The 56,016-nt window shown below is 72.1% G+C and carries 51 protein-coding genes, 3 tRNA genes and 1 pseudogene (1 of these 55 only partly in view); 39 read left to right on the top strand and 16 right to left on the bottom strand.

Annotated elements, in window-relative coordinates:
• From L3K22_RS05180 to L3K22_RS05135, 10 genes and pseudogenes are all read left to right on the top strand, one after another.
• Positions 1–604 carry the 3' portion of a branched-chain amino acid aminotransferase gene (locus L3K22_RS05180; RefSeq protein ID WP_263310462.1) on the top strand. The gene continues 488 nt to the left of window position 1, outside the view, so 604 of the gene's 1,092 nt are visible here — the last part of the coding sequence; the start codon falls outside the window, past its left edge; the stop codon is at positions 602–604.
• Between the two features lie 7 nt (positions 605–611).
• A complete protein-coding gene (gene cimA / locus L3K22_RS05175; protein ID WP_263310461.1) occupies positions 612–2,252 on the top strand; it encodes a citramalate synthase in 1,641 nt (546 codons plus the stop codon).
• Between the two features lie 10 nt (positions 2,253–2,262).
• Entirely contained in the window at positions 2,263–2,787 is a 525-nt protein-coding gene (locus tag L3K22_RS05170; RefSeq protein ID WP_263310460.1) for a glycine cleavage system transcriptional repressor, read from the top strand.
• 226 nt (positions 2,788–3,013) lie between these two features.
• Complete coding sequence (locus tag L3K22_RS05165) at positions 3,014–4,243, top strand: nitrate/nitrite transporter (RefSeq protein ID WP_263310459.1); 1,230 nt, start codon at positions 3,014–3,016, stop codon at positions 4,241–4,243.
• A gap of 45 nt (positions 4,244–4,288) precedes the next feature.
• Positions 4,289–8,028: pseudogene (locus tag L3K22_RS05160) on the top strand (nitrate reductase subunit alpha).
• A gap of 26 nt (positions 8,029–8,054) precedes the next feature.
• Positions 8,055–9,689: a nitrate reductase subunit beta gene (gene narH, locus L3K22_RS05155; RefSeq protein ID WP_259883194.1), complete on the top strand. Its 1,635-nt coding sequence runs from the start codon at positions 8,055–8,057 to the stop codon at positions 9,687–9,689.
• Positions 9,689–10,534 carry a nitrate reductase molybdenum cofactor assembly chaperone gene (gene narJ / locus L3K22_RS05150; RefSeq protein ID WP_263310458.1) on the top strand — a complete coding sequence of 282 codons (846 nt, stop codon included), beginning with the start codon at positions 9,689–9,691 and terminating at the stop codon, positions 10,532–10,534. The genes narH and narJ overlap by 1 nt, the downstream gene beginning before the upstream one ends.
• Positions 10,531–11,262 (top strand): respiratory nitrate reductase subunit gamma, encoded by a 732-nt coding sequence (narI, locus tag L3K22_RS05145; RefSeq protein WP_263310457.1) that lies wholly within the window; start codon positions 10,531–10,533, stop codon positions 11,260–11,262. The genes narJ and narI overlap by 4 nt, the downstream gene beginning before the upstream one ends.
• On the top strand, positions 11,262–11,546 hold the full coding sequence (locus L3K22_RS05140; RefSeq protein ID WP_010552269.1) for a DUF6457 domain-containing protein: 285 nt from the start codon (positions 11,262–11,264) through the stop codon (positions 11,544–11,546). The genes narI and L3K22_RS05140 overlap by 1 nt, the downstream gene beginning before the upstream one ends.
• A gap of 157 nt (positions 11,547–11,703) precedes the next feature.
• Positions 11,704–12,033, top strand: a complete 330-nt coding sequence (locus L3K22_RS05135) for a hypothetical protein (RefSeq protein ID WP_263310456.1) — start codon at positions 11,704–11,706, stop codon at positions 12,031–12,033.
• Positions 12,034–12,144: 111 nt separating this feature from the next.
• On the opposite strand, the gene L3K22_RS05130 is transcribed toward L3K22_RS05135, so the two are convergent.
• Positions 12,145–14,700, bottom strand: a complete 2,556-nt coding sequence (locus tag L3K22_RS05130) for a DEAD/DEAH box helicase (protein ID WP_263310455.1) — start codon at positions 14,698–14,700, stop codon at positions 12,145–12,147.
• Positions 14,701–15,182: 482 nt separating this feature from the next.
• On the opposite strand from L3K22_RS05130, the gene L3K22_RS05125 reads away from it, so the two are divergent.
• The gene (locus L3K22_RS05125; protein WP_263310454.1) at positions 15,183–16,124 is read left to right on the top strand and encodes a trypsin-like serine peptidase; all 942 of its coding nucleotides are present in this window, start codon (positions 15,183–15,185) and stop codon (positions 16,122–16,124) included.
• Between the two features lie 61 nt (positions 16,125–16,185).
• On the opposite strand, the gene L3K22_RS05120 is transcribed toward L3K22_RS05125, so the two are convergent.
• From L3K22_RS05120 to L3K22_RS05110, 3 genes are all read right to left on the bottom strand, one after another.
• The gene (locus tag L3K22_RS05120; RefSeq protein ID WP_263310453.1) at positions 16,186–17,127 is read right to left on the bottom strand and encodes a 3-methyladenine DNA glycosylase; all 942 of its coding nucleotides are present in this window, start codon (positions 17,125–17,127) and stop codon (positions 16,186–16,188) included.
• A complete protein-coding gene (locus tag L3K22_RS05115; RefSeq protein WP_263310452.1) occupies positions 17,124–17,651 on the bottom strand; it encodes a PH domain-containing protein in 528 nt (175 codons plus the stop codon). The genes L3K22_RS05120 and L3K22_RS05115 overlap by 4 nt, the downstream gene beginning before the upstream one ends.
• A gap of 77 nt (positions 17,652–17,728) precedes the next feature.
• Positions 17,729–18,112, bottom strand: a complete 384-nt coding sequence (locus L3K22_RS05110; RefSeq protein ID WP_263310451.1) for a PH domain-containing protein — start codon at positions 18,110–18,112, stop codon at positions 17,729–17,731.
• A gap of 440 nt (positions 18,113–18,552) precedes the next feature.
• Here L3K22_RS05110 and L3K22_RS05105 point away from each other — a divergent pair, with 440 nt between their 5' ends.
• A complete protein-coding gene (locus L3K22_RS05105; protein WP_263310450.1) occupies positions 18,553–19,083 on the top strand; it encodes a DUF2199 domain-containing protein in 531 nt (176 codons plus the stop codon).
• A 23-nt stretch (positions 19,084–19,106) separates the two neighbouring features.
• On the opposite strand, the gene L3K22_RS05100 is transcribed toward L3K22_RS05105, so the two are convergent.
• The 3 genes from L3K22_RS05100 to L3K22_RS05090 form a co-directional block, all read right to left on the bottom strand.
• The gene (locus tag L3K22_RS05100; RefSeq protein WP_263310449.1) at positions 19,107–20,183 is read right to left on the bottom strand and encodes an Atu2307/SP_0267 family LLM class monooxygenase; all 1,077 of its coding nucleotides are present in this window, start codon (positions 20,181–20,183) and stop codon (positions 19,107–19,109) included.
• A 98-nt stretch (positions 20,184–20,281) separates the two neighbouring features.
• Positions 20,282–21,049: an enoyl-CoA hydratase-related protein gene (locus L3K22_RS05095; RefSeq protein ID WP_263310448.1), complete on the bottom strand. Its 768-nt coding sequence runs from the start codon at positions 21,047–21,049 to the stop codon at positions 20,282–20,284.
• A gap of 12 nt (positions 21,050–21,061) precedes the next feature.
• On the bottom strand, positions 21,062–21,823 hold the full coding sequence (locus L3K22_RS05090; protein ID WP_263310447.1) for an SDR family NAD(P)-dependent oxidoreductase: 762 nt from the start codon (positions 21,821–21,823) through the stop codon (positions 21,062–21,064).
• A gap of 110 nt (positions 21,824–21,933) precedes the next feature.
• Here L3K22_RS05090 and L3K22_RS05085 point away from each other — a divergent pair, with 110 nt between their 5' ends.
• The 6 genes from L3K22_RS05085 to L3K22_RS05060 all read left to right on the top strand — a co-directional run bounded on the left by L3K22_RS05085 (position 21,934) and on the right by L3K22_RS05060 (position 25,649).
• Positions 21,934–22,713 (top strand): fumarylacetoacetate hydrolase family protein, encoded by a 780-nt coding sequence (locus L3K22_RS05085; RefSeq protein WP_263310446.1) that lies wholly within the window; start codon positions 21,934–21,936, stop codon positions 22,711–22,713.
• Between the two features lie 32 nt (positions 22,714–22,745).
• The gene (gltX, locus tag L3K22_RS05080; protein WP_263310445.1) at positions 22,746–24,263 is read left to right on the top strand and encodes a glutamate--tRNA ligase; all 1,518 of its coding nucleotides are present in this window, start codon (positions 22,746–22,748) and stop codon (positions 24,261–24,263) included.
• A gap of 188 nt (positions 24,264–24,451) precedes the next feature.
• Positions 24,452–24,523: transfer RNA gene (locus tag L3K22_RS05075), tRNA-Gln, on the top strand.
• A 33-nt stretch (positions 24,524–24,556) separates the two neighbouring features.
• Positions 24,557–24,629: transfer RNA gene (locus L3K22_RS05070), tRNA-Glu, on the top strand.
• A 29-nt stretch (positions 24,630–24,658) separates the two neighbouring features.
• Positions 24,659–24,731, top strand: a tRNA-Glu gene (locus L3K22_RS05065).
• A 99-nt stretch (positions 24,732–24,830) separates the two neighbouring features.
• Positions 24,831–25,649, top strand: a complete 819-nt coding sequence (locus L3K22_RS05060) for a universal stress protein (protein WP_263310444.1) — start codon at positions 24,831–24,833, stop codon at positions 25,647–25,649.
• A gap of 11 nt (positions 25,650–25,660) precedes the next feature.
• Here the strand turns inward: L3K22_RS05060 and L3K22_RS05055 are convergent, their stop codons facing one another.
• Entirely contained in the window at positions 25,661–26,395 is a 735-nt protein-coding gene (locus L3K22_RS05055) for an IclR family transcriptional regulator (RefSeq protein ID WP_010552253.1), read from the bottom strand.
• Positions 26,396–26,533: 138 nt separating this feature from the next.
• Here L3K22_RS05055 and leuC point away from each other — a divergent pair, with 138 nt between their 5' ends.
• The 7 genes from leuC (at position 26,534) to L3K22_RS05020 (ending at position 33,516) form a co-directional block, all read left to right on the top strand.
• Entirely contained in the window at positions 26,534–27,946 is a 1,413-nt protein-coding gene (gene leuC / locus L3K22_RS05050; RefSeq protein ID WP_263310443.1) for a 3-isopropylmalate dehydratase large subunit, read from the top strand.
• 11 nt (positions 27,947–27,957) lie between these two features.
• Positions 27,958–28,572 (top strand): 3-isopropylmalate dehydratase small subunit, encoded by a 615-nt coding sequence (gene leuD / locus L3K22_RS05045; protein WP_263310442.1) that lies wholly within the window; start codon positions 27,958–27,960, stop codon positions 28,570–28,572.
• Positions 28,573–28,690: 118 nt separating this feature from the next.
• Positions 28,691–30,013, top strand: a complete 1,323-nt coding sequence (murA, locus tag L3K22_RS05040) for a UDP-N-acetylglucosamine 1-carboxyvinyltransferase (RefSeq protein WP_263310441.1) — start codon at positions 28,691–28,693, stop codon at positions 30,011–30,013.
• A complete protein-coding gene (locus L3K22_RS05035; RefSeq protein ID WP_263310440.1) occupies positions 30,010–30,591 on the top strand; it encodes a DUF2867 domain-containing protein in 582 nt (193 codons plus the stop codon). The genes murA and L3K22_RS05035 overlap by 4 nt, the downstream gene beginning before the upstream one ends.
• Positions 30,591–31,394: a lysophospholipid acyltransferase family protein gene (locus L3K22_RS05030; protein WP_263310439.1), complete on the top strand. Its 804-nt coding sequence runs from the start codon at positions 30,591–30,593 to the stop codon at positions 31,392–31,394. Before L3K22_RS05035 ends, L3K22_RS05030 begins: the two co-directional genes overlap by 1 nt.
• Positions 31,391–32,386, top strand: coding sequence for an NAD(P)H-dependent glycerol-3-phosphate dehydrogenase (locus tag L3K22_RS05025; RefSeq protein WP_263310438.1), 996 nt, complete (start codon positions 31,391–31,393; stop codon positions 32,384–32,386). The genes L3K22_RS05030 and L3K22_RS05025 overlap by 4 nt, the downstream gene beginning before the upstream one ends.
• A gap of 14 nt (positions 32,387–32,400) precedes the next feature.
• Positions 32,401–33,516, top strand: coding sequence for a D-alanine--D-alanine ligase family protein (locus tag L3K22_RS05020; RefSeq protein ID WP_263310437.1), 1,116 nt, complete (start codon positions 32,401–32,403; stop codon positions 33,514–33,516).
• Positions 33,517–33,539: 23 nt separating this feature from the next.
• On the opposite strand, the gene L3K22_RS05015 is transcribed toward L3K22_RS05020, so the two are convergent.
• Entirely contained in the window at positions 33,540–34,040 is a 501-nt protein-coding gene (locus L3K22_RS05015; RefSeq protein WP_010552245.1) for a DUF3515 family protein, read from the bottom strand.
• A 52-nt stretch (positions 34,041–34,092) separates the two neighbouring features.
• Here L3K22_RS05015 and thiL point away from each other — a divergent pair, with 52 nt between their 5' ends.
• From thiL to L3K22_RS05000, 3 genes are all read left to right on the top strand, one after another.
• On the top strand, positions 34,093–35,097 hold the full coding sequence (gene thiL / locus L3K22_RS05010; RefSeq protein ID WP_263310436.1) for a thiamine-phosphate kinase: 1,005 nt from the start codon (positions 34,093–34,095) through the stop codon (positions 35,095–35,097).
• 81 nt (positions 35,098–35,178) lie between these two features.
• Positions 35,179–36,255, top strand: coding sequence for an NAD(P)-dependent alcohol dehydrogenase (locus L3K22_RS05005; RefSeq protein ID WP_263310435.1), 1,077 nt, complete (start codon positions 35,179–35,181; stop codon positions 36,253–36,255).
• Positions 36,256–36,404: 149 nt separating this feature from the next.
• A complete protein-coding gene (locus L3K22_RS05000) occupies positions 36,405–37,349 on the top strand; it encodes an aminoglycoside phosphotransferase family protein (RefSeq protein WP_263310434.1) in 945 nt (314 codons plus the stop codon).
• 87 nt (positions 37,350–37,436) lie between these two features.
• Here L3K22_RS05000 and rpmB read toward each other — a convergent pair whose 3' ends face one another.
• Positions 37,437–37,634 carry a 50S ribosomal protein L28 gene (rpmB, locus tag L3K22_RS04995; protein WP_082358657.1) on the bottom strand — a complete coding sequence of 66 codons (198 nt, stop codon included), beginning with the start codon at positions 37,632–37,634 and terminating at the stop codon, positions 37,437–37,439.
• A 260-nt stretch (positions 37,635–37,894) separates the two neighbouring features.
• Here rpmB and L3K22_RS04990 point away from each other — a divergent pair, with 260 nt between their 5' ends.
• The 4 genes from L3K22_RS04990 (at position 37,895) to L3K22_RS04975 (ending at position 43,483) form a co-directional block, all read left to right on the top strand.
• Positions 37,895–40,111 carry an ATP-dependent DNA helicase RecG gene (locus tag L3K22_RS04990; protein ID WP_263310433.1) on the top strand — a complete coding sequence of 739 codons (2,217 nt, stop codon included), beginning with the start codon at positions 37,895–37,897 and terminating at the stop codon, positions 40,109–40,111.
• A 1-nt stretch (position 40,112) separates the two neighbouring features.
• Positions 40,113–40,709 carry a 16S rRNA (guanine(966)-N(2))-methyltransferase RsmD gene (rsmD, locus tag L3K22_RS04985; protein ID WP_263310432.1) on the top strand — a complete coding sequence of 199 codons (597 nt, stop codon included), beginning with the start codon at positions 40,113–40,115 and terminating at the stop codon, positions 40,707–40,709.
• A 499-nt stretch (positions 40,710–41,208) separates the two neighbouring features.
• Positions 41,209–42,903, top strand: coding sequence for an HNH endonuclease signature motif containing protein (locus tag L3K22_RS04980; RefSeq protein WP_263310431.1), 1,695 nt, complete (start codon positions 41,209–41,211; stop codon positions 42,901–42,903).
• Positions 42,904–42,922: 19 nt separating this feature from the next.
• A complete protein-coding gene (locus tag L3K22_RS04975; RefSeq protein ID WP_263310430.1) occupies positions 42,923–43,483 on the top strand; it encodes a GNAT family N-acetyltransferase in 561 nt (186 codons plus the stop codon).
• Here the strand turns inward: L3K22_RS04975 and L3K22_RS04970 are convergent.
• Entirely contained in the window at positions 43,453–43,653 is a 201-nt protein-coding gene (locus L3K22_RS04970) for a hypothetical protein (protein ID WP_263310429.1), read from the bottom strand. The two genes, L3K22_RS04975 and L3K22_RS04970, sit on opposite strands and share 31 nt — an antisense overlap.
• A gap of 96 nt (positions 43,654–43,749) precedes the next feature.
• On the opposite strand from L3K22_RS04970, the gene L3K22_RS04965 reads away from it, so the two are divergent.
• The 7 genes from L3K22_RS04965 to L3K22_RS04935 all read left to right on the top strand — a co-directional run bounded on the left by L3K22_RS04965 (position 43,750) and on the right by L3K22_RS04935 (position 48,457).
• Positions 43,750–44,577, top strand: a complete 828-nt coding sequence (locus L3K22_RS04965) for an AraC family transcriptional regulator (protein WP_263310428.1) — start codon at positions 43,750–43,752, stop codon at positions 44,575–44,577.
• The gene (locus tag L3K22_RS04960; RefSeq protein WP_263310427.1) at positions 44,574–44,954 is read left to right on the top strand and encodes a DUF3224 domain-containing protein; all 381 of its coding nucleotides are present in this window, start codon (positions 44,574–44,576) and stop codon (positions 44,952–44,954) included. The genes L3K22_RS04965 and L3K22_RS04960 overlap by 4 nt, the downstream gene beginning before the upstream one ends.
• A gap of 31 nt (positions 44,955–44,985) precedes the next feature.
• Complete coding sequence (gene coaD / locus L3K22_RS04955; RefSeq protein WP_263310426.1) at positions 44,986–45,477, top strand: pantetheine-phosphate adenylyltransferase; 492 nt, start codon at positions 44,986–44,988, stop codon at positions 45,475–45,477.
• 4 nt (positions 45,478–45,481) lie between these two features.
• The gene (locus tag L3K22_RS04950) at positions 45,482–46,069 is read left to right on the top strand and encodes a YceD family protein (protein ID WP_263310425.1); all 588 of its coding nucleotides are present in this window, start codon (positions 45,482–45,484) and stop codon (positions 46,067–46,069) included.
• Entirely contained in the window at positions 46,069–46,821 is a 753-nt protein-coding gene (gene rnc, locus L3K22_RS04945; protein ID WP_263310424.1) for a ribonuclease III, read from the top strand. Before L3K22_RS04950 ends, rnc begins: the two co-directional genes overlap by 1 nt.
• A 4-nt stretch (positions 46,822–46,825) precedes the next feature.
• Complete coding sequence (gene mutM, locus L3K22_RS04940) at positions 46,826–47,764, top strand: bifunctional DNA-formamidopyrimidine glycosylase/DNA-(apurinic or apyrimidinic site) lyase (protein WP_263310423.1); 939 nt, start codon at positions 46,826–46,828, stop codon at positions 47,762–47,764.
• Between the two features lie 63 nt (positions 47,765–47,827).
• Complete coding sequence (locus L3K22_RS04935) at positions 47,828–48,457, top strand: response regulator transcription factor (RefSeq protein WP_263310422.1); 630 nt, start codon at positions 47,828–47,830, stop codon at positions 48,455–48,457.
• Between the two features lie 3 nt (positions 48,458–48,460).
• Here the strand turns inward: L3K22_RS04935 and L3K22_RS04930 are convergent, their stop codons facing one another.
• From L3K22_RS04930 to L3K22_RS04910, 5 genes are read right to left on the bottom strand one after another with little or no spacing between them, the layout of a single operon-like run.
• Positions 48,461–49,570, bottom strand: a complete 1,110-nt coding sequence (locus tag L3K22_RS04930) for a sensor histidine kinase (protein WP_263310421.1) — start codon at positions 49,568–49,570, stop codon at positions 48,461–48,463.
• Positions 49,567–51,216: a thiol reductant ABC exporter subunit CydC gene (cydC, locus tag L3K22_RS04925; RefSeq protein ID WP_263310420.1), complete on the bottom strand. Its 1,650-nt coding sequence runs from the start codon at positions 51,214–51,216 to the stop codon at positions 49,567–49,569. The genes L3K22_RS04930 and cydC overlap by 4 nt, the downstream gene beginning before the upstream one ends.
• Complete coding sequence (cydD, locus tag L3K22_RS04920; RefSeq protein WP_263310419.1) at positions 51,213–52,895, bottom strand: thiol reductant ABC exporter subunit CydD; 1,683 nt, start codon at positions 52,893–52,895, stop codon at positions 51,213–51,215. The genes cydC and cydD overlap by 4 nt, the downstream gene beginning before the upstream one ends.
• Positions 52,892–53,974, bottom strand: coding sequence for a cytochrome d ubiquinol oxidase subunit II (gene cydB, locus L3K22_RS04915; RefSeq protein WP_263310418.1), 1,083 nt, complete (start codon positions 53,972–53,974; stop codon positions 52,892–52,894). Before cydB ends, cydD begins: the two co-directional genes overlap by 4 nt.
• Positions 53,975–53,992: 18 nt before the next feature.
• Positions 53,993–55,549, bottom strand: coding sequence for a cytochrome ubiquinol oxidase subunit I (locus tag L3K22_RS04910; RefSeq protein ID WP_126985200.1), 1,557 nt, complete (start codon positions 55,547–55,549; stop codon positions 53,993–53,995).
• Positions 55,550–56,016: the final 467 nt, after the last annotated feature.

The raw sequence follows: 56,016 nt of genomic DNA, 5'->3' as shown, positions 1-56,016 counted from the left end.
CTACTACGTCATCGCCTCCCCGGCCGGTCCCTACTTCCCCCGCGGCGTCCAGCCGCTGGTCGTGTGGATCACCGACGAGTACGCCCGCGCCGGCGCCGGCGGCACCGGCGCCGCGAAGTGCGGCGGCAACTACGCCTCCTCGCTGCTGGGCAAGCGGGAGGCCGCGGAGAACGGCGCCGACGAGGTGCTCTTCCTCGACTCCGAGACCCACACCTCGATCGACGAGCTCTCCGGCATGAACGTCGTCGCGATCACGAAGGACGGCCGCCTGCTCACCCCGTCGCTGACCGGCTCGATCCTCGAGGGCGTCACCCGGTTGTCGATCCTGCGCCTCGCGGAGGACCGCGGCCTCGAGGTCCACGAGCAGAAGCTCGTGATGAGCGAGGTCGAGCAGCAGCTCGAGTCCGGCGAGATCACCGAGATGTTCGCCTGCGGCACCGCCGCGGTGATCAACCCCATCGGCGAGTTCCGCTCGAGGAAGGGCTCCTGGACCGTCGGCGACGGCGGCTCGGGCGAGGTCACCCTGGCGCTGCGCAAGGAGCTCACCGACATCCAGTACGGCCGGGTCCCGGACCGTCACGGCTGGCTGACCCGGCTGGTGTGAGCAGCCCATGACCACTCCCACGATCGAGGCCTTCCACCTCTACGACACCACCCTGCGCGACGGCTCCCAGCAGGAGGGGCTCACCCTCTCGGTGACCGACAAGCTCGCCGTCGCCCGCCATCTCGACGACCTCGGCGTGACCTACATCGAGGGCGGCTGGCCGGGCGCCGTCCCGCGGGACACGGAGTTCTTCGCCCGCGCGGCGACCGAGCTCGAGCTGTCCACGGCGCGTCTGGCCGCCTTCGGCGCGACCCGCAAGGCGGGCGTCGACGTCACCGAGGACCCGCAGGTGCGCGCGCTCGTCGATTCCGGTGCGCCGACGATCACGCTGGTCGCGAAGTCCGATCTCCGCCACGTCACCGGTGCGCTGCGCACCACCGCCGAGGAGAACCTCGCGATGGTCCGCGACACGGTCGCGCATCTCGTCGGCCTCGGCCGCGAGGTGTTCGTCGACGCGGAGCACTTCTTCGACGGCTTCCTCCAGGACCCCGACTACACGACCTCCGTGCTGGTGGCCGCGCACGAGGCCGGCGCCGCGGTGCTGGTGCTGTGCGACACCAACGGCGGCATGCTGCCGCACCAGGTCACCGAGATCATCGAGGACCTGCGCTCCCGTCTCGAGACGGCGGGTGCGGGCGGGGCCCGGCTCGGCGCCCACACCCACAACGACACCGGCTGCGCGGTCGCGAACGCGATCAGCGCCGTCCGTGCGGGGATCACCCACGTGCAGGGCTGCGTGAACGGCTACGGGGAGCGCACCGGCAACGCCGACCTGATCACGCTCCTGGCCGATCTCCAGCTGAAGATGGGCATGGACCTGGTGCCCGAGGAGACCTTCGCCGAGTCCACCCGGATCTCCCATGCGATCGGCGAGATCGTGAACATGCCCGTCAGCCCCCGCGCCCCCTACGTCGGGGCGAGCGCCTTCGCGCACAAGGCCGGGCTGCACGCGAGCGCGATCCGGGTGGACCCGGACCTGTACCAGCACACCGATCCCCGGGCGGTCGGCAATGACATGCGCATGATCATCTCCGACATGGCCGGCCGCGCCTCGATCGAGCTCAAGGGCCGCGAGCTCGGCTTCGAGCTCGCCGACGAGCCGGAGCTCCTCTCGCGACTCGCCCGGACCGTGAAGCAGCGTGAGGCGGAGGGCTACTCCTACGAGGCGGCCGACGCCTCCTTCGAGCTGCTCCTGCTGGACGAGCTCGGCCGCGTGCCGAGCTACTCCTCGGTCGAGTCCTGGCGGGCTACCTCCCAGCTGGGCCGCGACGGGACCCTCGAGACCGAGGCGACCGTGAAGCTGCGGGCCGACGGCGGGGGAGAGCGCGAGCGGAAGGTCGCGATCGCCGAGGGCAACGGCCCGGTCAACGCCCTGGACCTCGCCCTGCGCGAGGCGCTGCGGGAGCGCCACCCGGAGGTCGACGAGTTCGAGCTGCGGGACTTCAAAGTGCGGATCCTCGACTCCCAGCACGGCACCGACGCGACCACGCGGGTGCTCGTGCGCACCTCGGGCCGGGGCCTGGAGTTCCAGACCGTGGGCGTGGGACCCAACGTCATCGAGGCCTCCTGGGAGGCGGTCTTCGACGCGTACACCTACGGGCTCTACAAGTCCGGTGTTCCGGGGGTCTCCCACGCCGGGGAGCGCTAGTGTGACTCCCATGACGACCTACGTGCTCACCGCCATCGGGGACGACCGACCGGGCCTCGTCGCCGCCCTCGCCGCAGCCGTCGACGAGCACGGCGGCAGCTGGGTGGACAGCCAGCTCGCGCTGCTGGCCGGGAAGTTCGCCGGCATCGTGCAGGTGGACCTCCCCGACGAGTCGGTCCAGGGCTTCCTCTCCGCGCTCGAGGGCCTCGAGGCCGAGATCGGGCTCGCGGTGGAGGCCGCCGTCGCCGAGCAGACCGCTCCGCCCGGTCCCGCCCGCGCCCTCCGCCTGCACCTGCTGGGCCAGGACCGCACCGGCATGGTCCGCGAGGTCACCACGGCACTGCGCTCTCAGGGCGCGACCATCGACGGACTGCGCTCCTGGACCCGTGAGGCGCCCGAGGGCGGCGGCATGCTCTTCGAGGCCGAGGCCGAGCTCCGCCTCCCGACCGAGTCCGACGAGGCGGACGTGCGCGAGGCGCTCGAGACGATCGCTGCGGAGCTGATGGTGGACCTGGAGCTCGACGCCCCGGGATGAGTCCGTGAGGGCCCGATGCTGACGAATTCCGTGACCCTTGGGTCGCGGAATTCGTTGCATTCCGGTGGAAACTTGCGGGTTTCTCCGGGAACAGTCATTTCCGGGACTGAAGTCCTCTAGGGTGGCCGCACGGGCCGAGAATGCTTACGACGTACAGTTCCCCTCTGCGGTGCGTCGTCGAGCAGTGCTCGACCTTCGTTTCCGCACACGTCCGAGGAGCCACTCGATGACCGGGTCCCCGTCCTCCGCCGCCACGACGACCACCGCCCAGGACACCGTCCCGCCCGGAGCCTGGAGAGCGCTCCTGCTGGTCACCCTCGGTTTCGGGGTGAACTTCTGGGCTTGGGCGCTGCTCAGCCCGCTGGGCCCGGTCTATGTCGAGCAGGGTCTGGCGCAGGATGCCTCGCTGATCGTGGCGCTGCCGGTCCTGGTCGGCTCCCTGGGCCGGATCCTGATGGGCGGCCTCTCCGACCGGTTCGGCGGGCACCTCATGTTCCCGCTGGTGTCCCTGCTGACCGTGATCCCGGTGCTGTTCCTCGGTCTCGCCGGCCAGTACTCCTATTCCACGTTGCTGCTCGGCGGATTCTTCCTCGGCATCGCCGGCACCACCTTCGCGATCGGCGTCCCCTTCGTGAACTCGTGGTTCCCGCCCGCCAAGCGCGGCATGGCCACGGGCCTGTACGGGGTGGGCATGGGCGGCACCGCCATCAGCGCCTTCACCACGGTGCCGCTCGTGGACGCGGCCGGCAGCGCCGCCCCCTTCATCGTCACCGCGGTCGCGCTGGTCCTCTACGCCGTTCTCGCCTGGCTGTTCATGCACGACGCCCCCACCTGGAAGCCCTCGGGCAAGAGCATGCTCTCCCAGACCCTGCTCGCCATGCGGCAGAAGGTCACCTGGCAGGCCTGCTACCTCTACGCCCTCTCCTTCGGCGGCTACGTCGCCTTCTCCGTCTTCCTGCCCACGATGCTGAAGAACTGGTACGGCCTCACCACGGCCGACGCCTCCTTCCGCATGGCCGGCTTCGTCATCGTCGCGGTGATCATGCGCCCGCTCGGCGGAACCCTCTCGGACCGGATCGGCGCCGTGCGCACGCTGCTGATCTCCTACGTGGCCGTGGCCCTCGCCGCGCTCATGCTCGCCTTCCAGCCCGCGCTGATGCCGCTGGGCACGATCGACTTCATCGTCATGGCCGCCGGCCTCGGCCTCGGCTCCGGCGCGGTCTTCGCCCTGGTCGCCCAGGCCGCCGACCCGTCCGTCGTCGGCTCCGTCACAGGCTTCGTCGGCGCCGCCGGCGGCCTCGGCGGCTTCGTCCCGCCGCTGGTGATGGCCGCGATCCACGCCGGCAGCGGCAGCTACTCCCTCGGGATCGTCCTGCTGCTGATCGCCACCCTCGGCGCCGTCGTCGTCACCCTCTTCGTCGGCCGCGGCGCCCGCCGGGCCGCCGCCACCGTCTGATCCGTCACCGCTGACCCGTCGTCCCCGACCAGGAGGAGCCTTCCCATGACCATCCAGGACCGCCAGGACCCCGCCGAGCCGGGCATGGACTCACCGGTGTTCGACGCGCTGATCGGGGCGCGGAAGATGTTCAGCCGCTCCGAGCGGATCAGCGAGGACAACCGCGAGACCCATCGCGTCGGCGGCCGCGGCGGCGACTCGTTCTACCGCGAGCGCTGGAGCCACGACAAGGTGGTCCGCTCCACCCACGGCGTGAACTGCACCGGCTCCTGCTCCTGGAAGGTGTACGTCAAGGACGGCGTGATCACCTGGGAGTCGCAGGAGACCGACTATCCCTCCGCCGGCCCCGACAAGCCCGAGTACGAGCCGCGCGGCTGCCCCCGCGGCGCCTCCTTCTCCTGGTACACCTACTCGCCCACCCGGGTGCGCTACCCCTACGTCCGCTCCGAGCTGCTGCGCCTGTTCCGCGAGGAGAAGGCCAAGGCTCCGGGCCACGACCCGGTCGAGGCGTGGAAGGCGATCGTCTCCGACCCGGAGAAGGCCATGCGCTACAAGCGTGCCCGCGGCAAGGGCGGGCTGGTGCGCGCGAGCTGGGAGGAGGCGGAGGAGCTCGTCGCCGCCGCCTACGTCCACACCGTGAAGGAGTTCGGCCCCGACCGCGCCACCGGCTTCTCGCCGATCCCCGCGATGAGCCAGGTCTCCTTCTCCTCCGGCGCCCGCTTCCACCAGCTCATCGGCGGCTCGATGCTGTCCTTCTACGACTGGTACGCGGACCTCCCGCCCGCCTCCCCGCAGGTCTTCGGCGACCAGACCGACGTGCCCGAGTCCGGGGACTGGTGGGACGCGGCCTACCTGATCATGTGGGGCTCGAACGTGCCCCTGACCCGCACCCCCGACGCGCACTGGATGGCCGAGGCGCGCTACCGCGGCCAGAAGGTCATCTCCGTCGCCCCCGACTACGCCGAGAGCGTCAAGTTCGCCGACGAGTGGCTCGCCCCGCACCCCGGCACCGACGCCGCGCTCGCCATGGCGATGGGCCACACGATCCTGCGCGAGTTCTACGTCGAGAAGCAGGTGCCCTACTTCCAGGAGTACTCCCGCCAGTACACCGACCTGCCCTTCCTGGTGCAGCTCGAGCGGCGCGAGGACGGGAATCTCGTGCCCGGCAAGTTCCTCGTCGCGAGCGAGGCGGGAGAGCACCGCACCGCCGAGGCCGCGACCGAGCACGCCGACTTCAAGCCCATGATGTTCGACCGCGCGAGCGCAGGAACGTCGTCCCGAACGGCACCCTCGGCCACCGCTACAGCGCTGACGGGGAGGGCCGCTGGAACCTCGAGCTCGGCGACCTCGACCCGGCCCTGTCGCTGCTGGGCCACCACGAAAACGTCGCCGAGGTGCTGCTGCCCCGCTTCGACACGGCCGGCCAGGGAGGCCGCGGCGACGTCGCGCGCGGCGTGCCCGTGCGCCAGATCGACGGCCGGATCGTCACCACCGTCTTCGACCTGCTGCTGGCGGAGTACGGGGTGGGCCGCGAGGGCCTGCCGGGGCAGTGGGCGCGCGGCCTCGACGACACCGAGGCGCTCTACACCCCCGCCTGGCAGGAGACCATCACCGGCGTGCCGGGCGTGGCCGCGGCGCGCATCGCCCGCGAGTTCGCGCAGAACGCGATCGACTCCGGCGGCCGCTCGATGATCATCATGGGCGCCGGCACGAACCACTGGTTCCACTCCGACACCATCTACCGCTCCTTCCTCACCCTGACCAACCTCTGCGGCACCCAGGGCGTCAACGGCGGCGGCTGGGCCCACTACGTCGGCCAGGAGAAGGTCCGCCCGATCACCGGCTGGCTCCACCTCGCCAACGCCCTGGACTGGACGCGGCCCCCGCGCCAGATGACCCAGACCACCTACTGGTATATGCACACCGACCAGTGGCGCTACGACCGCTTCGGCGCCGACACCCTCGCCGCCACCACCGGCGCGGGCCGCTTCGCGGGCACCACCACGGCCGACGCCGTCGCCCTCTCGCAGCGCCTGGGCTGGCAGCCCTTCTACCCCCAGTTCGACATCTCTTCCCTCGACGTCGCCGACCGCGCCGCCGCCGCGGGCGAGGAGACGATCCCGTATCTCGTCGACCAGCTGAAGCAGGGCGGGATCAACTTCGCCGCGGAGGATCCGGACGCCCCGCAGAACCACCCGAAGATCTGGTCGATCTGGCGGGCGAACACCCTGGGCTCCTCCGCCAAGGGCGACCAGTACTTCTTCCGCCACCTGCTCGGCGTCGACTCCGCCGCCACGGAGGAGGAGACCCCGGAGCACCTGCGCCCCCGGGACGTGCGCTGGCGGGAGGAGGCGCCGATCGGGAAGGTCGACCTGATGCTCACCCTCGACTTCCGCATGACCAGCCACACCCTCCACTCCGACGTGGTGCTGCCGGCGGCGACCTGGTACGAGAAGCACGACCTGTCCACCACGGACATGCACCCCTTCGTCCACTCCTTCAATCCCGCCATCTCGAACCCGTGGGAGTCCCGCACCGACTGGGAGACCTGGGCCGGGATCGCGCGACGCTTCAGCGAGCTGGCCCAGACGCACCTGGGCACCCGCAAGGACGTCGTCGCCTTCCCCCTCCAGCACGACACCCCCGGCGAGCTCGCCACCCCACACGGCCGGGTCCGCGACTGGAAGAAGGGGGAGTGCGAGCCGGTCCCGGGCCTGACGATGCCCACCCTCGTGGAGGTCGAGCGGGACTACACGCAGATCCACGCGAAGTTCACCTCCATCGGCCCGCTGCTCGAGAAGCTCGGGATGACCACCAAGGGCATCACCTACGACGTCAAGGAGTACGTCGCCGAGCTCGGCCGCCTGAACGGCGTCCACCGCACCGGTCCTGCCGCGGGCCGGCCGAAGCTCGAGACGGACCTGCAGGCCTGCGAGTTCATCCTGGGCCTGTCCGGCACCACCAACGGGCACATGGCCACCGAGGGGTTCAAGACCCTCGAGAAGCGCACCGGCACGCACCTGCACGACCTCGCCGCCGAGCACGAGGGCAAGCGCATCCACTTCGCCGACACGAAGGCCGCGCCGGTCCCCGTGATCACGAGCCCGGAGTGGTCCGGCTCCGAGTCCGGCGGACGCCGCTACAGCCCCTTCACCATCAACGTCGAGCGCAAGAAGCCCTGGCACACCCTCACCGGGCGCCAGCACTACTACCTCGACCACGACTGGATGCTCGAGATGGGGGAGGCGCTGCCCGTGTTCCGGCCCCCGCTGGACATGACCGCCCTGTTCGGGGAGCGGGCGCTCGGGGAGAAGGACGAGGCGGGCACGTCGATCTCGGTGCGCTACCTGACCCCGCACAACAAGTGGGCGATCCACTCGATGTACATGGAGAACTTCTTCATGATGAACCTCTCCCGTGGCGGCCAGACCATCTGGATGAGCGTCGAGGACGCGGAGGCCGTCGGCATCACCGACAACGACTGGATCGAGGCCACCAACCGCAACGGCGTCGTCGCCGCGCGGGCCGTGGTCTCCCACCGCATGCCGAAGGGCACCGCCTTCATGCACCACGCCCAGGACCGCACCGTGAACGTGCCGCTGACCGAGCGGGACGGCATGCGCGGCGGCATCCACAACTCGCTGACCCGCATCATGCTCAAGCCCTCCCACCTCATCGGGGGCTACGGCCAGCTGTCCTACGCCTTCAACTACTACGGCCCGACGGGCAACCAGCGCGACGAGGTCACGATGATCCGCAAGCGCACCGCCCCCGTCGAGTACTGAGCACCGAGAGAACGAGGAGAGACGACATGCGCGTCATGGCCCAGATGTCGATGGTGATGAACCTCGACAAGTGCATCGGCTGCCACACCTGCTCGGTGACCTGCAAGCAGGCGTGGACGAACCGCTCCGGCACGGAGTACATCTGGTTCAACAACGTCGAGACCCGGCCCGGGCAGGGCTACCCCCGCGGCTACGAGGACCAGGAGAAGTGGAAGGGCGGCTGGGAGCTGACCTCCTCCGGGCGCCTCACCCCGAAGGCGGGGGGCCGGCTGAAGAAGCTCCTGCAGCTCTTCTCCAACCCGCGCCTGCCCGGCATCGAGGACTACTACGAGCCCTGGACGTACGAGTACGACAACCTGCTCAACGCCCCCGCGCAGCAGGAGAACATCCCCACCGCGCCCCCGAAGTCGCTGATCACGGGGGAGCGCACCCAGATCCAGTGGTCGGGCAACTGGGACGACGACCTCGGAGGCACCTACCTCCACAAGGACAAGGACCCGATGCTCAAGGGCATCGAGGACAAGGTGCAGTTCGAGTTCGACCAGACCTTCATGTTCTACCTGCCCCGCATCTGCGAGCACTGCCTGAACCCCACCTGCGTGGCCTCCTGCCCCTCCGGCGCGATCTACAAGCGCGAGGAGGACGGGATCGTGCTGGTGGACCAGGACGGCTGCCGCGGCTGGCGGATGTGCATCACCGGCTGCCCGTACAAGAAGATCTACTTCAACCACCGCACCGGCAAGGCCGAGAAGTGCACCTTCTGCTACCCCCGCATCGAGCAGGGGGAGCCGACGGTGTGCGCGGAGACCTGCGTCGGCCGTCTGCGCTACATCGGCCTGGTCCTCTACGACGCCGACCGCGTCACCGAGGCCGCCTCGACCCGGGACGAGAAGGAGCTCTACCGCGCCCAGCGCGACATCATCCTCGACCCCCACGACCCCGAGGTGATCGCCGGCGCGAAGGCCGCGGGGATCCCGCACGATTGGCTGCTGGCCGCGCAGAGGTCCCCGACCTACAAGCTCATCAAGGACTACGAGGTCGCGCTGCCGCTGCATCCCGAGTACCGCACGATGCCGATGGTCTGGTACATCCCGCCGCTCTCGCCCGTGGTCGACGTCGTCCGCGACACCGGCTACGACGCGGAGGACGCCGAGAACCTCTTCGCCGCGATCGACGCGCTGCGCATCCCGGTGGAGTACCTCGCGAACCTCTTCACCGCCGGAGACGTCCCCACCGTGGAGCGGGTGCTGTACCGGATGGCGGCGATGCGCTCCTACATGCGCGACATCAACCTCGGACGCGAGCCCCGGGAGGGGATCGCGAACGCCGTCGGGATGGACGGCGAGACGATGCAGGAGATGTACCGCCTGCTCGCGATCGCGAAGTACGAGGACCGCTACGTCATCCCCGTCGGGCACCACGAGTCCGCGCACGACCTGGAGGGCGTCGGCACCGACTGCCCGCTGAACGCCCCCGGCGGCCCCGGCATGAGCATGTCCCTGCCGGAGGAGTCGCTGGGCATGTCCGGGCCCGGCTACGCCACCAAGCGTCAGCAGAACGGGCCCGAGCGCCCCGAGGGCGTGCGAATCAACCTGCTGAACTGGGACGGCCGCGGCCGCCCCGACGGGCTCTTCCCCGAGCCGGCGACGGGAGGTGCCTGATGGGCGCCCTCGCCCGCCTGCTCGGCAGGCGCTCGGCCGACGGCGCGCCCGCGGCGGACGGCGGGGGAACGGGCGCCGCGACCCTCGCCCCGAAGCGGGTGCGCTCGCCGAAGGACCTCCTGCACGCCTCCGGCCTCACGACCCCGCAGCTGCGCGCCACCTGGCTCGCGGTCTCCTGGCTGCTGACCTACCCCGACGAGGCGACCCTCTCGCGGCTCGGGCAGGTGGCCGAGCTCGTGGAGCACCTGCCCGAACCGGGCCGCACCCAGCTGCGCAGCACCCTCCACGCCCTGCAGGAGGCGGATCCCGTCCTCGTCCAGGAGCAGTACGTCGACACCTTCGACACCCGCCGCCGGGGATGCCTGCACCTGACCTACTTCAGCCACGGCGACACCCGCCGCCGCGGGATGGCGCTGCTGCGCATCAAGCAGGACTTCCGCGCCGCAGGGGTCGAGGTCGGCGAGCAGGAGCTGCCCGACCATCTGCCGCTCGTGCTCGAGTACGCCGCGGGCCACGACCCGGAGCGCGGCGCGAAGATCCTGCGCGGCAACCGCCCGGGCGTGGAGCTGCTGCGCCTCCACCTGGAGGAGATCTCCTCGCCCTGGCACGGTGCGCTGCTCGCCCTGTGCGGGACGCTGCCGCCGCTGGACGCCGACGACCGCGCCGCCGTGCTCCGCCTGGCCGAGGAGGGCCCCGACGAGGAGACCGTGGGCCTGGACGGCTACGGCCTCGACGCCGACGCCGGGGCGCTGGCCGGTCAGACCTTCGCCGCGAACGGCTGCGACTCCCGGGCCACCGCCCCCGGACCCGTCCCGCTGGACCTGCTGAGAGGACGCCCCTCATGAACGACACCTCGACCCTCGACCTGCTGCTGTGGGTGGTGCTGCCCTACATGGTGCTGGCGGTCTTCGTGCTGGGACACGTGTGGCGCTTCCGCGCCGACCGCTTCGGCTGGACCACCCGCTCCAGCCAGATCTACGAGTCGAAGCTGCTCTCGATCGGCTCGCCGATGTTCCACCTCGGGATCATCGGGATCTTCGTCGGCCACGTGGTGGGCCTCGGGATCCCGAAGTCCTGGACCCGCTTCGTCGGCATCTCCGATCACGTCTACCACCTCATGGCGGTCACGATCGGCCTCGCCGCGGCGGTCGCCTGCGTCGGCGGGCTGCTGATCCTGATCTACCGGCGGCGCACGAACACGCGCGTCTTCGGCGCGACCACCGTCGGCGACAAGATCATGTACCTGCTGCTCTCCCTCGTGATCGCCTTCGGCGTGCTCGCTACCCTCGTGCACACCACCTTCGGCGACTACGACTACCGCGAGGGCGTCTCGATCTGGTTCCGGCAGTTCTGGACCCTGCAGCCCTCGACGGAGCTGATGGGCCAGGCGCCGATCTTCTTCCAGCTCCACGTGCTCAGCGCCCTGCTCCTGTTCGCGGTCTGGCCGTTCACGCGCCTCGTGCACGTCTTCGCGGCACCGGTCGGCTACCTGACCCGTCCCTACATCGTCTACCGGAGCAAGGACCCGCGCCGCGAGTCCGAGCGCCGCGGCTGGGAGAAGGTGGACTTCTGATGGCGGCGAGAGAACCGGTGACGCTGCAGAGCGACTGGGAGACGACGCTGCTGCCGTGGATGCGGGACATCGCCGCGCACCTCGAGGTGGGCGGCGTGGACCTCGACGTGGACCGGGTCCACATGATGACGGGAGTGGTCGCCGACGGGGTGCAGCGCTCGATGGCGCCGATCTCCGCGTTCCTCGTCGGCGCCGCGGTCGCGCGCGGCGCCGGGCTCGAGGAGGCCTGCGCGGCGGTCGAGTCGCTCACCCGGGAGAGGGCGGGGCGGCACCGGCCCGGATGACCCGCTTCCCTCCGGAGGACAGGAAAGTCCCCGGAGGACGCGGAAGTACCCGGATGACACGCATGTCACCTCTTGTGATTGCGTTCACAGACGGTAGTCTGGCACCTGCGGGCTCCCCCATCCAGCCGCCCCCGTCACCACCGAGAGGACCTGTCCGGTGATCAGCTTCCGTCCTTCGCAGTCCAAGAACACCCTTCACGCCGGCCGTGCGGCGAGGTTCGCCGCCGGCCTCATGCTCGCCGGCGCGCTCGGCGTCGCCGGTGCCGGCGCCGCCGGCGCCATCGAGGCCAATCCGCAGAAGATCGAGGCCAACCCCCAGGCCGCGGTCTCCGTGCAGAAGATCGAGACCAACCCGCTGAAGCGGATCGAGACCAATCCGCTGAAGATCGAGACGAACCCTCTGATCGAGACGAACCCTCTGATCGAGACGAACCCTCTGATCGAGACCAACCCGCAGAAGCGGATCGAGGCGAACCCGCAGTACTGATCGACCCCGCTGCAGGTCGCTGCTGACGACGACGGCCGATGCCCCGCACGGGGCATCGGCCCTCGTCGTCCCTGGTCGTCGTCCTCGGACGGCGGGCCCGGGCGGGGGCCCTCAGCGGTCCGCGATGTCGCCGACGTGGGTGATCGTGAGCACCGGCTCGCCGGCCTCGTCCGTCGCCTCCAGGTCGAGCTCCGCCTCGATCGCCCAGTCGTGGTTCCGGTCCGGGTCGTCGAGCACCTGCCGGATCCGCCACAGCCGGGACTCCTCGGTGATCTGCAGCAGCTGCGGGGAGCGGGCGGGGCCGTCGATGCCGACCTCGTCATAGGTGTCGTAGTAGGCGTCCATCGCCTCCGCCCAGCGCTTCCGGTCCCAGCCGGAGGCGCCGTCGAGCTCGGCGAGCCGCTCCTCGCGCTCGAAGGCGAAGTGCTCCACGCGCTGCCACATGGCGGCCCGCACCATCGTGCGCAGCACCTTCGTCTGGGCGGAGAGGCCGCGGGGGCTCGTCGGCCGGATCTCCGAGGCCCCGTCCTCGAGATCCTCCGGATGGGTCAGCGCCTCCCACTCGTCCAGCAGCGAGGAGTCGATCCCGCGCACCAGCACCCCGAGCCACTCGATCATGTCCTCGAGCTCCTCGGTGCGCAGGTCCTGCGGGACCGTGCGCCGCATCGCCTGGTAGGCGTCGGAGAGATAGCGCAGCACGATCCCCTCGGAGCGCTGCAGGCCGTAGCGCTGGACGAACTCGCTGAAGGTCTGCCCGGTCTCGTGGATCTCGCGCACCACGGACTTGGGGGAGAGGTCCTCGGCCCGCACCCAGGGCCGGCTGCGGGCGTAGATCTCGAGCGCGGCCTCGAGGTCCTCCTCGAGCGGCTTCGGCCAGGTCACCTCGTCCAGGCGGGCCATCCGCTCGGTGTACTCGACCCCGTCGGCCTTGAGCTCGGCGAGCAGCTCGCCCCGGGCGGCGTTCTGCTGGGCGAGCAGGATCTGGCGTGGGTCCTCGAGGATCGCCTCGAGGATCGAGACGGTGTCCAGGGTGAGCGTCTCGGACTCCTCGTCCAGCGAGTCGATCATCGCGATCGCGAAGGGGGCCAGCGGCTGGTTCATCGTGAAGTCGAGCTGGAGGTCCTCGACCAGGGAGAAGCGACGCCCCAGATGGTCCACCTCCTCGAGCACCTCGATGATCTCCGCGTCCCGCAGGCCGCGGAAGATCTCCACCGCCTCGCGCACCAGCTTCAGCTTCTGGGCACGGGTCTGATGGCTGGTCATGATCAGGTGGCGCCCGGCGGCGACCGCATCGCCCGGCCGCGCGATCAGCGCGAGCACCATCGAGGCGGTGATCCGCAGGTGCGGGCGCAGCGCCTCGGGCGGGTTCTCGACGAGCTTGGTGAGGTTCTCCTCGGACCAGCTCACCGCACCCTCGGGGATGCGGGGCTTGGGCTCCTTCTTGCGCTTCTTCGCGCTGTTGGGGGCCTTGCCGGCCTCCTCCCGGGCGCGCTGCTTGGCGCGCTCGCGCTCGAACTCGATGGTCCACGTCGGCGCCTGCACCACGACGTGACCGACGGTGTCGTAGCCGGCGCGTCCCGCCCGCCCGGCGATCTGGTGGAACTCGCGGGCGTTCAGCAGGCGCATCCGCTTGCCGTCGAACTTCGCCAGCCCCGTCAGCAGCACGGTGCGGATCGGCACGTTGATGCCCACGCCGAGGGTGTCGGTGCCGCAGATGATCTTCAGCAGACCGGACTGGGCGAGCTTCTCCACCAGGCGCCGGTACTTCGGGAGCATGCCGGCGTGGTGCACGCCGATGCCCTCGCGCACCAGGCGGGAGAGGATCTGCCCGAAGCCCTTGGAGAAGCGGAAGTCGCCGATCAGCTCGCGGATCCGCTCCTTCTCCTCGGTGCTGAGGATCTTCCCGCCCTGCAGCGCCTGCGCCTGCTCGAGGGCCTCCTTCTGGGTGAAGTGGACGATGTACACCGGGGCGTCGCGGTCCTCGAGGATCGTCGTGATCGTGTCCGGCAGCGGTGTGAGCGACCAGCGGAAGTCCAGCGGCACGGGCCGCGGCGCATCGGCCACCACCGTCACGGCGCGCTCGGTGCGCTCCTCGAGGTCCTCCACGAAGAAGGAGACGTCCCCGAGGGTCGCGCTCATCAGCACGAACTGGCAGCGAGGCAGCTCCACGAGCGGCACCTGCCAGGCCCAGCCGCGCTGCGAGTCGCCGTAGAAGTGGAACTCGTCCATCACCGCGAGCCCCACCTCTGAGCCGGGACCGTCGCGCAGCGCGTGGTTGGCGAAGATCTCGGCGGTGCACACGATGATCGGCGCATCGTGGTTCACCGCGGAGTCGCCGGTCATCATGCCCACGTTCTCGGCGCCGAACTGCGCGACGAGGTCGAAGAACTTCTCGCTCACCAGCGCCTTGATGGGGGCGGTGTAGTACGAGCGCTCACCGCGGGCCATCGCGGCGAAGATCGCGGCGTAGGCGATCGTGGTCTTGCCCGAGCCGGTGGGTGTCGCGGCGATCACGTGGTCCCCGGCCGCGATCGCGAGCAGCGCCTCCTCCTGGTGGGGGTAGAGCGTGAGACCGACCGATTCCTGCGCGGAGACGAACCCGTCGACGATGGCGTCCTGAGCGTTCTCGGCGGTGCGCGGGGGGAGGAAGGGCGTCAGGCTCGGCATGGGCCCAGTCTGCCAGGGCGCTCCGCACACGGACGGCGCTACGCTCGACGCGCCCGCTCCGCCGACGGAAGGACGACGATGCCCGCACGACGCTCCGAGGACCCCTCCCTCACCGATGCCGAGAAGCGCGGCGAGGGCGCGCGGGAGCACTGGGACGATGCCGCCCGTGCCGCTGCCCGCCCCGCCCCGCTCCAGCGATCGTTACCGGATCGTGACAATGCGGGGGAGCGTGATCCTGACGCCCCGCCGGCCGGTGCCAGTGGATCGGCCGCGGCCTGCGAGGACGGCGACGAGCCTCGGGGAGCTTCCAGTGGCCAGGAAACTACTGATGAGTAGTAGACGCGCCGGAGATCGAATCGGACAGAAGCGGACGACCGGGAACTCTCGGACGGAGTGACCTCGCTCACGTCACGTAGCGTGCCGTCACGGCCCCGCAGGGCCGTCATCCCACCCCCGTTGTCCCGCTGTCGAAAGGCACTCCCGTGACGCACTCCACCCTCCGTAGCCGCTGCACCAGACGCCTGGGCGGTGCCGCCCTCGTCGCAGGCCTCGCCGTCGGCGGCGCCGGCGCCGCCACCGCGGACGGCTCCGACGTCGAGCGCACCGAGCTCTCCGGCACCGCGCAGACCGAGGCCCACGGCTACTGGACCTCCGAGCGCATGGAAGCCGCGATCCCCGCCGACGACCTCGCCCCCGAGGACGCGCCCTCCCACGACGCCGTGGAGAAGGGCGAGCCCGTCACCGTCCAGGGCCGCAGCGCCGAGGCGCCCGGCATGAGCAAGAAGGCCGCCGCCGGCGAGAAGGACACCGTCGGCAAGGTCTTCTTCACCCAGGGCGGCCAGGACTACGTCTGCTCCGGCAACGCCGTCGCCTCCTCGAACGGCTCGACCGTCTCGACCGCCGGGCACTGCGTCAACGACGCCGGCACCTGGGCCACCAACTGGGTCTTCGTGCCGGGCTACGACCACGGCGACGCCCCCTACGGCACCTGGGCCGCGACCGATCTCGTCTCCACCGACGAATGGGTCTCCGGCGAGGACATCAGCTACGACGTCGCCTTCGCGACCGTCGAGCCCGAGGGCGGCAGCGGCACCCTCGAGGACGCCGTCGGCTCCACCTCGATCGCGTTCAACCGCGAGCGCGGCGCCGACTACGACGCCTACGGCTACCCGGCCGCCGCGCCCTTCGACGGCGAGTCCCTCGAGAGCTGCTCCGGCACCGCGAGCGACGACACCATCGGCGGCACCCTCTCCCAGGGCATCTCCTGCGACATGACCGGCGGCTCCTCCGGCGGTCCCTGGTTCCTCGGCGACGGGGCGCAGAACTCCGTGAACAGCTTCGGCTACAACGGCCAGGCGAACGTGATGTACGGCCCGTACTTCGGCGCCGAGGCGCAGGCCGCCTACGACGAGGCGGCCGCCTGAGCGCAGCCCCCACTCCTGAGAAGGGCCGGCACCCCGCGAGGGTGCCGGCCCTTCCGGCGTCTCAGCGTGCGACGGGCGCGCCCGCCTCGAGCGCCTCGAGCTCGGCGAGGATCCGTTCACGCAGCGCGTCTGCCCCTGCGGCCAGCTCCCGCTGGCGCCGTACGTACTCGGCCTTCCCGCGCGGGGTCTCGATCGGCACCACCCCGTAGCCCAGCGGCCGCACGTCGTACGGGCTCGCCTCCATGTCCAGCACTCGCGTGGCGCGCGCGTGCTCGAAGCAGTCCAGCACCAGGTCCGAGGGCAGCAGCGGCGTGAGCTTCATGGCCCACTTGTACAGGTCCATCCCCACGTGCAGGCAGGCCGGGTTGTCGTTGTCCACCTGCGTCGCACGGGTCGGCTCCATGGAGTTGCGCGGCGCAGCCGACGGGGTGAAGAAGCGGAACGCGTCCAGGTGCGAGCAGATCAGGTTCTCCCGCTCCACGACAGCATCGGTCTCGGCCGGGGTCAGGCGCAGCGGCAGGTCCTCGTGACGCTGTCCGCCCCCGGGGACCCGGTGCACCATCGCCCACTCGTGCAGCCCGAAGCAGCCGAACTCCGGCCGGCGCCGCGTGAGGGTCGAGGCCCGCAGCAGCCGCGTCATGAACGAGAAGGCAGAGGCCCGCTCGTCCAGATAGCGCTCGACATCCGCCCGCCGCACCGCGGGGGTTCCCTCCGGTCCCGCCTCGTCGACGTACCAGGACCGTCGCCCCGCCTCGTCCACATCGGCGATGACCGGACGCCCCTCCGCATCCAGATCGGCCGACGCCTCGTATCCCACCCGCCATCCGGGATGCCAGCGCCGCAGCCGGGCGGGGGAGAAGGGGTAGTAGGTGAACAGGAAGTCCTCGACCGCATGCTTCTCGCCCCGCTGCTTCCGCTCCCGATGCGCGGCGGTCAGCGCATCGGCCCGCTCCTCGTGCGCCGCGCGCGCAGCAGCGGCCACCGCGGCCGTCAGCACCGTCACCGCCCGAACTCCCCGGCCAGATAGCGCCGATGCGCGTCGATCGCCGCGAGGGTGCAGCGGGTCGGCGACGTCCCGCCGGCGCCGTGGGCCGTCGGCATCTCTCCCCGCCACAGGGCGAAGTTCATCGAGGTGGCGGGCGCCCTGACGGTGGACCCGTCCGCGAGGACGATCTCGGTGGCGCGCGGAGCGAGAAAGGTCGCGGGGCCCACACGGACCAGCCGGATCTGCGACCACGGCAGACGGCGCGTGCCGAGGTACGAGGCGACCTCGATCCCCGCCGTGGTCACGGTGAAGCGCTGCCTCATGGCGATCACGAACATGCAGCTGACCAGCAGGATGAAGAGTCCGGCGACGAGGCTGAGCACGATCCCTGCGGTGGAGCCCGAGGTCGCTCCGAGCACAGCGACCAGGATCGCCAGGGGCAGCAGGACCAGCACGGCGAGTGCGATCGCGACGATCAGGGACCAGGGGCGCTCCGGCGCGCGGAAGAGAACGACCGGGGTGCTGGGGCGGGACGACGACACGTTTCCATGATGCCGCACCGCCGGGGGAGCAGCCCTGTCGGCCTGCGGCACCGACTCAGCTGCGACGCAGTGTCCTGTCAGAATTCCCCTCGCAGATGCTGCTTGTGGAATTCGATCGCCACGCGAGTGGGCAGGGGGATCGTCCGGTGGTCGCCCATGACGGCGAAGATCTCGCTGAGAGGCTCGTTCCGGAAAGCGGTGTATCGGCTGGCGGTGAATCGTAGGGTGATCCGCTCGCCCTCCGTCGTCACGACGCAGGTGGCACCTCGGAGGTACCAGTCCTCGCTCGGCTGGATCCATGAGATCGACGGCCATGCGTTCTGTCGAGATCCGAAGGGTCTGCGCAGTTCTATTCCGGCGGTGGAGATGGTCATCGCGGTCCTGCTGTTCAGCCAGAGAACAAGGATCAGCACCAGACCCAGGGGCGACGACAGGAGAAGTCCCAGCGCGAGGTCGAACACCCATGAAGCGTCGGAAGCAGGGCCCTCGTCGCTGCTTCGACTGCCGAAGGGGCTCAGGATCAGGAGAAGGGAAAGAGGGGGCAGAGGGAACAGTGCCCAGCAGTTCTGCATGGGCGTCGACCAACGAGCTCGGTACAGGAGGGTTCCCCGTGACGCCATCGGAATCTGCTCCTCGTTCGACGTCGTCCGACGTAGCTCGAATGAGAGTACCGGTGCAGTGATCACGCCCTGTCGGAGGTCGAGCGCTCGGGGCCCGAGCCTCCGCGAGCACCTCCGCACCTGGGGGATCACGTCGGTGTCGTGGGGCCGGGCCGACTCCATCGGCCGGTCCTCCCCAATGCCCCGTGGTCCACATCCGGGGCAGTGCCGTCGAAGGGTGAGCGAGAGGACCCCTAGCGTGCCGGGCATCCCCTCGACCGACCCCACCCAAGGAGCCCCCGATGACCGGCATCGACTTCGACTGCCACGCCTGCGCGGCGACCCACCTCGGCACCGACGGCACCAGGGACCGGCCCTGGCCGGTGCTGTCCTTCGCGGTCCCGGACCCCGTGCTCCGGCTCGCCCCGCACGAGCTCCGTGACGCCGAGATCACCGAGGACCTGTGCTGGATCGAGCGCCCCGAGGGGGCCGAGCAGTACGTGCGGGTGTCGATGCACGTGCCGATCCGCGACGACCCCGAGCGCCGCATGGAGTACGCGCCATGGGTGTCCCTGGCCGAGGACGACGTCCTCGACATCCTCGATCACCTCGGGGACGACGGCTATCGCACGGTCTACCCCGGGCGCCTCGCGAGCGCGCTGCCGGGCTACGAGACGGCGGGCCCCGCGCCGGTCCTCGTGCACTCCCGCGGGGACCTCCGCCCGCTGATCGGCCCGGACCCCACGAACGAGAGCCCGCTCGGACGCGACCTCCTAAGCGGCATCACCCGGGAGGAGGCCGAGCTGCGCATCCGTGCCTTCCTGCTCCGGTGAGCCGCGACGAAGGGCAATGGCGCTCAGACCTCGTCGAAGGCCGATCCCTCGGGAGCCTGCGCCTCGGCCAGCAGCTCCCGCACCCGCGGGATCACCTCGATGCCGTAGAGGCGGATCGACTCCATCAGCTGCTCGTGGGGCATCGGACCGTTCGAGTACTTCAGGTCGAAGCGGTCGATGCCGAGCGAGGTGATCGTCCGCGCGATCTTCTGCGCGACGGTCTCCGGGGAACCGACGTACAGTGCGCCGTGGTCCGCCTCCGCCTGGAACTCCCCGATCCCCGACGGGCCCCATCCGCGCTCGCGCCCGATTTCGTTGCGGTTGTGGATCCAGTGCGGGGCGAGCTGCTCGCGCGCGGCGGCGTCGGTCGCGGCGACGTGCCCGGGGGAGTGAACGCCGACGGGGCGGCGCTGCCCGCCGAGCTTCGTCGTCGCCTCGTGGAAGAGGTCGACGTAGGGCGCGAAGCGCTGCGCGGGCCCGCCGATGATCGCGAGCATCAGCGGCAGTCCGTGACGGGCGGTGCGGATCACCGAGTTCGGGCTCCCGCCGACGGCGACCCAGGTGGGCAGCTCCCGCTCGAGCGCGGGGTGCAGCGACTGCTCCTTCAGCGGCGCGCGGGTGGTGCCGGACCAGGTGATCGGCTCGCCGGACAGCGCCGTCACGAGCAGGTCCAGCTTCTCCTCGAAGAGGGTCTCGTAGTCCTGCATCGCGAAGCCGAACAGCGGGAAGGACTCGGTGAAGGAGCCGCGGCCCACGGTGAGCTCGGCCCGACCCTGAGAGAGGGCGTCGAGCGTGGAGAATCGCTCGACCACACGCAGCGGGTCGTCGGAGCTGAGCACGATCACGGCGGTCCCCAGCGTGATCCGTTCGGTGCGCTGCGCGAGCGAGGCGAGCACCATGTCCGGCGCGCTGACCGCGTAGTCGGGCCGGTGGTGCTCGCCGATCGAGAAGTGGTCGATGCCGACCTGGTCGGCGAGCTCGCCCTGGGCGACGATGTCGCGGATCACCTGCGTTGGCGCGACGGGATCTCCCGCGCTGTCCACGGTGACGTCCCCGAAGGTGTCCAGGCCGAAGGTGATGGATCCAGGATCGATGCTCATCTGACTGCGCTCCCCGCTTGAATGCTTGAGGATTCAAGCATAGGGGAGTGCGGCGGCGGGGTCCAGCCCGCGGTGCAGCGCCCTGCCGTGCAGGGGACTCACCGCCCCTCCCATCGCGGCTCCCGCTTCTCGGTGAAGGCCGCCGCGCCCTCGGCAGCGTCCTCGCTCGAGAACACTCGCTGCTGGGCCTCCCGGATCCGCCGCCAGGCCGGCCGCCCCCAGCTGTCCTCGTGCACCGTCGAGTGCACGAGATCCTTCGTGGCCCGCACCGCGAGCGGCGCGTTCGCGGCGATCCGCTCCGCCAGCGCGAGCGCCTCCTCCAGCACCGCACCGGGCGCGCTCACGGAGTTGACCAGCCCCCACTCCAGGGCCTCCTCCGGCGAGATCCGGTCCCCGGTCAGCAGCTTCTCGAGCGCGAGCTTGGGCGGCACCTGCTGCGGGAGGCGCATCGTCCCGCCCGCCACCGCGATCAGCCCGCGACGCACCTCGGGCAGCGCCAGATGCGCCGCCGGGTCGATCAGCGCCAGGTCGCTGGCGAGCACCAGCTCCGCCCCGAGCCCGACGGCCGGACCGTTCACCGCCGCGATCACGGGCACGGCGACCAGATGCCCCACGATCCCCGCGAAGCCCCGCTCGGGTCGGGTGCGGGAGTGGGCGCTCTCGCCGCGGGCGAACGCCTTGAGGTCCATCCCGGCGCAGAACGCCCGGCCCGCCCCGGTCAGCACGATCACCCGCGTCGCCGGATCCGCCTCGGCTTCCGCGACCGCGTCGCCGGGCGCGGTGGCGAGCTCGTCGTCGACTGCGTTCAGCGCCCCCGGGCGGTGCAGCGTCAGCACCCGGACATGCTCGTGCTGTGCGGTCAGCACCAGCTCCCCCGCTCATCGCGGGCCCATCCTGATCGCCCCGTCGAGACGGATCACCTCGCCGTTGAGCATCGGGTTCTCCACGATGTGCCGCACCAGCGTCGCGTACTCCGCGGGGCGGCCCAGCCGGCTCGGATGCGGGACCTGCGCCGCGAGGGAGTCGCGCACCTCCTCGGACAGCCCCGCCATCATCGGCGTCTCGAAGGTGCCCGGCGCGATCGCCATCACCCGGATCCTCGAGGCGGCGAGCTCCCGGGCGGCGGGCAGCGTGAGCGAGGCGACGGCGCCCTTGGACGCCGCATAGGCCGTCTGCCCGATCTGCCCGTCGAAGGCCGCCACCGACGCCGTGTTCACGACGACCCCGCGCTCCGCGCCCAGCTGCGGCACCGACTGCATCGCCTCGGCCGCGACGCCCATCACCGTCACCGTGCCCAGCAGGTTCACGCGCACCACCTGCTCGAAGCCCGCCAACGGCATCAGCCCGTCGCGACCCACCAGGCGCTTCGCCTGCACGATCCCGGCGCAGCTGACCACCACCCGCAGCGGCCCGAGCGACGCGGCGAGCTCCACGGCCTCGCGCACCTGCGACTCGTCGGTGACGTCTGCCGGGGCGAAGCGCGCACCGCCCCCGAGCCCCTCGGCGACGGCCGCGCCGTCCGTGCCCGGCAGATCCACCAGCACGACCTGTGCGCCGGCCGCGGCCAGCGCCTCCCCGGTCGCGCGCCCCAGGCCCGAGGCGCCCCCGGTCACGAGCGCGACATTCCCTGCGACATCCATCGGTCTGCCGCCTTCCCCGCGCTCCGTCGCGCGATCGGTCCGTCTGCGCTCGAGCCTATCCCGCCGCTCCCGCTCCGGGCCGGGCGAGGCGAGCGCCTAGACTGGCGCGCATGCGCATCGCCCGATTCACCACCGGCGAAGACCCCATGTTCGGCATCGTCCAGGAGAAGGACGGCCAGGACATGGTCTACGGCATCACCGGTGATCCCCTGTACACAGAGATCCGCCCCACCGGGAAGATCCTCCCGCTCGAGGACGTGCGGCTGCTCGCCCCCGTCATCCCGCGCTCGAAGGTGGTGTGCGTCGGCCGGAACTACGCCGCCCACGCCGCCGAGCTCGGCAACGAGGTGCCCGACCAGGCCCTGTACTTTCTCAAGCCCAACACCGCCGTCGTCGGCCCCGGCGATCCCGTGGTCGTGCCCTCCTACAGCCAGGAGGTGAGCCTCGAGGCGGAGCTGGCCGTGGTCATCAAGCGGATGGCCAAGGACCTCGCCCCCGAGCAGGTCACCGATCACGTGCTGGGATACACCTGCGCGAACGACTTCACGGCCCGGGACTCCCAGCGCGCCGAGGACCAGTGGTTCCGCGCCAAGGCCTTCGACACCTCCTGCCCGATCGGGCCCTGGATCGAGACCGATCTCGATCCTGCCGCAGGACTGGCGATCTCCTCCCGCGTCGACGACGAGACCGCCCAGTCCGGCTCCACGGCCGACATGGTGCGCGGCGTGCCCGAGCTGATCGCCGAGATCTCCTCCGTCGTGACCCTTCTGCCGGGCGACATCGTGCTCACCGGCACCCCCGCCGGCGTCCGCACCGTCGAGCCCGGCGCCCGGATCGACGTCGAGATCGAGGGGATCGGGACCCTGTCCAACCCCCTCGTGCGCCGCTGAGCCCGCCCCCGAACCTCCAGGGAGAACCCTTCGTGACCACCACCCCCGCAGCTGCCTCGACCCCCGACGAGGTCCGCGTCCGCTTCTGCCCCAGCCCCACCGGCATCCCGCACGTCGGCATGGTGCGCACCGCCCTGTTCAACTGGGCCCACGCCCGCCACCACGGCGGCAAGCTCGTCTTCCGCATCGAGGACACCGACGCCGCCCGCGACAGCGAGGAGTCCTACCACCAGCTGCTCGACGCCATGCGCTGGCTCGGCATCGACTGGGACGAGGGCGTCGAGGTCGGCGGCCCGGACGGCCCCTACCGCCAGTCCCAGCGCGGCGAGATCTACCAGGACGTGATCGCCAGGCTGAAGGAGTCCGGGCACATCTACGAGTCCTTCTCGACCGCGGAGGAGATCGCCGAGCGCCACCGCGCCGCCGGCCGCGACCCGCAGCTCGGCTACGACGGCCACGACCGCGACCTCACCGAGGAGCAGAAGGCCGCCTTCCGCGCCGAGGGCCGCGAGCCCACCTGGCGCCTGCGCATGCCGCAGGAGGACATCACCTTCACCGACATGGTGCGCGGCGAGATCACCTTCAAGGCCGGCTCCACGCCCGACTTCGTCGTCGTGCGCGCGAACGGTCAGCCGCTCTACACCCTGGTCAACCCCGTGGACGACGCACTCATGCGCATCACCCACGTGCTGCGCGGCGAGGACATCCTCTCCTCCACCCCGCGCCAGATCGCGCTCTACCGGGCGCTGATCGAGATCGGCGTCGCCGAGCGCGTGCCCGAGTTCGGCCACCTCCCCTACGTGATGGGGGAGGGGAACAAGAAGCTCTCCAAGCGCGACCCGCAGGCGGACCTCTTCCTCTACCGGGAGCAGGGCTTCATCCCTGAGGGCATGGTCAACTACCTCGCCCTGCTCGGCTGGGGCTTCAGCGCCGACGAGGACATCTTCAGCCGCGAGCAGCTCGTCGAGCGCTTCGACGCCTCCGACGTGAACCCGAACCCGGCGCGCGTGGACCTCAAGAAGGCCACCGCCATCAACGCCGACCACATCCGTCTGCTGCCGGAGGACGTCTTCGTCGAGCGGCTCATCCCGTACCTGCAGTCCGGGGGAGTGCTCGGTGAGACGGTCAGCGAGGAGCAGCGCGCCCTCGTCGTCGCCGCGGCGCCGCTGGTGCAGACCCGCATGAACCTGCTCGGCGAGGCGAGCGACCTGATGGGCTTCCTCTTCGTGGCCGACGAGGACCTCGTGGTCCAGGACGACGCCCTGAAGAAGCTCGGCGACGACCCCGTCGCGGTGCTGGACCGCGCCATCGCCGAGGTCGAGGCCGTCCCGGCGGAGGACTTCACCGCTGCCGCGCTCGAGCCCGCGCTGCGTGCCGCGATCGTGGACGACATGGGCATCAAGCCCCGCCTCGCCTTCGGCCCGCTGCGCTCCGCGATCTCCGGCCGGCGCATCTCCCCGCCCCTGTTCGAGTCCATGGAGCTGCTTGGCCGCTCCTCGAGCCTCGCGCGCCTGCGCTCCTTCCGCGAGCGCCTCGCCGCGGAGGGCTGAGCGCCAGGGCTGTGGGGCCCGGCCGGACAGCGTGCCGAGCCTCACAGCCCGAAAGGCCCCTCTCGCTTTGTGCTCCGCGGGAGAAGCCGGTAGAGTCTTCACTCGGTACGGCACGCAGAACAGCGCGGGAAGTCCACGGGAACCACCGGGAACGGAACGTGAAGGACTGCGGAAAGTGCTTCTCACCATGGGGTATGGTGTAATTGGCAACACAACGGTTTCTGGTACCGTCATTCTAGGTTCGAGTCCTGGTACCCCAGCGCTTCGCAGTGATCATTCGCTGTGCGGTCCGCGCCCCGTTCGTCTAGCGGCCTAGGACGTCGCCCTCTCACGGCGGTAACACCGGTTCAAATCCGGTACGGGGTACGAGGCGAGATCCACTGGATCTCGCACCCGCCCCGTTCGTCTAGCGGCCCAGGACGTCGCCCTCTCACGGCGGTAACACCGGTTCAAATCCGGTACGGGGTACGAGCAGGAGCCGGCACCACTGGTGCCGGCTCCTTCTGCATTCCGAGGGCCTTTCCGAGGTCCTGTCGGCGCGCGGCTCAGACAGAGTATCGTCGTGACATGACGCACACAGCAGCTCCGAGGATCACGGTCGGCGTCTTCGACGCGGACGAGTCCGATCAGGCGGTCCGCTGGGCCGCCAGCCATGCCGCCACCGTCGGCGGCGCGCTCCATCTCGTCCACGCCTTCGTGTGGACCGAGCTCGACGTCAACGTCGACCCGATCTCCGGGATGCCGGGCTCCGGCTTCCGCAGCGCGGCCGACACCCTGCTGCGCGAGGCCGCCGAGCTCGCGCGGGAGCGGGCCCCCGAGGTCGAGATCACCACCGAGGTGATCGACGGCAACTCCGTGCCGGTCCTGGTCCACGCGAGCCAGGGCTCGGACCTGCTGGTCCTCGGCGGGCGGGGGCTGGGCCGGCTGATGACCCTCATCGTCGGCTCCAAGAGTCTCGCCCTCGCCGCCCGCGCCCGCTGCCCTGTCGTGGTGGTGCGGGGGAACATCGACGGCGACGGCCCCGTCGGCCTCGTGCACCACGAGAGCTCGACCGAGGTGGTCTCCCGCGCCGCCGACCTCGCGGAGGCCTACGGACGGGACATCCACCTCGTGGTGCGGCCGGGCACCTCGCCCGATCAGGCCCAGGAGATTCTCGCCGCCACCGCGCAGCGGATCGCGCTCAGCCACCCCTCGGTCTTCGTGAAGGGCGTGGCCGTGGCGACTTCCGACAACGCCAAGCAGCTGGTCGAGGCCAGCGAGAACGCGAGCGTCATGGTCGTGGCGGGGGAGCGGGTCGAGGGCGGCTCCGGGAAGATCGCCGCGCCGCGCCAGCTCGTGAACGTGCTGCGCTACGCCAACACGCCCGTGTGGATCGAGCGGGAGTGAGGCGCGGGTGATCAGGCGCCGGCGCGGCGCAGCAGCTCGGTGAGATGGTTCGCCGAGCTCATCACGGACGGGGCATGGAGCCGGCCCGGCTGACGGGTGATCCGCTCGATCGGCCCGGAGATGCTCAGCGCCGCGACCACGCGCCCGTTCGGCCCGCGCACGGGCGCGGAGACGGAGCCGACGCCCGGCTCGCGCTCACCGATCGACTGCGCCCAGCCGCGACGGCGCACCGCCGAGAGCTGGGTCGCGGTGAAGCGCGCCCCGAGCAGACCCCGGTGGAGCCGGTCCGGCTCCTCCCAGGCCAGTAGGATCTGTGCGGCGGAGCCCGCCCGCATCGTCAGCGCCGCCCCGAGCGGGACCGAGTCGCGCAGACCGATCGGCCGCTCGGCGGCGGCCACGCAGATGCGGTGGTCGCCCTGGCGCCGGTACAGCTGCGCGGATTCCCCGGTGTGGTCCCGCAGGGCCGCGAGCACGGGCCCGGCCGAGGCCAGCAGCCGGTCCTCGCCGGCGGCCGCGGCGAGCTCGCCGAGGCGCGGACCGAGGATGAAGCGGCCCTGCATGTCACGGGCCACCAGATGGTGGTACTCGAGCGCCACCGCGAGGCGGTGCGCGGTGGGGCGGGCCAGTCCCGTCGACTGCACGAGCTGGGCGAGCGTGGCAGGGCCGGCCTCGAGGGCGCCGAGCACGACGGCGGCCTTGTCGAGCACGCCGACGCCGCTTCCGTTCTCCTCCGGGGTGTTGTCCATGCTCCGATATTGCCGTCTTATTGAGTGAGACGCAAGTGCATCGGATCGTGGACCAGCCCACGATGAGTGCAGCGCCCGAGACCGGGTGCGACGGCGCATCAGCACGCATCCCCACGAAGGATGCAGGGAAGGATCGACATGGCGGGGACCCTCGCGGAGAAGGTGTGGGCGGATCATGTGGTCCGCCGCGGTGAGAACGGCGAGCCGGATCTGCTCTACATCGACCTCCAGCTCCTGCACGAGGTCACGAGCCCGCAGGCCTTCGACGGCCTGCGCCAGGAGGGGCGCGAGCCCCGCCGCATCGACCAGACCCTCGCGACCGAGGACCACAACACCCCCACGATCGACATCGACAAGCCGATCGCGGACATCACCTCGCGCACCCAGATCGACACCCTGCGCCGCAACGCCGAGGAGTTCGGCGTGCGCATCCACTCCCTCGGCGACAAGGACCAGGGCATCGTCCACGTCGTGGGACCGCAGCTGGGCCTGACCATGCCCGGCATCACCGTCGTGTGCGGCGACTCTCACACCTCCACCCACGGCGCCTTCGGCGCGCTGGCCTTCGGCATCGGCACCTCCGAGGTGGAGCACGTGCTGGCCACTCAGACCCTGCCGCTGACCCCCTTCAAGACCATGGCCATCAACGTCACCGGCTCCCTGAAGCCCGGCGTCACCGCGAAGGACATCATCCTCGCCGTGATCGCGAAGATCGGCACCGGCGGCGGCGCGGGCTACGTGCTCGAGTACCGCGGCGAGGCGATTCGCGAGCTCTCCATGGAGGGCCGCATGACGATCTGCAACATGTCGATCGAGGCAGGCGCCCGAGCCGGCATGATCGCCCCGGACGAGACCACCTTCGAGTACGTCAAGGGCCGTCCCCACGCCCCGCAGGGGAAGGACTGGGACGAGGCCGTCGCCTACTGGAAGTCACTGCGCAGCGACGACGACGCGACCTTCGACGCCGAGGTGGAGATCGACGCCGACGAGCTCGAGCCCTTCGTCACCTGGGGCACCAACCCCGGCCAGGGCCTGCCGCTGTCCGCCGCGGTCCCCGCCCCCGAGGACTTCGTCGACGAGACCGACCGCTACGCCGCCGAGCGGGCGCTGGAGTACATGGACCTCGTCCCCGGCACGGCGCTGAAGGACATCAAGGTCGACACTGTCTTCATGGGCTCGTGCACCAACGGCCGCATCGAGGACCTGCGCGCCTTCGCCTCCGTGCTCGAGGGCCGCACCAAGCACCCCGACGTGCGCGTCCTGGTCGTCCCGGGCTCCGCCCGCGTGCGCCTGCAGGCCGAGCAGGAGGGCCTGGACAAGGTGTTCGTCGACTTCGGCGCCGAGTGGCGCCAGGCCGGCTGCTCGATGTGCCTGGGCATGAACCCCGACCAGCTCGCCCCGGGCGAGCGGGCCGCCTCCACCTCCAACCGCAACTTCGAGGGCCGGCAGGGCAAGGGCGGGCGCACCCACCTCGTCTCGCCCGTCGTCGCCGCCGCAACCGCCGTACGCGGCACCCTGTCCTCCCCGTCCGACCTGCTGACCCACGCCTGAGGAGCCCCGCCATGGAAGCCTTCACCACGCACACCGGCATCGGCGTCCCGCTGCGTCGCAGCAATGTCGACACCGACCAGATCATCCCCGCCGTCTACCTCAAGCGCGTCACCAAGACCGGCTTCGACGACGGCCTGTTCCACGCCTGGCGCACGAACGATCCCGAGTTCGTGCTGAACAAGCCCGCCTACGCCAAGGGTTCCGTGCTCGTGGCCGGCCCCGACTTCGGCACCGGCTCCTCCCGCGAGCATGCCGTGTGGGCTCTGCGCGACTACGGCTTCAAGGCGGTGCTCTCGACCCGCTTCGCGGAGATCTTCCGCGGCAACTCCGGCAAGCAGGGCCTGGTCGCCGGGATCCTCGCCCAGGACGACATCGAGCAGCTGTGGAAGATCCTCGAGGAGACCCCGGGCACCGAGGTGACCGTGGACCTCGAGAACCGTCAGGTCAGCGCGGGCGACTCGACCTTCCGGTTCGAGATCGACGATTACACCCGCTGGCGTCTGATGGAGGGCCTGGACGACATCGGCCTCACCCTCCGCCACGAGGAGGACATCACCGCCTTCGAGCAGAAGCGCCCCTCCTGGATGCCGAAGACGCTGCCGGCCCGCACCGCCGACACGCACTGAGGTCCCACCTCATCTTCGCGGCCTGCCCGCCCCTGCCACGGGGCGGGCAGGCCGCTCCGGTATGGTGAGCCGGTCAGATATGGGCGTGCTGACGTCCGTCCCTCCAGGCAAGGACACCATGAGCTCCACATTCCACGTGCGCGGCGGGCGCCCGCTCGACGGCGAGATCACCGTCCGCGGCGCCAAGAACCTGGTCTCCAAGGCGATGGTCGCCGCGCTGCTGGGCACCTCGCCGAGCGTGCTCCGCTCCGTTCCCGACATCTCCGACGTCCGGATCGTCTCGAACCTGCTGTCGATCCACGGCGTGAAGATCGAGCACGACGTCGCCGGCGGCGAGCTGCGGCTGGATCCCTCGAACGTCGAGCGGGCCCACGTCGCCGACATCGACGCCCACGCCGGCAGCTCCCGCATCCCGATCCTGTTCTGCGGCCCGCTGCTGCACCGTCTGGGCGAGGCGATCATCCCCGACCTCGGCGGCTGCCGCATCGGCGACCGGCCGATCAACTACCACCTCGACGTGCTGCGCAGCTTCGGCGCGCACGTCGACAAGCGCGAGATGGGCATCCACATCACCGCGCCGAACGGCCTGAAGGGCACGAAGATCCACCTCGAGTACCCGAGCGTCGGCGCGACCGAGCAGGTGCTGCTCACCGCGGTGCGCGCCCAGGGCGTCACCGAGCTGGTCAACGCCGCGGTCGAGCCGGAGATCGAGGACCTCATCGCGGTGCTGCAGAAGATGGGCGCGATCATCTCCCTGCAGACCGACCGCACCATCACCATCGAGGGCGTCGACGAGCTCGGCGGCTACGAGCACGTCGCGATCGCCGACCGCATCGAGGCGGGCTCCTGGGCCTGCGCGGCGCTGGTCACCAAGGGCTCGGTCTTCGTGCGCGGCGCGCAGCAGAAGCCGATGTCGACCTTCCTGAACATCTTCCGCAAGGTCGGCGGCGGGATGGAGATCCGTGAGGACGGCATCCGCTTCTACCATCCCGGCACCCCGCTGAAGGCGATCGCGCTGGAGACCGACGTGCACCCCGGCTTCATGACCGACTGGCAGCAGCCGCTCGTGGTCGCCCTCACCCAGGCCGACGGCATCTCGATCCTCCACGAGACGGTCTATGAGAACCGCCTGGGCTTCACCGGCGCGCTGAACGACATGGGCGCGCGGATCCAGGTCTACCGCGAGTGCCTCGGCGGCTCCTCCTGCCGCTTCGGCCGCTCCAACTACAACCACTCCGCGGTCGTCTCGGGCCCGATGGCCCTGCACGCCGCGGACATCACCGTCCCGGACCTGCGCGGCGGCTTCTCCTACCTCATCGCGGCGCTCGGCGCCGAGGGGGTCTCCACCATCCGCGGCATCGGCCTGATCGACCGCGGCTACGAGTCCTTCCGCGACAAGCTCACCGCCCTCGGGGCCGAGTACTGGGAGGGAGAGGAGTGAGCGAGGAGCACGCGGAGCTCGGGACCGGGAGCACCCCGATCGCGGGAGCGGCCGGCTCCCTCGCCCTGCGGGACATCCCGATCCCGGACTACTGCGATGTCGTGATCGTCCCGACCGGCGGGGTCGAGGAGTCGGACCCGCGGGTGTGGGCCGAGGCGATCTTCGCCCACGAGAACACCCCGCTCGGCTCCCGCGGCCTGCGCGCCCTGCGCGACGAGGCGGTGCGGCTGTTCGACATGGTCCCGCCGCCGCAGAAGCAGTTCGTGGCCGACGAGGTGGTGGGCTCGGAGGCCCTCATCGTCGACGACGACGACAAGCTCGCCGTCCGCATCGGCGTCGCGCTGCTGCCCGGCGGGGAGCTGCTGCAGGTGACCACGGCGGTGAAGTACAAGACCGTGCGGGGGCGGCTCGCCTTCGCGCCGCGCCGTCTGATGCACGCCGCGGCCGTGAACACGCTCGCCCGTCGGGCGCCGACGACGATCCGCCGCCGGGCGCTGTCCGGCGACCGGCGCGCGGCCTCCCTCACCTCCCAGGTCTCCCGCCGCGCCCTGGGTCGCGGTCCGTCATCGACGCGCTGATGCCGCTCCTGCGCAGCTGGGACGTGGGCACCGCCCGCGAGCCCGCCCGTCGTGCCGGGCTCGTGATCGGCCTCGCGCAGCTCCCGCTGCGGCCCCTGGTCGCGCTGCTCTCCCGCCCGCAGTGGCAGGGCACCGAGAACTTCCCGGCCACCGGCGCCGTGATCGCCTGCGGCAACCATCTCAGCGCCTTCGACCCCTTCGGCTACGGGCACCTCCTGCAGGCCTCCGGGATCGCGCCGCGCTTCCTGGCCAAGGAGTCGCTGTTCCGCGTGCCGGTGCTCGGCGCCCTGCTGCGCTCGGCCCGGCAGATCCCGGTGCTGCGCGGCACGAGCCGCTCGGTGGGCGCCCTGGACGCCGCTCGGGAGGCGCTGGGCCGGGGCGAGCTGCTGATGGTCTTCCCCGAGGGCAGCTACACACGCGATCCGGAGCTCTGGCCGATGCAGGCCCGGTTCGGCGCGGCCCGTCTCGCCCTGTCCACGGGTGCGCCGCTGCTGCCGATCGCGTCCTGGGGCGGTCGCGGGCTGTGGCCCGTCGGCTCCCCGGTCCCGCGCCCCGGTCGCGGCCGGCGCGTGCGCATGCGCGTCGGCGAGCCCTTCACCGCCGCCGCCGGCGAGGGCGAGACGGAGCACGAGGCCGCCCTGCGCGTCACCGAGGACCTCATGGCCCGCATCGCGGCCCTCCTCGGCGAGCTGCGGGGCCTCACCCCGCCCGCTCGCCTCCACGACCCGCGCACGGACGCCCACCGCCCCGAGATCGGCCGGACCGATCCCGGCTTCCGCGCCCCGACGGAGCCGCGGCGATGAGCGCGCCGCGGCTGACAGTCCTCGGCGCCGGCAGCTGGGGGACCACCTTCGCGCAGCTCCTCGCCGACGGCGGCGCCGAGGTGACCCTCTGGGCGCGGCGCGAGGAGGTCGCCCGCGAGATCGAGACGCAGCGCCGCAACAGCGCCTATCTCGGCGACCACGAGCTCCCCGCGAGCCTGCGCGCCACCGCCGATGTCGCCGCCGCGCTCGAGGGCGCCGACGGCGTCGTCGTCGCGATCCCCGCCCAGTCGATGCGCGCGACCCTCGCGCCCTGGCCCGACCTGCCCGCCGTTCCGGTGCTCTCCCTCACCAAGGGCATCGAGCGCGGCACCGACGCCCGGATCAGCGAGATCCTCGCCCGGGCCGGAGGAGCGGACCCCTCCCTGGTCGGCGTGCTCTCCGGCCCGAACCTCTCCGGCGAGATCGCCGAGCGCCGCCCCTGCGCGAGCGTCGTCGCGGCTCCGGACGAGGCCCTCGCCGAGACCCTCGCCACCTGGTGCTCGGCACCGTACCTGCGCGCCTACACCTCGACCGACGTGGCCGGGGTCGAGGTCGCCGGGGCCGTGAAGAACGTCATCGCGATCGCCGTCGGCGCCGCGACGGGGCTCGGCCACGGCCACAACACCACCGCCTCCCTGATCACGCGCGGACTGGCGGAGATCACCCGTCTGGGCGTCGCGCTCGGCGGGCGCCGCGAGACCTTCCCGGGCCTCGCCGGCATGGGCGATCTCGTCGCGACGTGCTCCTCGCCGCTCAGCCGAAACCACCGTCTCGGCCTCGCGCTCGGCCGCGGGCTCGACGTCGCCGCGGCCGCGGCGGAGGTGGGCCAGACCGCCGAGGGCGTCGCCACCGCCCGAGCCGTCGCCGACGTCGCCGCACGCCACGGCGTCGACATGCCGATCACCCGCTCGGTGGTCGCGGTCGTGGACCACGGCGCGAGGATCGACGAGGTCACCACGGCCCTGCTGTCACGCTCGGTCCGCCCGGAGTGATTACCCTCGACCCCATGAGCACCACCGTCGCCCTCCTGTTCGGCGGCCGCAGCGGCGAGCACGGCATCTCGTGCATCACCGCCGGCGGCATCCTCGCCGCGATCGACCGCACCCGCTTCGATGTCCTCGCGATCGGCATCACCCCCGAGGGCCGCTGGGTCCACGTCTCCGACGACCCCTCGGACTGGACGATGGTCGACGGCCGCGCCCCCGAGGTCGCCGCCGACGGCGACGAGGTGCTGCTGCCCTCCTCCCGCCACCGCGCGGGGGAGCGGACCGCCCTGCGCGTCGTGCACGAGGGACACGTCGAGCCGCTCGCCGAGGTCGACGTCGTCTGGCCGCTGCTGCACGGTCCCTACGGCGAGGACGGCACTGTCCAGGGCATGCTCGAGATGCTCGACATCCCCTACGTCGGCTCCGGCGTCCTCGCCTCGGCCACCGCGATGGACAAGGCCGCGACGAAGGTCGCGCTGCGTGCGGCCGGCATCGAGTGCGCCCCCGGCATCGTCGTGCACGAGGACCGCTGGGCCGACGGCGCCGGCCGCGTGCTCGCCCACCTCGAGCAGCATCATCCGCGGCCCTGGTTCGTCAAGCCGGCCCGTGCCGGCTCCAGCCTCGGCGTCAGCCGCGTCGAGGAGGTCTCGCAGCTGGAGCATGCGATGAAGGCCGCCTTCCGCGAGGACCCCAAGGTCCTCATCGAGGAGGGGGTCGTCGCCCGCGAGATCGAGTGCGGCGTGCTCGCCGCGCGCGACGGCGGCGAGCCCCGCACCACTCTGCCCGGCGAGGTGAAGGTCGGCGCCGACCTCGACTTCTACGACTACGAGGCGAAGTACTTCGGCAAGGGCACCGTGAGCATCGACGTGCCCGCGGGTCTGCCCGACGGGGTGCTGGAGGAGGCCCGCGAGATCGCCCGGCGCGCCTTCGGGGCGCTCGGCCTCGAGGGCCTCGCCCGGGTCGACATGTTCGTCACCGCCGATCACCGCGTGATCGTCAACGAGGTCAACACCATGCCGGGCTTCACCCCGTACTCGATGTTCCCGGTGCTGTGGGAGTCGATGGGGCTGAGCTACGCCGATCTGATCGGGGATCTCGTGGACCAGGCTGCCTCGCGCCGCCTCGGCCAGCGCTGAGCCTCGGCCGGCGCTGAGCCGTCTCAGCCCTCGTAGCCCTCGTCCCCGGGGCCGATGCAGCGGGCGGTCGCCTCGATGTTCCGGGTGATCACCTGGGTGAGGTCGAGCGCGGCGGCGGAGGGCTGGTCCGGTGCCGCCGAGCGCGGCACGGACACGTCGATCGCGGGCTCGCGGCCGTAGGTCGTGTACAGGAAGGTGTCGCCCTCGATCTCCTTGACGACCCAGTCGACCTCGATCTCGTTCTCGTCGGCGAGGGTGGTGCACTGGTCGGTGGTCGGGCCGGGCGGGGTCACGCCGCAGCGCATCACCACCGTGTCCTCCCCGCTGCCCCAGGCGGCGGTGCCCTGGCTCGAGGTCTCCACCCGGTCCATGCCGAGCACCTGCGGCGGGGCGGCGAGCACGATGTCGGCGCACACCGGGTCCGCGGCGGCCTCCCCGGCGGGCACCTGCACGGTGCCGCAGGCGGCGAGGCCGAGGGCGAGCAGCCCGGTGAGGGAGAGGGCGGCGGCACGTCGGGGAAGCACGTACCGAGGGTACCGGTGGGATCCGGGAAGCGGGATCGGGCAGACTGGTGCGATGACCGCGCAGCCCCGCCCCGGCCTCTCCGAGGCCTCGATCCTCGCCGCCGTGCTCCCGCAGCTCCCCACGGGCGAGCAGGTCGAGGTCGGTCCGGGCGACGACGCCGCGGTGGTGCGGCTTCCCTCGGACCGTCTCGTGGTCACCACCGATGCGCTGGTCGAGGGGCACGACTTCCTGCCGGGCGCGACGCTCCCGCGCTGGATCGGACGGAAGGCCGCGGTGCAGAACCTCGCCGACGTCGCCGCGATGGGCGCCCGTCCGCTCGCCCTCGTCGTCGCGCTCTCGGCTCCGGCCGGGACGGACCCGTCCGTCTTCGAGGAGCTCAGCGCCGGTCTCGCGGAGCGCGCTGCGGCCGACGGCGCGGTGATCGTCGGCGGCGACCTGGGCCGCGCCGACCGCCTCACCCTCGCCGTCACCGCGATGGGCGCGATGGCGCCCGGCGACGCGCCCGTGCTGCGCTCCGGCGCCCGCCCCGGCGACGTGCTCGCGATCGGCACGGAGCGCCTGGGCCGCTCCGCCGCCGGTCTCGCCCTGGTCCTCGGCGGGAAGGTCCACGTCGACCCCGCCGGCTCGATCTCGCTGGAGGACATCTCCAGCCCCGACGCCGCCGATCTCGTCCGCCACCACGACGCCCCCGAGGTCGACCTGTCCCTCGGCTGGGGTGCCGGCCGCACCGCGCACGCCATGATGGATCTCTCCGACGGACTGGTCCGCGACGGCGGCCGCCTCGCCGCCGCCTCGCGGGTGCGGATCGACCTCGACCGCGCCGCCCTCGCCCCCGATGCCGAGGCCCTCGCCGCCCTCGCCGACGATCTCGGCGAGGCCCCCTGGGCCTGGGTCCTCCACGGCGCCGAGGAGCACGCGATGCTCGCCGCCTTCGCCCCGGACGAGGTGCCGACCGGCTTCCGCTCCATCGGCCGGCTCCACGAGGCGGGGGACGGACCGGCCGTGACCCTCGACGGCACCCCGATCCCCGGTGAGGGCTTCGACCACTTCGCCTGAGCACGCCGGTCCCCGCTCGGACTAGGCTGGTCGGCGGCGCGACCGCGTCCGACCCGCACGCCACGGAGGAGCACCACCACCATGCCGATCACCGTCAAGGCCCTGCAGAAGACCGGCCCGGACCAGCCGTTCCGCGTCACCACGATCGAGCGCCGCGACCCCCGTCCGGACGACGTGGTCATCGACATCGAGGCCGCCGGCATCTGCCACAGCGACATCCACACCATCCGCAACGAGTGGGGCGAGGCGCACTTCCCGCTCACCGTCGGCCACGAGATCGCCGGCACCGTCTCCGCCGTCGGCAGCGACGTCACCGACTGGAAGGTCGGCGACCGCGTGGGCGTCGGCTGCCTCGTGAACTCCTGCGGGACGTGCGAGGAGTGCCTCGCCGACCAGGAGCAGAACTGCCTGAACGGCAACGTCGGCACCTACAACGCGGAGGACGTCGACGGCACGATCACCCAGGGCGGCTACGCCGAGAAGGTCGTCGTCAACGAGCGCTTCGTGCTGAGGATCCCGGACGAGATCCCCTTCGACCAGGCGGCCCCGCTGCTGTGCGCCGGCATCACCACCTACTCCCCGCTGCGCCGCTGGGGCGCCGGCGAGCAGGTCTCCGGCCGCGCCAAGCGCGTGGCCGTGCTCGGCCTCGGCGGGCTCGGCCACATGGGCGTGCAGATCGCTGCCGCCATGGGCGCCGAGGTCACCGTCCTCACCCGCACCCTGCGCAAGGAGGAGGACGCCCTCGCCCTCGGCGCGACGCGGGTCCTGGCGACCTCCGACGAGGACTTCTTCCGTGACCACCGCGGCGGGTTCGACCTGATCCTCAACACGATCAGCGCCGACATCCCCGTGGACCGCTACCTGCGCCTGCTCGCCCCGCGCGGCGTCATGGCCGTCGTCGGCCTCCCGCCGGAGAAGCAGGCGCTGAGCTTCGGCTCGCTGATCGGCGGCGGCAAGGTGCTCGCCGGCTCCAACATCGGCGGCATCGCCGAGACCCAGGAGATGCTCGACTTCTGCGCCGAGCACGGCATCGCCGCGAAGATCGAGACGATCTCGGTCGACGAGGCCGACGCGACCTACGAGCGCGTGGTCGCCGGCGACGTCCGCTTCCGCGCCGTCATCGACACCGCCACCTTCGCGGGCGCCGCGGCGGAGTGACGGTCAGGGCGGCGGTCCGTCCCGTCCCCGCGACGGACCGTCGCCCCTCCCGAGGCACAGCACCAATAGCCGGTATCGCTCAATACAGCGATAAACATCTGAGAACGGCGGCGGGTGCGTTCGCGCTCGACGTCTCCGAAGGATCCCCCATGGCCACCTCCGCCGACCCCCTCCGCACCCTCGCCCACGACCACCCCGAATGGTGGGCCGGCGCGTCGGGCGAGATCACCGTCCGGCCCCTCGGCCGCGGCGAGTCCTTCGCCGCCCATCTGCTGCGCCGCGGGGAGCGGGAGCTCGTCCTCCGCATCCCGCACAAGCCCCTCGACGAGCTGCCGCAGTCCCTCGAGGCGGAGCACGAGATCCTCGGCCGGGTTCCCGCCGGGCTCGCGGCCGCACCCGTCGCCGTCCACCAGCCCACGACAGAGGACCTCCGGGCCTGGTCCGTCACCACCCGCGTCCCCGGCCGCGTGCTGCCCGCAGCGGACTGGGCCGACGCGGAGCTCCTGAGCGCCCTCGCGGCGAGCCTCGCCCACCTCCACCACGCCGGCGACCAGGCCGGGCTGCCCGACCCCGGCCGCCCGGACCCCGTCGTCGCCGCGGACCTCGCCCACGACTGGTGGCGCGAGAACGAACAGAGATCGGCACGCGTCCTCGCCGATCTCTGGCCGGCGGTGCGCCGCCATCAGCAGCTCGCCGCAGTGGCCTTCGACGACGTCGCCCCCGTCCTCCTCCACGGCGACCCCGCCGCCGCGAACCTGCTCGTGGACGATGACGGCACGGTGCGCTTCGTCGACTGGGAATGGGCGCAGCGGGGCGATCCCGCCCGGGACCTCGCCTTCATCGGCGGCCCGATCACCGCCGAGCCCTGGTACGCCGCCCTGGACGACGATCTGCTGCGGGATCAGACCGCCCACTACCTCGCCGAGCGCTCACGTCGCTCCGGCGCACCGTCCGAGCCCGTCGGCCCCGTCCTCGAGCGCCGCCGCGCGCACCTCGTCCACGAGGCGTTCTTCACCGCCGCCCACCTCCACCGCACCGGGGAGCAGGAGCGCTCCGCTGCCCTGCTCGCCCAGGTCGCCGACGTCGTGCGCTGACGCGCGACGGTGCACCGGCCCGGACGCACGAGAGCCCCCACCCGATCGGGTGGGGGCTCTCGTGGAATTGAGTCCTTGCGGTCTCGCTCAGGCACCGAGCGTGCTGACCTTGCCTGCCTTGAGGCAGGAGGTGCACACGTTCACGCGCTTGCTGGTGCCGTTGATCACAGTGCGGACCGACTGGATGTTCGGGTTCCAGCGACGCGAGGTGCGGCGGTGCGAGTGGGACACGGCCTTGCCGAAGCGCGGGCTCTTGGCGCAGATGTCACACGTGGAAGCAGCCACTGTCGTCTCCTGGTACGTCGATGTTCTGATCGCGGTGCCCGCTCCAGCCCCCGCGCCGGAACGGCGGGGTCGGTGACCTGGGTGAGCACGGAGGTGCGAGCCCCCGGCGGTCAGGGCAACCACGGAATCATAGCCCAGATGCCCCGGCGCCTGAAGAGGAGGGCCCGTCCACAGTCCTGTGGAGTCCCTCACGATGTCGCAGGGCAATGGCACGATGGGCACCGCACCAGCACTCTACCGGGATGGAAGGGGTCGCCACGATGGCCAGGAGGACCTCCGCCACGCGCGGCTCCATGCCGCTGACGGAGCTGCTGGTCTCCAAGGAGTCCAAGGCGATGGCCTCCTTCGGTGTGCGCGATCTCGACGCCATGCTCCGCTTCGTCCCGCGCCGCTACGTCGAGCCCGCCCCGCTGCGCTCCCTGCGTGAGATCTCCGAGGGGCAGGAGGTCAGCGCCATCGTGCAGGTCGAGTCGTTCCGCTCGCGGCAGATGAGGTCCCGCTACGGCTTCATCGTCGAGGCCACCGTCTCCGACGGCTCCGACGAGCTGCCGCTGACCTTCTTCCTTCCCAAGCAGCACCACGTCGAGTGGTACGCGAAGCGCCTCCCCGTCGGCGCCACCATCGGCGTGCACGGCGCGGTGGGCCGGGACGACTACCGCGGCGGCCTCCAGCTCACCCATCCCGACTTCGAGACCGTCCAGGACACCGAGGAGGGCCGCGCCTGGGCGCAGCGTCCCCGCCCCGTCTACCCCCTGAAGCAGAACATCTCGCTCGCGACGATGCGCTCCGCGATGGAGAAGGGCCTCGAGTTCGCCGGCTCCGCCACCAGCGCCGTCCCTGCGGAGATCCTGCGCCGCCGGAGCCTGCCCGACCTCGCCGAGGCCGTCCGTCTCGTCCACACCCCGCTGACCATGGACGACACCCGCCGTGGCATGGCCCATCTCCGCTTCGAGGAGGCCTTCGTCCTCCAGGCGATCTTCGCCCAGCGCCGCGCCCAGGACGATCGCACCCCCGCACCGCAGCTGCGGGCCGAGGGCCCGCTCCAGCAGCTCTTCGACGAGCGCCTGCCCTTCTCCCTCACCGACGGCCAGCGCGAGATCGGCGACCTGCTCGCCGAGCGCATCGGCAACGGCCACCCCACCAGCGCCCTCCTCCAGGGCGACGTCGGCTCCGGCAAGACTGTCATCGCCCTGCGCGCCATGCTCCGCGCCGTCGACTCCGGCCACCAGGCCGTGATGCTCGCCCCCACCGAGGTGCTCGCCGAGCAGCACCACCGCACCGTGCTCGAGCTCCTCGGCGAGCTCGGCCGCGCCGGCCAGCTCGACGGTGCGCCCGAGGCGACCCGGGTGCGCCTGCTCACCGGCTCCCAGCGCACCTCCGCCCGCCGCGACACCCTGCTCGACGTGACCTCCGGCCAGGCCGGGATCGTGGTCGGCACCCACGCCCTGCTCACCGAGGGCGTCGAGTTCGCCTCCCTCGGCCTCGTCGTCATCGACGAGCAGCACCGCTTCGGCGTCGACCATCGTCGGCGGCTGCGCGCCAAGGGCCCGCAGGGTCAGAGTCCGCACGTCGTGGTCATGACCGCGACCCCGATCCCGCGCACCGCGGCGCTCGCGACCGTCGGCGACCTCGACGTGCTCACCCTCGCCGAGAGTCCCGGCCGCCGCGCCGGCGTCGAGAGCTTCGTGGTCCACGAGAAGCTCCCCGCCTGGGAGCAGCGCATGTGGCAGCGCGCCGGCGAGGAGATCCGCGCGGGCCGACAGGTCTTCGTCGTCTGCGCCCGGATCGACGAGGACGAGGCCGACGACACCCCCGCGCAGCCCGTCCTCGACGAGAACGGCAAGGAGAAGACCCCCGCCCTCGACCCCGCCCGCGGCGTCGCCCAGACCGCCGAGCGCCTCGCCTCCCGCCCCGAGCTCGCGGACGCCCGCATCGGCGTGCTCCACGGCCGGCTCAGCGGCGAGGAGAAGCAGCAGATCATGGAGCAGATGGTGCGCGGCGAGCTCGACCTGCTCGTCTCCACCACCGTGATCGAGGTCGGGGTCGACATCCCCAACGCCTCGGTGATGATCGTGCTGGACGCGGAGCGCTTCGGCGTCTCCCAGCTGCACCAGCTGCGCGGCCGCGTGGGCCGCGGCGAGCATCCCGGCATCGCCTTCTTCGACACCAGCGCGGTCGTGGACGAGGTGCACTCGCGGCACCTGCGCGCGATCGCCGATGCGCCCGACGGCTTCGCCCTGGCCGAGCTCGACCTGCGCCGCCGCGGCGCCGGCGACCTGGTGGGGGAGGAGCAGTCGGGCCTGCAGCGCACGCTGAAGCACCTCGACGTGCTGCGCGACGCCCGCTGGATCGAGGCCGCCCGCGAGGATGCCTTCGCGCTCATCGCCGAGGATCCCGAGCTCGACGGCCACCCCGAGCTGGCCGCCGCCGTCGCCGCGCGGCTGCGCGATGCCGACCCCGACGTGGAGAGGAGCTGACATGCCGCGGATCATCTCCGGCACACTCGGAGGGCGCACCATCCCCGGGCCGCCCGGGAAGGGCACCCGCCCCACCTCGGACCGCGTGCGCGAGGCCCTGTTCAGCCGCCTCGACGGCTGGGACGCGCTCGCGGACGCCCGGGTGCTCGACCTGTATGCGGGCACCGGCGCACTCGCCCTCGAGTCCCTCTCCCGCGGCGCCGCCCATGCGGTCCTCGTCGAGGTCCACGGGCCGACGGCCCGCCAGCTGCGCCGCACCGTCGCGGACCTCGGACTCTCCGACCGGGTCGACGTGCGCGCCGGGAAGGCCCGCGCCGTCGCCGCGGGCCTCGGCGGACACGGCGCGACCCTCGTCTTCCTCGACCCTCCCTACGACGTCTCCACCGGCGAGCTCGAGCAGCTCCTCGTGACGCTCCGCCCCGCGCTCACCGACGACGCCCTGGTCGTCCTCGAGCGCTCCTCCCGCAGCCGCCCCGTCGAGTGGCCCGACGGCTGGGCCGACGACGGCACGAAGTCCTACGGCGAGACCGTGCTGCAGTTCGGAGGGCCGCTGGTCGGGGACCAGGCCGCGGCGGACGGCGCTCCCGCCGCGGACTGACCGCCGCCCCGTCGGGATCGCGACGCTCGCGTCTCCCGCGGCCCCGCATCATGCCCGCAGCCGCCTCGGCTCTCGTCGGCCGCGCCTCGAGGTGCACATGCACTCCGTCCACATCGATCTGCCCGCAATTCTCGGTCCGGCAGAGCTCCATCCACAATTCAGGACCACGCCTTGCGTTCGTCGCGCATTTGTGTATTCCGACGACGGTCAAGAATGTTCCTGGTGGGGCGTGTGAGATGTCGTGAGGCTGGCTCCTGGTTGTGCGCCTGGCGTTCGCGCGTCACGCACGACGAGCCGCGACCTGTGCAGGTGACCCGCGAGTATCCACACGATGTGGAATGGCTGTGCATTTCCGCGAAGTTTCCTCCCCACGTCCCGGTTATCCACAAATTCGGGCAAGGTGACGGCACCTCTGGAGAATGTCGGATATTGGTCGTAGAATGAGGAGCACGGAGCGGTCGACGAAGAACGCTCATCACGACGCGGGGGAGGAGGAGCGATGGGAGACGACCCACGCCTCGACGTCCCGTCGCGCCCCGCATCTGCCCGCCCCGCATCTGCCCGCCCCGACGACCCTGTTGCCTCCATCCCTGCCGCCTCCGTCCGTCCGGGCGAGCCTCCGCCCCGCCCCGTGCGGGCCCGCCGGCCCCTGACCCCGCAGTCCCTCGTCGAGCGCGCCGACGTCGCACCCCGCACCGCCGAGGCGGAGACGGTGCTGCGCATCTACCGCCGGCGCCGCGAGCAGCAGGCCGCCTTCTACGTCGCCGAGATGCAGGACCTCGCCTCCCTCTGGATTGAGGAGGACGAGGGCGACGAGAAGGCCCTGCACGCCCTCGCCGCCGCAGTGGGCCTGCGCACGAAGCTCGGCCGGGGCGAGGTGCGGCTGCGCGACGCGCACGTCGCCGTCACCGACCTGTCCGCCTGCTTCGCCCGCGTCGGCGCCGGGGAGCTGCCGGTGGACTGGTTCGAGTGGCTGCTGCGCAGCGTGCTGCGGCTGACCTCCCACCAGCGCCGCCAGGTCGATGAACGGGTCGCGGCCTGGCAGCTCGACGCGATCGACGTGGAGCGCTTCTACCGCGAGCTGCGTCTGCTGATCGACTGGTACGGCCGCGCCGCCGTGCAGGAGACGCCCCGCGAGCAGCGCGCCGTCCACCTCACCCCCTCCCCGGACGGCGGCGGCACCGGCTGCCTCACCGTCGTCGGCCCGATCCCCGAGCTCCTCGCGCTCGGCCGCCGCCTCGACGCCGCTGCCCGCGCCGTCCAGGACGCCCAGCGCCAGGCGCTCGAGACCGGAGCGCCGATCCCCTTCGACCCCGACGGCGACGTCGCCCGCGAGGGCCGGCCCATGCCGCTTCCCGCGCTGCGCTACGCGGTGATGACACGCTCCCAATTCGCGACCGGCGGGGTCGAGGTGCCTGAGCCCGCCTTCCGGATCTCCGTCGTCGTGCCGATCCTGACCCTGCTGGGCCGCTCGCACGCGCCCGCGACGCTCGACGGCACCATCCCGATCCCCGCGCGCATGGCCCGCGAGCTCGCCGCGAAGGCGCCGGCCTTCGAACGCGTCCTCGCCGACCCGGCCAGGGGCGGCTACGCCCCCGCCGCCTCGAGGACCTACCGGGTCAGCCGCGCGATGGCCGAGAACCTGCGCCTCATCGACCCCGTCTGCGCCGTCCCCGGCTGCGACTGCAACGTCATGACCGTCGGCGAGAGCGACCACATCGAGGAGTTCGATCTCGAGCACCCCGCCCGCGGCGGCCCCACCACGATCGAGAACCTGCACCGCCTCTGCCGCCGCCACCACCGCATGAAGACCGCAGGCCTCCTCGACCCGGTCCGGGACGAGACCACCGGCGTGACCCGGTGGAGGATCGGCGAGCTCGCCGTCTGCGACTCCAGGCCCGACGGCGACCTCGTCACCCGTGAGCTGGGCCAGCAGCTCCGCCGCGCCTGGGAGCAGTACGAGGCCGATCTCGAGTTCGAGGCGATCCTGCACAGCGGCGCGCTCGACGAATCGCCGCAGGAGCGACTCGACGCGATCGAGGAGCAGCGCTGGGGCGAGCATCTCCTGGAGTACTGGTCCCGACCTGACACCGGCGGCGCCGAACCCGACGACCCGGACGGTCCCCACGGCCCCGACGTTCCAGGCCCGCCCGGGCTCGACCCCCGCGACGGCTACGGCCCACCGCCCTTCTGAGCCCGCGTACCCTGGCGCGATGACCCGCACCCTCGACGAGCTCGACTGGCCGCTGCACACCGACCTGCTCACCCTTCGCCGCGGCCGGAGCGAGGACGCCGAGGCGGTGTGGCCCTGGTACGGCCTGCCCGAGGTGCAGGAGTGGACCACCACCCTCAGCTCCACCCTCGCCGACCATCAGGAGTGGTGGGACCGCACCCTCGACACCTGCGTCGTCGGCCTCCGGGACGGCCGGATCGTCGCCGCCGGGAAGATCGAGCGGCAGGACGCCTGGTCCCAGGCCGGCATGCGCGAGCAGGCCGCCGGCCAGCAGGCCGAGATCGGCTGGGTGCTCGATCCGGCCGTGCAGGGCCGCGGACTCGGCACCGCCTTCGCCGCCGCGCTGCGCGACATCGCCGTGGACGGGCTCGGCGTGCGCCGCGTCGAGGCCTGCTGCTTCGCTGAGAACCTCGCCTCCCGCCGCGTCATGGAGAAGATCGGCATGCGCCTCGAGGGCACCTTCCGCGAGGAGTCCCTCCACCGCAGCGGGCGCTGGCTCGACGGGATGAGCTACGCCCAGCTCGCGAGCGAGGTGCGCTGACCGCTCAGCCCCTGCCGAGCGCGTGCGAGGGGCCGGAGAGCATCGCGTACTCCTTCCGACCAGAACCGCGCCAGCGGCTCGGTCTCGAGCGCATTGAGGGTGATCATCGCCAGGCGCGCGACGGCGGCCTGCGAGCGGTCGGGGGCGGAATCGGGGGGCGTCGTCGTCATGCCTGTCACACTGCCCCCATGGCGTCGGACGGCGATAGGACGAACGCGACGGGACCGACCGGCGCGCGATCCCACCTGCACACGTCCCACCCGCACATGCACGGCCATGTGCTGCGGCCCGAGGAGTTCCTGCGCCGCGCCCGCTACGACCACGCCCTGCCCGACCCGGCCCTGCGCCGCTGGGTGGACCGCTACTGGTCCGTGAGCTGGGACCTCGACCCCGGAGAGGTCCACCGCGCCGCGACCCTCGACGAGCCCGCGATCCACCTTACCCGCGAATGGGGCGGCATCCGGCGCGCGGGGGCCGACGGCGGCGGCACCTGGGTCACGGGCCCCGTCACCCGGGGCCGCTTCGACGTCGCCCAGACCGGCGCCGGGGGAGTGGTCGGCATCCGCTTCCGGCTCGGCGGCACGCGGGCGTTCACGCGCGGCGAGCCGGTGGCGGCGCGGGATCGCTCGCTCCCGGCCGCGGAGTGGTTCGGGGCCACGATGCCGGGGAGCGTCGGCGCCGGCGGCGCGGCGACCGCGACCGAGGCGGCGCCGCTGCTCGACGGCTGGCTGTGCGCGCTGGAGCCGGCCGACGCCCCGGGCTTCGAGGATCTCCGCGAGGTGCTGGACGTCCTGGCCGATCCGGCAGTCACCTCCGTCGCGGAGCTCGAGCGGCGCACCGCCCGCTCTGCTCGCACCCTCCAGCGCCTCTTCCGCCACCACCTCGGCGTCGGCCCCAAGCGGATCCTGCTGCGCGCCCGCGTGCAGGACGCGATCGCCGCGATCGACCGCGGCGACTCCCGCCCCCTCCCGGACCTCGCCCACGACCTCGGCTGGTTCGATCAGTCCCACTTCATCCGCGACGTCCGCGCGATGACGGGCATGACGCCTTCGTCCTACGCCCGCCGCACCGGCGACGGCATACTGGAGCCATGACCAGCCACACCGCCTCCTTCACCGTGCAGATGGCCCCCGGCGCCCCGATCGACGGCGCCGCCGACCGCTTCTCCCTGACCAAGACCTGGACCGGCGAGGCCGAGGGCACCTCCCGCGGCACCATGCTCACCGCCGGCGACCCCGAGACCGGCAGCGCCGGCTACATCGCCAGCGAGCTCTTCGAGGGCAGCCTCGGCGGCCGCAGCGGGACCCTCGCCCTCCAGCAGCTCGGCACCATGACGGGCGGCGCGCCTGCCCTGCAGTACGTGATCGTCCCCGGCTCCGGCACCGGTGACCTCGCCGGCACCACCGGCACCCTCGAGATCGGCGAGATCCACGACGACGGCCGCCACGAGGTGCGCTTCACGCTGGGCTGAGCCGCTCCCCGCCCGCACTAGAGTGACCGCCATGACCACCGTCGTCCTGCCCGGCTCCTTCGACCCCTTCACCCTGGGCCACCTCGACCTCACACGGCGCGCGACGGCCCTCGGCCACCACCTGATCGTCGCCGTCTCCCATAACCCCTCCAAGAAGGGGCTGCTGGACCTCGAGCAGCGCACCGCAGCGATCCGCGCCGCGCTCGCCGACGAGGGCCTCGCCGAGCAGACCGAGGTGCGCACCCTGCCCCGCGGCCTGCTCGTCGACTTCTGCCGCGAGGTCGGAGCAGACGCGGTCGTGCGCGGGCTGCGCTCCCAGCTCGACCTCTCCTACGAGGAGCCGATGGCGCGGATGAACCACCACCTCGCCGAGACCGACACCGTCTTCCTCCTCACCGACCAGTCCCTCGCCCACATCTCCTCCTCCCTCGTCCGCGAGGTGCACGCCCTCGGCGGTGACGTCTCCGACATGCTCCCCGCCGCCTCGCTGGAGGCGCTGCGCACCGCCTCTGACCTACGCTGAGCAGATGACCACCGACGCCATTCCCACCTCGCCGCTCGACGACGCCCTGCGCTTCGACGCCGTCGACCTCGTCGGCCGCACCGGCACGCACCGCCGCGTCGAGCACACCGTCCCCGCCCCGGCCCGCGAGGCCGGCGGCCTCGCCATGCAGGTCTCCGAGGGCGAGCCCATCGCGATCGAGCTCGAGCTCGAATCCGTGGTCGAGGGCATCTACGCCCACGGCACCGTCACCGCCCACCTCGAGGGCGAGTGCTCGCGCTGCCTCGACCCCGTCGACCAGGACATCGCCACCCGCTTCGACGAGCTGTTCCTCTACCCCGAGAAGGTCAGGGCCGAGGAGCGCGAGGACTCCGTCCTGCTCGTCGACGACGAGGTGCGCCTCGGCCCCGTGGTGCGCGACACCCTCGCGGTGGAGGCCGACGAGCGACCCCTGTGCCGCGAGGACTGCCCGGGCCTGTGCGCCCAGTGCGGCTTCCGCATGGAGGACGACCCCGACCACCACCACGAGGTCATCGACGAGCGCTTCGCCGCGCTGAAGGGCCTGTTCGACGAGGACCCGAAGGACGACGACGCGCAGGACGGGAAGGCCTGATGGCGCGCAGGCGCCGCGCCGCCGAGGCCGCCGCCCCCCAGGGCCTGCTGGACACGCTGCCGCTGGACGCCGGGCAGGCCGCGGACCTCACGGACTCCGGGCTGCTCGATCTCGCGCTCACGCACCGCTCCTACTCCTACGAGCACGACGGCCTACCGCACAACGAGCGGCTCGAGTTCCTGGGCGATGCCGTGCTCCAGCTCGCCGTCACCGAGCACCTCTACGCCGCCCACCCCACGCTGCCCGAGGGCGACCTGGCCCGGCGCCGCGCCGCGACCGTCTCGACCCGGGCGCTCGCCGTGATCGCCTCCCGCCTCGACCTCGGCGCTTTCGTGCGCCTGGGCCGCGGCGAGGACCTCACCGGCGGCCGCGCCAAGGCCTCGATCCTCGCCGACACCACCGAGGCCGTGATCGGCGCGGTCCATCTGGCGCTCGGCCAGGACGTCTCGCGCCGCTTCGTGCTGGACCTGCTCAGCCCGATGCTCGACTCCGACGAGTTCCTCGAGGCCGGCTACGACTTCAAGTCACGCCTGCAGGAGATCGCCGCCGCGGAGGGCAAGGACGTGGTCTACGCGCTCACGGAGTCGGGCCTCGAGCACCAGAAGACCTTCACCGCGACCGTCACCGTCGAAGGGGTCGTCACCGCCCGCGGCGACGGCGCCTCGAAGAAGGACGCCGAGCTCGCCGCCGCCCAGAACGCGGTGCGCGGCGTCCTCGCCGAGCGCGGCGAGTCCCTCATCCCCAGGGGCTGATCCGATGCCTGAGCTGCCCGAGGTCGAGGTGGTGCGGCGCGGCCTCGAGCCGCGCACCGTCGGCCGCACGATCACCGCGCTCGAGGTGCTCGAGCCCCGCTCCCTGCGCCGACAGGCCGGGGGAGAGGACCGCCTGCGCGCGGCCCTCATCGGCTCCCGGCTCACCGCCGTGGTGCGGCGCGGAAAGTTCTTGTGGTGGCGCCTCGCGGAGCCGGGCGGGGCCGAGGCCGGGGAAGCACTGATGGCGCACCTCGGCATGAGCGGACAGCTGCGGATGAGCACGCCCGGCGCGACGGCCGAGCCGTCGGTGGAGCTGTCCGAGGGCCCGGCCTCCGACCCGATGCGGCACCGCCGCGTCAGCCTGCACCTGGACGACGGGGCGCGGCTCGACTTCGTCGACCAGCGGATCTTCGGCGGGCTGTGGACGAGTCCGCTCCTCGAGGCAGAGGGCGGGGCCCTCGCCGGCGTGGGCAGCCCCGACGCCCTGCTGCCGGAGGGCGCCTCGCACATCGCGCGCGACCTGCTGGATCCGGCCGCGGACCTGTCCGGTATCGCCCGGGCGCTGCGCTCCCGGCGCAGCGCCGTGAAGACGCTCCTGCTGAACCAGGAGATCGTCTCCGGGATCGGGAACATCTACGCCGACGAGGCGCTGTGGGCGGCGCGGATCCGGTACGACACCCCGGGCACGGCTCTCGGCCCCCGTCAGGCGCCGGCGCTGCTGCGCGCCGCCCGCGACGTGATGGAGCGGGCGCTCGAGGTGGGAGGGACGAGCTTCGACGCGCTGTACGTGAACGTCGACGGGCGCAGCGGGTACTTCGCGCGGAGTTTGAACGCGTATGGCAAGGAGGGCGAGCCGTGCCCGCGCTGCGGCACCGTGATGCGGCGCGTGATGCACGCGAACCGCTCCTCGCACTTCTGCCCGCGATGCCAGCGGGGACGCTGAGACCCGCGTCGTCCCCGGTGCGATAGATTTCGACGTGCCCGCCGAGATGAGGAAGGACGCCACGTGACAGCGACCCAGCAGGACGGCCCGATCCGCGTGATGCTCGTCGACGACCACGAGGTGGTCCGCCGCGGCATCGTCACCGCGATCGACGCGAGCCCCGCCCTCACCGTGAGCGGCGAGGCGTCCTCCGTCGCCGAGGCGACCCGGCGCCTCCCCGCCATCCGCCCCCAGGTGCTGCTGGTCGACCTCCAGCTGCCCGACGGCACCGGCATCGACGTCATGAAGGTCGCTCGCGAGCTCGACCCCGAGCAGAGGATGCTGGTGCTGACCAGCTTCGACGACGACGCCGCGCTGCGCGAGTCACGCGCCGCGGGCGCCGCCGGCCTGATGCTCAAGTCCGCGCGCTCCCAGGAGATCGTCGAGGCGATCCAGGCCGTGCACGCCGGCCGCCCCGTCTGGCCCGCCGATCACGTCGAGGACGGCCCGGACCTGTCCGAGTCCGACCAGCGGATCGTCGAACTGATCGGCGACGGGCACTCCAATCGCGAGATCGCGGGCGCCCTCGGCATCGCGGAGAAGACGGTGAAGAACCGCGTCACCGTCATCCTGCAGACCCTCGGCATGCAGCGCCGCACCCAGGTCGCGGCGATGGTCGCGGCCCGCCGACGGGCGGGCTGGAAGACGCAGTAGGCGTCACGCCACCGGCAGCGTCACCCGCCAGGAGATCATCGTGCCCGGCTCGAGGGTGATCGCGTCCACCCAGCCCGAATGGCGCCGGGCCCGCGAGGACATGTTCGCGAGCCCCGAGCGGCGCCGCACCGTCGGGTCGATGCCTCGGCCGTTGTCCGAGACGTTCACCTGCACCACCCGGTCCACGCCCTCGGAGAACACGCTCACGGAGACCGCGACCGCGCTGGCATGCGCGTGACGGGCGGCGTTGGCGAGGCACTCCCGCACCACCGCGACCACGTCGTCGGCGATCTCCGGCGGCAGCTCCGAATCCATCTCCGCGGGATGCGGGGGCAGGCGCAGCGAGGGCACGAACCCGAGGCCGGCGGTCGCGAGCCCCACCTCGCGGCGCAGCTGCTCGGTGAGCGTCGCCTCCGCCCGCTCCCGGCGCAGGGACTGCACGATCAGCCGGATCTGCGCGACCGCGTTCTCGACCCCCTGCACGGAGGCCGCGACCGAGGAGCGGATCCGCGCCTTCGACGGGGTCACGTCCGGGGAGCCGAGGGAGCCCACCAGCCCCTCGAGCTCCATCCCCACCGCGAACAGCTCCTGGATCGCGAGGTCGTGCAGATCGCGCGCGATCCGTCCGCGCTCGTCGTCGATCTCGGAGTCGGCCTGCAGGGTCGGCACGCGCAGGGTGAGGCCGACGAGCCCCGCGAGCGCGTCGAGCCGCTCCCGGTCAGCGGCGCTGAACTCCTCGGAGCCCTCCGGGCGCAGCACCCCGAGCAGCCCGGTGCCGTGCTCGGCCGCATCGATCACGGCCAGCATCGCGCGGCAGCTCTCCTCGCCGAGGGCGAAGGTCTCGATCCGCTCGAGCGCCTCGGCGTCGGCGTGCTCGAGCGCCACGCCGATCGGATGCGCGGCGGGCACCTGCTCGCCGAGCAGGGCGGGGGCGTCGGGCCCGTCGACCATCTCGATCGTCCACGCCTCGCGGTCCAGGGGCATCACCAGCACGGCGCTGCGGGCGCCGAGATCGGTGCGGGCCGAGCGGAGCATCAGGTCCAGCAGGTCCTCGGTCTCCCCGCCGGCGAGGACGGCGCCGGCGAGGTCCTGGATGCGGGGGCGGTCTCTCATCGGGGCTCTCCGATCCTGAGGACGGGCGTGTCGGCGGGGACCGCCTCGGGGCGATGGGTGACGACGACGACCGTGGACGAGGCCGGGACGAGGGACTCGTCGCCCGGGGTGAGCAGCGCCGCGAGCAGGGCGTCGCCGCGGGCGGTGTCCAGGTGCTCGGTCGGCTCGTCCAGCAGCAGCACCGGTCCGCGACGCACCACGGCGCGGGCCAGGAGCAGGCGGCGCCGCTCGCCGCCGGAGACCGTGGTCCCGTCCGGGCCGAGCATCGTGTCGAGTCCGTGGGGGAGGGTCGCGAGCCAGTCGTCGAGGCCGACGGCCGAGAGCGCCGCGAGGGCCTCCTCATCCGTCAGGTCGCCGCGGACGACGCGGAGGTTCTCCCGCAGCGTGGTCGCGAAGACGTGCCCGTCCTCGGCGAACATCGTCACCGCCTCGCGCAGGGAGGCGGCGTCGGTCGAGACCTCGCCGCCCAGCGGGGCGAGGAGTCCGGCGAGGGTCGCCAGCAGGGTCGACTTCCCGCTGCCGGAGGGGCCGACGACCGCGAGGCGGGAGCCGGGGAAGAGGTCGAGGTCGAGGCCGCGGACGCACGGGGCGTCGGGGGACCAGCCGGCCGTGAGGTCGCGAGCGGTCAGGCTCGCCGTGGCGGGACGCTCGGCGGGGACCGGGGCGGAGCCGTCGCCCGCGCCGCCCTCGCCGATCAGGGCGTCGAGGCGCTCCGCGGCGGCGCGGGAGCGGGCGTGCTGGGTCGCCGCGGCGGGTAGGGCGGTCGCCGCCTCGAAGGAGGACAGCGGCAGCAGGAGCAGGATCCCGATCTGCCCGGCGGAGAGGTCCCCGGCGGACCAGGCGGCGCCCGCGGCGAGCAGCGATCCGGTCACCGCGAGGACCATGCTCGCGGGCACCGCGGCGGCCGCGAGCGCGGCGGGGCGGGCGGCCCGGTCGATCGCGGCGTCGTGCGCGGCCTGCGCGGCGGCGACGCGGGCGAGGGCCCCGTCGAGCCGGCCGTCGACCCGCAGCGAGGTGGCGTCGTCGAGGATCTCCAGGGACCGGGAGGTGACGTCCCCGCGGGTGGTGAGCACGGCCTGCTCGGTGAGCGCGGCGGCGCGGTGCGCGAAGTACGGCGCGGCCAGCGTCGCCAGCAGCAGCGAGGCCGCCATCGCGGCCGTCGCGGGCAGGGACAGCGGTGCGAAGGTCGCCAGCACCACGACGAGCATCACGGCCGCGACCACGGCGGGCACGATCGCCTTGATGACGTGGTCGCCGAGCTCCTGCGCGTCATCGCCCAGCCGGGAGAGCAGCTCGCCGCGCCGCAGCCGCGTCAGGGCGTCGTCGGTGCGGGAGGCGAGCGCCGTGAACAGCGAGGTGCGCAGCGAGACCACGCCCCGCAGCGCCACGTCGTGGGTGAGCATCCGCTCCAGCCAGCGGAACACGCCGCGGGAGACGCCGAGGGCGCGCACCATCACCACGGCGACGGTCAGGTCGAGCACCGGCGGCATGGTCCAGGCGCGCGTGACGAGATAGGCGGAGACCGCGGCGAGCGCGAAGGCGGAGCCGAGGGTCGCGACCGCGGCGAGGACCGCGGCGAGGAGCCGCGCGGGCGGGATCGCGAGGGCGCGCTCGGCGCGGCGCAGCGGGGCGACCTGGGCGGTCATGCGGCGACCTCCGCTCGCGAGTCGACGGAGACGATGTCATCGGCCGCCTCGACGAGGCGGGAGCGGTGGGCGACGACGAGCACGGTGCGGCCCTGTGCGCGCAGCTCGCCCAGCAGGTCCAGCACGATCTGCTCGGCGGCGCCGTCGAGATGGGCGGTCGGCTCGTCGAGCACGACCAGCGGGGCGGGGGAGAGCAGGGCGCGGGCCAGCGCCAGGCGCTGCCGCTCGCCGAGGGAGAGTCCCTGCCCGCGGCGGCCCAGGTCCGCGTCGAGGCCGCGGTGCGCGATGACGGCGTCGAGGCCGACGGCGGCCGCGGCGGCCCCGAGCTCGTCGTCGTCCGCGTCCGGGCGGGCGCCGGCGAGGACCTCGCGCAGCGTGCCGGGCGGGAGCACGGGCCGCTGGGGGAGCAGCGCGATCTGGTCCCAGAGGCTGCGGCGCTCCAGCTCGCGCACGTCGGTCGCGGTGCCGTCGGCGGCGATCACCTCGGCGCGGCCGTGCTCGGGCTCCAGCAGGCCCAGCAGCACCTGCACGGCGGTGGTCTTCCCGGCGCCGGAGGGGCCGGTCAGCGCGGTGATGCGGCCGGGGCGGACCTCGATCTCCGCCGCGTGCGGGGCGAGCCCGTCGCGCGAGGCGACGCTCACGCCGCGCAGGGCGAGGGTCGCGCCGGCGAGGTCGGGGGAGGGGCGGGTCCCGTCGGCCGGGGCGTGCTCGTCGAGCACCTCGAAGGCCGCGCCGACCGCGGCGAGGCCGTCGGTGGAGGAGTGGTACTGGGAGCCGACATTGCGCAGCGGCTGGTACACCTCGGGGGCGAGGACCAGCACCGCGAGCGCCGGGGCGAGGTCCATCTCCCCGTAGACGAGCCGCATGCCGATCGAGACGGCGACCAGCGCCACGCACAGGGTCGCGAGCAGCTCGAGCACCATCGAGGAGAGGAAGGCGAACTTCAGCGAGCCCATGGCGGAGGAGCGGTGACGGTCGCCGAGGGTCTCCACCACCCGCTCCGGGCCGCGCTCGCGGCCGAGGGCGCGCAGGGTGGGCAGGCCCTCGACGAGGTCCAGCAGCTGGGACCACAGGGAGCGCATGTCCGCCAGCAGCCTCTCGGAGCGGCCCACGGTCATCTTCCCCACCAGGATCATGAACAGCGGCACGAGCGGCAGGGTGACCAGGGCGATCACGGCGCTGAGCGGATCGAGCAGCGCGATCGTCAGCAGGCACAGCGGGGTGACCGTCGCCGAGAGCATCAGCTGGGGGACGTAGCCCACCAGATAGGGGCGCAGCTTCTCCAGCCCCGTCGTCGCCAGCGCCGTCACGTCCGCGCCGCGGCCGGCCCCGGCCCGCGGGCCGAGCCGGGCGGCGTGGGCGAGGACCCGGGCGCGCAGGTCGCTGATCGCGGCGGTCGCGGCGCGGTGCGCGGTCGCCTCCTCGACCAGCACCGCCCCCGCTCGCACGGCGAGCGCGAGGACCAGCAGGGCGAGCATCCCCGGGGCGTCCGCGGGGACGTCCCGCTCGACGAGCAGGCGCGCGCCGAGGTGCGCGATCACCAGCGCCGTGACGATCACGGACGCGGCCTGGACGAGTCCGAGGACCACGGTCCGCGCGACATGGGCGCGCGCGGCGCGCACCTCCCGGACCAGACGGGGGTCCAAGGGCGCTCGCCGCGCGCGCGTGGGGGTGCTCACTCCTGGCCGAACGCTTCCCGGTAGCCCGCCCGGGCCCGCTCGACGAGGCCCTCGCCGGGGGCGGGGGAGTCCTCGTCGGTGATCCGATGGCGGAAGACCCGGTAGGTCCAGATCGTGTACGCGATGACGATCGGCAGCAGGATCGCGAGGGCGATCAGCATCACCGTCAGCGCATGCTCGGTCGAGGAGGCGTTCGCGACGGTGAGCGAGTTCGCCGGGTCGTTCGAGGCCGGCATGACGTACGGGAACAGGCCGCCGAACAGGGTGATCGTCGCCGCGGCGATCGCGGTGGTGGTCGCGCCGAAGGCGAGGCCCTCACGACGGGCACGGCCCAGCGGCACCACCGCGATCAGCGCCGCCGCCGCGATCGCGAGCGGGATCAGGGTCCACGGCGTGTTCGAGTGCGCGAGCTGGAACCACAGCAGGTAGGCGGCGCCGGCCACGATCGTCGGCCACACGAGCCGGCTCGCGAGGCGGTGGGCGTCCTGGCGCAGCGGGCCCTCGATCTTCAGGGTCAGGTACAGGGTGCCGTGCAGCCAGAACAGCAGCACGAACACGAGCCCGCCCAGCAGCGCGAAGGGGTTCAGCAGACCCAGCAGCGAGGTGGTCACCCAGTGGTTCTGGTCGATCGCGACGCCGGCGACGATGTTCGAGAAGGCCACGCCCCACAGCAGGGCCGGTGCGAAGCCGCCGATCACGTGCACCACGTCCCAGGAGGTGCGCCAGCGGTCGTCCTCGTGCTTCTCGCGCCACTTGAAGGCGCACACCCGCACGATCAGCACCAGCAGCAGGAGCAGCAGGGCGAGGTAGAAGCCCGAGAACAGGGTGGCGTACCACTCGGGGAAGGCCGCGAAGAGCAGCGCGCCGCCGGTGATCACCCACACCTCGTTGCCGTCCCAGACGGGGCCGATCGTGCGCAGGATCGTGCCGCGGGTGCCGGGGCCGCGGCGCCAGAAGGCGGCCACGTTCATCTGCACGCCGAAGTCGAAGCCCTCGAGCACGAAGTAGCCCAGGAAGAAGAAGCCGATCAGCGCGAACCAGAGGGTCTGCAGGACCGTGGGGTCGAGCATGGTGTCCATGAGCAGGTGGGTCCCTTCTCAGTAGTCGAAGGAGAGGGTGGGCGTGTCGAGCTCCTCGGTCTCCGGGTCCCGCTGCGGAAGCGGCGCGCCCTTCAGCGCGGCCTTCTGCATCATCCGGAACCAGATCACGGCGAGGACGCCGTAGACGAGGGTGAAGGCGACCAGCGAGGCGAGCACCATCCACGAGGGATGGGCGGAGACGCCCTGCAGCGTCATCAGCCGCACCGTCGGGTCGTCGGGATTGGGGTGGACGACCCAGGGCTGACGCCCGATCTCGGTGAACACCCAGCCGGCGGAGTTGGCGAGGAACGGCATCGGGATCGCGAGCACGGCGAACCACTGGAAGGCCTTCGAGCCCGTCGTGCGGGCGTTCTCGCCCTTGCCGCGGGTGACCCACAGCGCCCAGAGGGCGAGGATCCCGCTGAACGCCGCGAGGCCCATCATCAGGCGGAAGGACCAGTAGGTGACGAAGAGGTTCGGGCGGTAGTCGACCTCGACCTCCTCGCCGTGGATGTTCGTCGCGGTCTCGCCGAACTCCTCCTTGTACTGGGCGTTGAGGTCGTCGACGCCCTGCAGCGTCGCATCGAAGGTGCGGGTGGCCAGGAACGAGGTCACGTACGGCACCTCGATGAGGTGGGTGACGTCCCCGCACTGCTCGGCGAAGGCGTCGGGGCCGCCGATGGTGAGGATCGAGAAGCTCGCACCGGTCTCCGTCTCGCACAGCGCCTCGGCCGACGCCATCTTCATCGGCTGCTGCTTGAACATGATCTGGGCCTGGAAGTCGCCGGAGATCACCAGCACGATCGCGGAGACGAACATCGCCACCACGCCGAAGCGGACGGTGGGCCGGTAGAGGTCACGGGCGGCGCGATGCTGCTCCTGGCCCTCCTCCGTCTCCAGCCCCATCTCGCGGGCCGCCCGGTGATGCTTGACCATGTGCCAGGAGGCGACGCCGGTGAGGAACGCGCCGGCGACGAGCCAGGCGCCGGAGACGACGTGGGGGAAGGCCGCCATCGCCGTGACGTTCGTGAGCACGGCGAGGATCGAGCCCTGCGAGGGATCGAGCTCGGCCCGCCCCGTCTCGGGATTCAGCAGCGCGCCGACGGGATGCTGCATGAACGAGTTCGCGGCGATGATGAAGTAGGCCGAGAGCGTGGTGCCCAGCGCCACCGCCCAGATCGTCAGCAGGTGGATCTTCTCGGGCATCTTGCCCCAGCCGAAGATCCACAGCCCCAGGAAGACGGACTCGAGGAAGAAGGCGGCGAGGCCCTCCAGCGCCAGCGGCGCCCCGAAGACGTCGCCGACGAAGCGCGCGTACTCGGACCAGTTCATCCCGAACTGGAACTCCTGCACGATGCCGGTGGCGATGCCGATGCCGAAGTTCACGATCAGCATCGAGCCGAAGAACTTCGTCATCCGGGTCCAGGCGTCCTTGCGCACGGGATCCTTCGCGAACACGGCACGGGTGTTCATGATCGCGACGAGCAGGGACAGCCCGATCGTCAGCGGCACGAAGATGAAGTGGTACACGGTGGTGATGCCGAACTGCCACCGTGCCAGGTCGAGGGCTTCCATGGATCCTCCCGAGTGGACGACACGCTGGCATGAAAACTAGAGCGGCCGCGCATACCGCCCCGGGGACCATGGTCCCCCTTCCGCGGCGGCAGATGCACGCTGTGCCATACTGGCTGAGGCACTCTCCTGCTCCGTACCGGGCGGGGGAACCTCCCGGCGTCGTGACGTCGAGCACCGGCCACGCGGACTCACCGCGACCGCAGTGCTCCCCGCGATCGGCATCGCAGCGCTCCCGCGTGGAGCTGCGCGACGGCGAGGGCCAGAGACTTCCGTCCCCAGGGACGATGACCAGACGGGGCCAGGGTGCGCTGGCCCTCCAGAAGGAGACGGCCGCATGGCTGACAGCACCCAGAAACCCGAGAACGACGCGTCGAACGACGGAGCACCCCCGGCGCGGCGACGCCGCCGCGCGGGAGCCCCGGCCGGCGCCCCCGCCGTGACCCCGGAGCCCGCCGCGGCGCCGGAGG

This window comes from Brachybacterium atlanticum, from assembly GCF_025669985.1.
In the GTDB taxonomy this organism is placed as follows: domain Bacteria; phylum Actinomycetota; class Actinomycetes; order Actinomycetales; family Dermabacteraceae; genus Brachybacterium; species Brachybacterium conglomeratum.
Note: the sequence above shows the minus strand (reverse complement) of the source record. Positions and strands in the feature narration are given on the sequence as shown.

Excerpts from the sequence above, each read along its gene's own strand:
- L3K22_RS05100 (WP_263310449.1), bottom strand. The coding sequence starts at position 20,183 with ATGAGCATCGATCCTGGATCCATCACCTTCGGCCTGGACACCTTCGGG.
- L3K22_RS05030 (WP_263310439.1), top strand. The coding sequence starts at position 30,591 with ATGCCGCTCCTGCGCAGCTGGGACGTGGGCACCGCCCGCGAGCCCGCC.
- narH (WP_259883194.1), top strand. The coding sequence starts at position 8,055 with ATGCGCGTCATGGCCCAGATGTCGATGGTGATGAACCTCGACAAGTGC.
- cydC (WP_263310420.1), bottom strand. The coding sequence starts at position 51,216 with ATGACCGCCCAGGTCGCCCCGCTGCGCCGCGCCGAGCGCGCCCTCGCG.
- L3K22_RS05055 (WP_010552253.1), bottom strand. The coding sequence starts at position 26,395 with ATGGACAACACCCCGGAGGAGAACGGAAGCGGCGTCGGCGTGCTCGAC.
- narI (WP_263310457.1), top strand. The coding sequence starts at position 10,531 with ATGAACGACACCTCGACCCTCGACCTGCTGCTGTGGGTGGTGCTGCCC.
- L3K22_RS05085 (WP_263310446.1), top strand. The coding sequence starts at position 21,934 with ATGCGCATCGCCCGATTCACCACCGGCGAAGACCCCATGTTCGGCATC.
- L3K22_RS05130 (WP_263310455.1), bottom strand. The coding sequence starts at position 14,700 with ATGCCGAGCCTGACGCCCTTCCTCCCCCCGCGCACCGCCGAGAACGCT.
- L3K22_RS04970 (WP_263310429.1), bottom strand. The coding sequence starts at position 43,653 with ATGACGACGACGCCCCCCGATTCCGCCCCCGACCGCTCGCAGGCCGCC.
- L3K22_RS04975 (WP_263310430.1), top strand. The coding sequence starts at position 42,923 with ATGACCCGCACCCTCGACGAGCTCGACTGGCCGCTGCACACCGACCTG.
- L3K22_RS05105 (WP_263310450.1), top strand. The coding sequence starts at position 18,553 with ATGACCGGCATCGACTTCGACTGCCACGCCTGCGCGGCGACCCACCTC.
- L3K22_RS04950 (WP_263310425.1), top strand. The coding sequence starts at position 45,482 with ATGACCACCGACGCCATTCCCACCTCGCCGCTCGACGACGCCCTGCGC.
- L3K22_RS04980 (WP_263310431.1), top strand. The coding sequence starts at position 41,209 with ATGGGAGACGACCCACGCCTCGACGTCCCGTCGCGCCCCGCATCTGCC.
- rsmD (WP_263310432.1), top strand. The coding sequence starts at position 40,113 with ATGCCGCGGATCATCTCCGGCACACTCGGAGGGCGCACCATCCCCGGG.
- L3K22_RS05060 (WP_263310444.1), top strand. The coding sequence starts at position 24,831 with ATGACGCACACAGCAGCTCCGAGGATCACGGTCGGCGTCTTCGACGCG.
- L3K22_RS05170 (WP_263310460.1), top strand. The coding sequence starts at position 2,263 with ATGACGACCTACGTGCTCACCGCCATCGGGGACGACCGACCGGGCCTC.
- mutM (WP_263310423.1), top strand. The coding sequence starts at position 46,826 with ATGCCTGAGCTGCCCGAGGTCGAGGTGGTGCGGCGCGGCCTCGAGCCG.
- thiL (WP_263310436.1), top strand. The coding sequence starts at position 34,093 with ATGACCGCGCAGCCCCGCCCCGGCCTCTCCGAGGCCTCGATCCTCGCC.
- L3K22_RS05025 (WP_263310438.1), top strand. The coding sequence starts at position 31,391 with ATGAGCGCGCCGCGGCTGACAGTCCTCGGCGCCGGCAGCTGGGGGACC.
- cydB (WP_263310418.1), bottom strand. The coding sequence starts at position 53,974 with ATGGACACCATGCTCGACCCCACGGTCCTGCAGACCCTCTGGTTCGCG.
- leuC (WP_263310443.1), top strand. The coding sequence starts at position 26,534 with ATGGCGGGGACCCTCGCGGAGAAGGTGTGGGCGGATCATGTGGTCCGC.
- murA (WP_263310441.1), top strand. The coding sequence starts at position 28,691 with ATGAGCTCCACATTCCACGTGCGCGGCGGGCGCCCGCTCGACGGCGAG.
- rnc (WP_263310424.1), top strand. The coding sequence starts at position 46,069 with ATGGCGCGCAGGCGCCGCGCCGCCGAGGCCGCCGCCCCCCAGGGCCTG.
- L3K22_RS04910 (WP_126985200.1), bottom strand. The coding sequence starts at position 55,549 with ATGGAAGCCCTCGACCTGGCACGGTGGCAGTTCGGCATCACCACCGTG.
- L3K22_RS05000 (WP_263310434.1), top strand. The coding sequence starts at position 36,405 with ATGGCCACCTCCGCCGACCCCCTCCGCACCCTCGCCCACGACCACCCC.
- L3K22_RS04960 (WP_263310427.1), top strand. The coding sequence starts at position 44,574 with ATGACCAGCCACACCGCCTCCTTCACCGTGCAGATGGCCCCCGGCGCC.
- L3K22_RS04990 (WP_263310433.1), top strand. The coding sequence starts at position 37,895 with ATGGCCAGGAGGACCTCCGCCACGCGCGGCTCCATGCCGCTGACGGAG.
- L3K22_RS05005 (WP_263310435.1), top strand. The coding sequence starts at position 35,179 with ATGCCGATCACCGTCAAGGCCCTGCAGAAGACCGGCCCGGACCAGCCG.
- leuD (WP_263310442.1), top strand. The coding sequence starts at position 27,958 with ATGGAAGCCTTCACCACGCACACCGGCATCGGCGTCCCGCTGCGTCGC.
- narJ (WP_263310458.1), top strand. The coding sequence starts at position 9,689 with ATGGGCGCCCTCGCCCGCCTGCTCGGCAGGCGCTCGGCCGACGGCGCG.
- coaD (WP_263310426.1), top strand. The coding sequence starts at position 44,986 with ATGACCACCGTCGTCCTGCCCGGCTCCTTCGACCCCTTCACCCTGGGC.
- L3K22_RS04965 (WP_263310428.1), top strand. The coding sequence starts at position 43,750 with ATGCACGGCCATGTGCTGCGGCCCGAGGAGTTCCTGCGCCGCGCCCGC.
- L3K22_RS05165 (WP_263310459.1), top strand. The coding sequence starts at position 3,014 with ATGACCGGGTCCCCGTCCTCCGCCGCCACGACGACCACCGCCCAGGAC.
- cimA (WP_263310461.1), top strand. The coding sequence starts at position 612 with ATGACCACTCCCACGATCGAGGCCTTCCACCTCTACGACACCACCCTG.
- L3K22_RS04930 (WP_263310421.1), bottom strand. The coding sequence starts at position 49,570 with ATGAGAGACCGCCCCCGCATCCAGGACCTCGCCGGCGCCGTCCTCGCC.
- L3K22_RS05020 (WP_263310437.1), top strand. The coding sequence starts at position 32,401 with ATGAGCACCACCGTCGCCCTCCTGTTCGGCGGCCGCAGCGGCGAGCAC.
- L3K22_RS05090 (WP_263310447.1), bottom strand. The coding sequence starts at position 21,823 with ATGGATGTCGCAGGGAATGTCGCGCTCGTGACCGGGGGCGCCTCGGGC.
- L3K22_RS05140 (WP_010552269.1), top strand. The coding sequence starts at position 11,262 with ATGGCGGCGAGAGAACCGGTGACGCTGCAGAGCGACTGGGAGACGACG.